51 protein-coding genes (1 of these 51 only partly in view) are annotated in these 57,462 nt (G+C 70.7%); 16 read left to right on the forward strand and 35 right to left on the reverse strand.

The genetic code is table 11. The annotated features are described in order from the left end of the window. Window positions 1–382: 382 nt before the first annotated feature. The 3 genes from ACH4EB_RS35335 to thyX all read right to left on the reverse strand — a co-directional run bounded on the left by ACH4EB_RS35335 (window position 383) and on the right by thyX (window position 4,075). Window positions 383–2,068, reverse strand: coding sequence for a ribonuclease J (locus tag ACH4EB_RS35335; RefSeq protein ID WP_398352446.1), 1,686 nt, complete (start codon window positions 2,066–2,068; stop codon window positions 383–385). 113 nt (window positions 2,069–2,181) lie between these two features. Next, window positions 2,182–3,081: a 4-hydroxy-tetrahydrodipicolinate synthase gene (gene dapA / locus ACH4EB_RS35340; RefSeq protein ID WP_398352447.1), complete on the reverse strand. Its 900-nt coding sequence runs from the start codon at window positions 3,079–3,081 to the stop codon at window positions 2,182–2,184. 235 nt (window positions 3,082–3,316) lie between these two features. After that, a complete protein-coding gene (thyX, locus tag ACH4EB_RS35345) occupies window positions 3,317–4,075 on the reverse strand; it encodes an FAD-dependent thymidylate synthase (protein ID WP_398352449.1) in 759 nt (252 codons plus the stop codon). Window positions 4,076–4,308: 233 nt separating this feature from the next. Between thyX and ACH4EB_RS35350 the strand changes: the two genes are divergently transcribed. Continuing rightward, a complete protein-coding gene (locus ACH4EB_RS35350; protein WP_398352450.1) occupies window positions 4,309–4,548 on the forward strand; it encodes a hypothetical protein in 240 nt (79 codons plus the stop codon). A 125-nt stretch (window positions 4,549–4,673) separates the two neighbouring features. After that, window positions 4,674–5,222 carry a hypothetical protein gene (locus ACH4EB_RS35355; protein ID WP_398352452.1) on the forward strand — a complete coding sequence of 183 codons (549 nt, stop codon included), beginning with the start codon at window positions 4,674–4,676 and terminating at the stop codon, window positions 5,220–5,222. Window positions 5,223–5,300: 78 nt separating this feature from the next. Here ACH4EB_RS35355 and ACH4EB_RS35360 read toward each other — a convergent pair whose 3' ends face one another. From ACH4EB_RS35360 to eccD, 6 genes are all read right to left on the reverse strand, one after another. Beyond that, window positions 5,301–5,753 carry a hypothetical protein gene (locus tag ACH4EB_RS35360; RefSeq protein WP_398352453.1) on the reverse strand — a complete coding sequence of 151 codons (453 nt, stop codon included), beginning with the start codon at window positions 5,751–5,753 and terminating at the stop codon, window positions 5,301–5,303. Between the two features lie 15 nt (window positions 5,754–5,768). After that, the gene (gene dapB / locus ACH4EB_RS35365) at window positions 5,769–6,521 is read right to left on the reverse strand and encodes a 4-hydroxy-tetrahydrodipicolinate reductase (RefSeq protein ID WP_398352454.1); all 753 of its coding nucleotides are present in this window, start codon (window positions 6,519–6,521) and stop codon (window positions 5,769–5,771) included. 51 nt (window positions 6,522–6,572) lie between these two features. Continuing rightward, window positions 6,573–7,952: a M16 family metallopeptidase gene (locus ACH4EB_RS35370; protein ID WP_398352455.1), complete on the reverse strand. Its 1,380-nt coding sequence runs from the start codon at window positions 7,950–7,952 to the stop codon at window positions 6,573–6,575. Continuing rightward, window positions 7,949–10,162, reverse strand: a complete 2,214-nt coding sequence (locus ACH4EB_RS35375; protein WP_398352505.1) for a polyribonucleotide nucleotidyltransferase — start codon at window positions 10,160–10,162, stop codon at window positions 7,949–7,951. The genes ACH4EB_RS35370 and ACH4EB_RS35375 overlap by 4 nt, the downstream gene beginning before the upstream one ends. A 300-nt stretch (window positions 10,163–10,462) precedes the next feature. After that, complete coding sequence (gene rpsO / locus ACH4EB_RS35380) at window positions 10,463–10,750, reverse strand: 30S ribosomal protein S15 (RefSeq protein WP_003982664.1); 288 nt, start codon at window positions 10,748–10,750, stop codon at window positions 10,463–10,465. 198 nt (window positions 10,751–10,948) lie between these two features. Next, window positions 10,949–12,424 carry a type VII secretion integral membrane protein EccD gene (gene eccD / locus ACH4EB_RS35385; protein ID WP_398352457.1) on the reverse strand — a complete coding sequence of 492 codons (1,476 nt, stop codon included), beginning with the start codon at window positions 12,422–12,424 and terminating at the stop codon, window positions 10,949–10,951. A 280-nt stretch (window positions 12,425–12,704) separates the two neighbouring features. On the opposite strand from eccD, the gene eccCa reads away from it, so the two are divergent. After that, window positions 12,705–16,661 carry a type VII secretion protein EccCa gene (gene eccCa / locus ACH4EB_RS35390; protein WP_398352458.1) on the forward strand — a complete coding sequence of 1,319 codons (3,957 nt, stop codon included), beginning with the start codon at window positions 12,705–12,707 and terminating at the stop codon, window positions 16,659–16,661. Between the two features lie 127 nt (window positions 16,662–16,788). Here the strand turns inward: eccCa and ACH4EB_RS35395 are convergent, their stop codons facing one another. Together ACH4EB_RS35395 and ACH4EB_RS35400 are read right to left on the reverse strand one after the other, a co-directional pair. Continuing rightward, window positions 16,789–17,688 (reverse strand): WXG100 family type VII secretion target, encoded by a 900-nt coding sequence (locus ACH4EB_RS35395; RefSeq protein WP_398352460.1) that lies wholly within the window; start codon window positions 17,686–17,688, stop codon window positions 16,789–16,791. Further along, window positions 17,685–17,993, reverse strand: coding sequence for a WXG100 family type VII secretion target (locus ACH4EB_RS35400; RefSeq protein WP_398352461.1), 309 nt, complete (start codon window positions 17,991–17,993; stop codon window positions 17,685–17,687). Before ACH4EB_RS35400 ends, ACH4EB_RS35395 begins: the two co-directional genes overlap by 4 nt. 273 nt (window positions 17,994–18,266) lie before the next feature. Here ACH4EB_RS35400 and ACH4EB_RS35405 point away from each other — a divergent pair, with 273 nt between their 5' ends. The 3 genes from ACH4EB_RS35405 (at window position 18,267) to ACH4EB_RS35415 (ending at window position 23,032) form a co-directional block, all read left to right on the forward strand. Continuing rightward, window positions 18,267–18,695, forward strand: coding sequence for a hypothetical protein (locus tag ACH4EB_RS35405; RefSeq protein WP_398352462.1), 429 nt, complete (start codon window positions 18,267–18,269; stop codon window positions 18,693–18,695). A gap of 465 nt (window positions 18,696–19,160) precedes the next feature. Continuing rightward, window positions 19,161–20,537, forward strand: a complete 1,377-nt coding sequence (locus ACH4EB_RS35410) for a hypothetical protein (protein WP_398352463.1) — start codon at window positions 19,161–19,163, stop codon at window positions 20,535–20,537. A 251-nt stretch (window positions 20,538–20,788) separates the two neighbouring features. Then, window positions 20,789–23,032: an ATP-binding protein gene (locus ACH4EB_RS35415; RefSeq protein WP_398352464.1), complete on the forward strand. Its 2,244-nt coding sequence runs from the start codon at window positions 20,789–20,791 to the stop codon at window positions 23,030–23,032. Window positions 23,033–23,205: 173 nt separating this feature from the next. Here ACH4EB_RS35415 and ACH4EB_RS35420 read toward each other — a convergent pair whose 3' ends face one another. The 3 genes from ACH4EB_RS35420 to ACH4EB_RS35430 form a co-directional block, all read right to left on the reverse strand. Further along, window positions 23,206–23,505, reverse strand: coding sequence for a hypothetical protein (locus tag ACH4EB_RS35420; protein ID WP_398352465.1), 300 nt, complete (start codon window positions 23,503–23,505; stop codon window positions 23,206–23,208). 260 nt (window positions 23,506–23,765) lie between these two features. Further along, window positions 23,766–24,353 carry a hypothetical protein gene (locus ACH4EB_RS35425; protein ID WP_398352466.1) on the reverse strand — a complete coding sequence of 196 codons (588 nt, stop codon included), beginning with the start codon at window positions 24,351–24,353 and terminating at the stop codon, window positions 23,766–23,768. 209 nt (window positions 24,354–24,562) lie between these two features. Continuing rightward, a complete protein-coding gene (locus tag ACH4EB_RS35430; RefSeq protein ID WP_398352467.1) occupies window positions 24,563–24,802 on the reverse strand; it encodes a hypothetical protein in 240 nt (79 codons plus the stop codon). A gap of 63 nt (window positions 24,803–24,865) precedes the next feature. Here ACH4EB_RS35430 and ACH4EB_RS35435 point away from each other — a divergent pair, with 63 nt between their 5' ends. Then, the gene (locus ACH4EB_RS35435) at window positions 24,866–25,063 is read left to right on the forward strand and encodes a hypothetical protein (RefSeq protein ID WP_398352468.1); all 198 of its coding nucleotides are present in this window, start codon (window positions 24,866–24,868) and stop codon (window positions 25,061–25,063) included. Window positions 25,064–25,322: 259 nt separating this feature from the next. Here the strand turns inward: ACH4EB_RS35435 and ACH4EB_RS35440 are convergent, their stop codons facing one another. Beyond that, complete coding sequence (locus ACH4EB_RS35440) at window positions 25,323–25,940, reverse strand: hypothetical protein (protein ID WP_398352469.1); 618 nt, start codon at window positions 25,938–25,940, stop codon at window positions 25,323–25,325. 459 nt (window positions 25,941–26,399) lie between these two features. Between ACH4EB_RS35440 and ACH4EB_RS35445 the strand changes: the two genes are divergently transcribed. The 3 genes from ACH4EB_RS35445 to ACH4EB_RS35455 all read left to right on the forward strand — a co-directional run bounded on the left by ACH4EB_RS35445 (window position 26,400) and on the right by ACH4EB_RS35455 (window position 27,461). Beyond that, complete coding sequence (locus ACH4EB_RS35445) at window positions 26,400–26,696, forward strand: WXG100 family type VII secretion target (protein ID WP_398352470.1); 297 nt, start codon at window positions 26,400–26,402, stop codon at window positions 26,694–26,696. 216 nt (window positions 26,697–26,912) lie between these two features. Next, on the forward strand, window positions 26,913–27,233 hold the full coding sequence (locus ACH4EB_RS35450) for a hypothetical protein (protein WP_398352471.1): 321 nt from the start codon (window positions 26,913–26,915) through the stop codon (window positions 27,231–27,233). A 42-nt stretch (window positions 27,234–27,275) separates the two neighbouring features. Next, a complete protein-coding gene (locus ACH4EB_RS35455) occupies window positions 27,276–27,461 on the forward strand; it encodes a hypothetical protein (RefSeq protein WP_398352473.1) in 186 nt (61 codons plus the stop codon). Window positions 27,462–27,911: 450 nt separating this feature from the next. On the opposite strand, the gene ACH4EB_RS35460 is transcribed toward ACH4EB_RS35455, so the two are convergent. The 10 genes from ACH4EB_RS35460 to ACH4EB_RS35505 all read right to left on the reverse strand — a co-directional run bounded on the left by ACH4EB_RS35460 (window position 27,912) and on the right by ACH4EB_RS35505 (window position 38,605). Next, entirely contained in the window at window positions 27,912–28,997 is a 1,086-nt protein-coding gene (locus ACH4EB_RS35460; RefSeq protein ID WP_398352475.1) for a PE-PGRS family protein, read from the reverse strand. Window positions 28,998–29,027: 30 nt separating this feature from the next. Then, on the reverse strand, window positions 29,028–29,369 hold the full coding sequence (locus ACH4EB_RS35465) for a WXG100 family type VII secretion target (RefSeq protein ID WP_398352477.1): 342 nt from the start codon (window positions 29,367–29,369) through the stop codon (window positions 29,028–29,030). Window positions 29,370–29,814: 445 nt separating this feature from the next. Further along, window positions 29,815–31,161 carry a S8 family serine peptidase gene (locus ACH4EB_RS35470; protein ID WP_398352478.1) on the reverse strand — a complete coding sequence of 449 codons (1,347 nt, stop codon included), beginning with the start codon at window positions 31,159–31,161 and terminating at the stop codon, window positions 29,815–29,817. A 115-nt stretch (window positions 31,162–31,276) separates the two neighbouring features. Further along, entirely contained in the window at window positions 31,277–32,578 is a 1,302-nt protein-coding gene (locus tag ACH4EB_RS35475; protein ID WP_398352480.1) for a S8 family serine peptidase, read from the reverse strand. A 90-nt stretch (window positions 32,579–32,668) separates the two neighbouring features. After that, window positions 32,669–34,159 (reverse strand): WXG100 family type VII secretion target, encoded by a 1,491-nt coding sequence (locus tag ACH4EB_RS35480; RefSeq protein ID WP_398352481.1) that lies wholly within the window; start codon window positions 34,157–34,159, stop codon window positions 32,669–32,671. 2 nt (window positions 34,160–34,161) lie between these two features. Then, window positions 34,162–34,491, reverse strand: a complete 330-nt coding sequence (locus ACH4EB_RS35485) for a hypothetical protein (RefSeq protein WP_398352482.1) — start codon at window positions 34,489–34,491, stop codon at window positions 34,162–34,164. Further along, the gene (mycP, locus tag ACH4EB_RS35490; protein WP_398352483.1) at window positions 34,491–35,630 is read right to left on the reverse strand and encodes a type VII secretion-associated serine protease mycosin; all 1,140 of its coding nucleotides are present in this window, start codon (window positions 35,628–35,630) and stop codon (window positions 34,491–34,493) included. Before mycP ends, ACH4EB_RS35485 begins: the two co-directional genes overlap by 1 nt. A gap of 320 nt (window positions 35,631–35,950) precedes the next feature. Continuing rightward, window positions 35,951–36,244: a WXG100 family type VII secretion target gene (locus tag ACH4EB_RS35495; RefSeq protein ID WP_030024340.1), complete on the reverse strand. Its 294-nt coding sequence runs from the start codon at window positions 36,242–36,244 to the stop codon at window positions 35,951–35,953. 134 nt (window positions 36,245–36,378) lie between these two features. Then, the gene (locus ACH4EB_RS35500) at window positions 36,379–36,702 is read right to left on the reverse strand and encodes a WXG100 family type VII secretion target (RefSeq protein ID WP_030024339.1); all 324 of its coding nucleotides are present in this window, start codon (window positions 36,700–36,702) and stop codon (window positions 36,379–36,381) included. Window positions 36,703–36,976: 274 nt separating this feature from the next. After that, complete coding sequence (locus ACH4EB_RS35505) at window positions 36,977–38,605, reverse strand: type VII secretion protein EccB (protein ID WP_398352484.1); 1,629 nt, start codon at window positions 38,603–38,605, stop codon at window positions 36,977–36,979. A 375-nt stretch (window positions 38,606–38,980) separates the two neighbouring features. Between ACH4EB_RS35505 and eccE the strand changes: the two genes are divergently transcribed. The 3 genes from eccE to ACH4EB_RS35520 all read left to right on the forward strand — a co-directional run bounded on the left by eccE (window position 38,981) and on the right by ACH4EB_RS35520 (window position 44,438). After that, the gene (eccE, locus tag ACH4EB_RS35510) at window positions 38,981–40,201 is read left to right on the forward strand and encodes a type VII secretion protein EccE (protein WP_398352485.1); all 1,221 of its coding nucleotides are present in this window, start codon (window positions 38,981–38,983) and stop codon (window positions 40,199–40,201) included. Then, window positions 40,201–41,049 carry a hypothetical protein gene (locus ACH4EB_RS35515; protein ID WP_398352486.1) on the forward strand — a complete coding sequence of 283 codons (849 nt, stop codon included), beginning with the start codon at window positions 40,201–40,203 and terminating at the stop codon, window positions 41,047–41,049. Before eccE ends, ACH4EB_RS35515 begins: the two co-directional genes overlap by 1 nt. Before the next feature lie 413 nt (window positions 41,050–41,462). Then, the gene (locus tag ACH4EB_RS35520; protein ID WP_398352487.1) at window positions 41,463–44,438 is read left to right on the forward strand and encodes an SCO5717 family growth-regulating ATPase; all 2,976 of its coding nucleotides are present in this window, start codon (window positions 41,463–41,465) and stop codon (window positions 44,436–44,438) included. A gap of 159 nt (window positions 44,439–44,597) precedes the next feature. Here ACH4EB_RS35520 and ACH4EB_RS35525 read toward each other — a convergent pair whose 3' ends face one another. The 8 genes from ACH4EB_RS35525 to rimP form a co-directional block, all read right to left on the reverse strand. Beyond that, complete coding sequence (locus ACH4EB_RS35525) at window positions 44,598–45,548, reverse strand: bifunctional riboflavin kinase/FAD synthetase (protein ID WP_398352488.1); 951 nt, start codon at window positions 45,546–45,548, stop codon at window positions 44,598–44,600. A gap of 342 nt (window positions 45,549–45,890) precedes the next feature. Further along, window positions 45,891–46,871: a tRNA pseudouridine(55) synthase TruB gene (truB, locus tag ACH4EB_RS35530; RefSeq protein ID WP_398352489.1), complete on the reverse strand. Its 981-nt coding sequence runs from the start codon at window positions 46,869–46,871 to the stop codon at window positions 45,891–45,893. Then, window positions 46,871–47,317, reverse strand: a complete 447-nt coding sequence (rbfA, locus tag ACH4EB_RS35535) for a 30S ribosome-binding factor RbfA (RefSeq protein ID WP_398352490.1) — start codon at window positions 47,315–47,317, stop codon at window positions 46,871–46,873. The genes truB and rbfA overlap by 1 nt, the downstream gene beginning before the upstream one ends. Before the next feature lie 55 nt (window positions 47,318–47,372). Further along, a complete protein-coding gene (locus ACH4EB_RS35540) occupies window positions 47,373–47,669 on the reverse strand; it encodes a DUF503 domain-containing protein (RefSeq protein WP_398352492.1) in 297 nt (98 codons plus the stop codon). A 180-nt stretch (window positions 47,670–47,849) separates the two neighbouring features. Further along, on the reverse strand, window positions 47,850–50,966 hold the full coding sequence (infB, locus tag ACH4EB_RS35545; RefSeq protein ID WP_398352494.1) for a translation initiation factor IF-2: 3,117 nt from the start codon (window positions 50,964–50,966) through the stop codon (window positions 47,850–47,852). A gap of 148 nt (window positions 50,967–51,114) precedes the next feature. Further along, window positions 51,115–51,426 carry a YlxR family protein gene (locus ACH4EB_RS35550; RefSeq protein ID WP_398352495.1) on the reverse strand — a complete coding sequence of 104 codons (312 nt, stop codon included), beginning with the start codon at window positions 51,424–51,426 and terminating at the stop codon, window positions 51,115–51,117. Window positions 51,427–51,592: 166 nt separating this feature from the next. Further along, window positions 51,593–52,585 (reverse strand): transcription termination factor NusA, encoded by a 993-nt coding sequence (nusA, locus tag ACH4EB_RS35555; RefSeq protein WP_398352496.1) that lies wholly within the window; start codon window positions 52,583–52,585, stop codon window positions 51,593–51,595. 2 nt (window positions 52,586–52,587) lie between these two features. After that, on the reverse strand, window positions 52,588–53,121 hold the full coding sequence (gene rimP / locus ACH4EB_RS35560) for a ribosome maturation factor RimP (RefSeq protein ID WP_398352497.1): 534 nt from the start codon (window positions 53,119–53,121) through the stop codon (window positions 52,588–52,590). Between the two features lie 163 nt (window positions 53,122–53,284). Between rimP and ACH4EB_RS35565 the strand changes: the two genes are divergently transcribed. The 3 genes from ACH4EB_RS35565 (at window position 53,285) to ACH4EB_RS35575 (ending at window position 55,461) form a co-directional block, all read left to right on the forward strand. Next, window positions 53,285–53,863 (forward strand): hypothetical protein, encoded by a 579-nt coding sequence (locus ACH4EB_RS35565; RefSeq protein WP_398352507.1) that lies wholly within the window; start codon window positions 53,285–53,287, stop codon window positions 53,861–53,863. 76 nt (window positions 53,864–53,939) lie between these two features. Further along, on the forward strand, window positions 53,940–54,458 hold the full coding sequence (locus ACH4EB_RS35570) for a ferritin-like domain-containing protein (protein WP_398352498.1): 519 nt from the start codon (window positions 53,940–53,942) through the stop codon (window positions 54,456–54,458). A gap of 85 nt (window positions 54,459–54,543) precedes the next feature. Then, entirely contained in the window at window positions 54,544–55,461 is a 918-nt protein-coding gene (locus ACH4EB_RS35575) for an aminoglycoside phosphotransferase family protein (RefSeq protein ID WP_398352500.1), read from the forward strand. Between the two features lie 87 nt (window positions 55,462–55,548). On the opposite strand, the gene ACH4EB_RS35580 is transcribed toward ACH4EB_RS35575, so the two are convergent. Both ACH4EB_RS35580 and ACH4EB_RS35585 read right to left on the reverse strand, forming a co-directional pair. Further along, on the reverse strand, window positions 55,549–57,249 hold the full coding sequence (locus ACH4EB_RS35580) for a proline--tRNA ligase (RefSeq protein WP_398352501.1): 1,701 nt from the start codon (window positions 57,247–57,249) through the stop codon (window positions 55,549–55,551). 131 nt (window positions 57,250–57,380) lie between these two features. After that, on the reverse strand, window positions 57,381–57,462 hold the final stretch of the coding sequence (locus tag ACH4EB_RS35585; protein ID WP_398352502.1) for a GNAT family N-acetyltransferase. 452 nt of this gene lie beyond the right edge of the window; 82 of the gene's 534 nt are visible here — the last part of the coding sequence; its start codon lies beyond the right edge, outside the window — the gene reads right to left on this strand; the stop codon is at window positions 57,381–57,383.

Below are 57,462 nucleotides of genomic sequence, written 5' to 3' on the forward strand. Positions count from 1 at the left end.
TTCGGCCTTTCGGCTTCTTCGCGGTTCCAACCTTACCAGACCCGTTCGGCGTTTCCGCCTTTTCCGTATCCGGTCCCTGCTGGAGCGGGGCGGCCGTCCGGCTTTCGCTTTCCGACCTTTCCGACTCTATCAGATCCGATTCACAGTCCGTTTCCGGGCTGAATTCGTTTCCGACTTTATCGGAAGGAGTTTGCCTTTCGGCTGCTCCGACATTATCAGATTGCTCTGGGTCGGAATTCCGTCCCGTCGTGGGCAGCCACCGGACGCTGTCGACGTACCGAGGTTCCCGTTCAGGCGGAGCCGTAAACGTACTGGAGCGGGGCGCCCGGATGCAAATCCGGTTGCCCCGCTCCCGTACGTGTGCAGGTGATCCCCCGAGGGGTCAGACCTCGACGACCACCGGGAGGATCATCGGGCGCCGACGGAAGTTGTCGGAGACCCACTTGCCGATGGCCCGGCGGACGAGCTGCTGGAGCTGGCGAGGCTCCGCAACGCCGTCCTGGGCGGCCTTGGCGAGGATTTCGTCGATCTTGGGAAGCACGGCGGCGAAATCCGCGTCGTCGATGCCGGAGCCGCGGGCCTGGATGTGCGGCCCTCCGACGATCTTGCCGGTGCTGGAGTCCACGACCAGGAACACCGAGATGATGCCCTCGTCACCGAGGATGCGGCGGTCCTTGAGGGAGGACTCGGTGACATCGCCGACCGAGAGGCCGTCGACGTACACGTAACCCGCCTGGACCTTGCCGACGATCTTGGCAACGCCCTTGACCATGTCGACGACGACGCCGTCCTCGGCGATGACGATCCGGTCCTTGGGGACACCGGTCAGCGCGCCGAGTTCGGCGTTGGCGCGCAGGTGACGCCATTCGCCGTGCACCGGCATCAGGTTCTTCGGCTTGCAGATGTTGTAGAAGTACAGCAACTCGCCGGCCGAGGCGTGGCCCGAGACGTGCACCTTGGCGTTGCCCTTGTGGACGACGTTGGCGCCCCAGCGGGTCAGGCCGTTGATGACGCGGTAGACCGCGTTCTCGTTGCCGGGGATCAGCGACGACGCGAGAATCACCGTGTCGCCCGGGACGATACGGATCTGGTGGTCGCGGTTGGCCATCCGGGACAGGGCCGCCATCGGCTCGCCCTGGGACCCCGTGCAGACCAGGACGACCTCGTCGTCCGGCAGGTCGTCGAGGGCCTTGACGTCGACGACCAGCCCGGCCGGGACCTTCAGGTAGCCCAGTTCGCGGGCGATGCCCATGTTGCGGACCATCGAGCGGCCCACGAAGGCGACCCGTCGGCCGTACTCGTGTGCCGCGTCCAGGATCTGCTGGATGCGGTGCACATGGCTGGCGAAGCTGGCCACGATGATGCGCTTCTGGGCGCTCGCGAAGACCTGGCGCAACACGTTGGAGATGTCGCGCTCGGGCGGTACGAAGCCCGGGACCTCGGCGTTCGTGGAGTCGGACAGCAGGAGGTCGATGCCCTCCTCGCCCAGCTTGGCGAACTTCGGGAGGTCCGTCAGGCGGCGGTCCAGCGGGAGCTGGTCCATCTTGAAGTCGCCGGTGTGCACGACCATGCCCGCGGGGGTGCGGATGGCGACCGCGAGGGCGTCCGGGATGGAGTGGTTGACCGCGACGAACTCGCAGTCGAAGGGGCCGATGCCCTCCGTGTCGCCTTCCTTGACCTCCAGCGTGTACGGCCGGATGCGGTGCTCCTGGAGCTTCGCCTCGATGAGGGCGAGGGTCAGCTTGGAGCCGATCAGCGGAATGTCCGGCTTCTCGCGCAGGAGGTAGGGGACACCGCCGATGTGGTCCTCGTGGCCGTGCGTGAGCACGATGCCGTCGATGTCGTCGAGGCGGTCCCTGACGGACGAGAAGTCCGGCAGGATCAGGTCGATTCCGGGCTGCTCCTCCTCGGGGAAAAGCACTCCGCAGTCGACGATCAGCAACCGGCCGCCGTATTCGAAGACCGTCATGTTGCGGCCGATTTCTCCCAGGCCGCCGAGGGGGGTGACGCGCAGGCCGCCCTTGGGAAGCTTCGGCGGTGCGCCGAGCTCAGGATGCGGATGACTCAAAAGACTCTCCTCACCACACACGCCACGTCGCCGGGAGGCACACGTGGCGCGCATGACATTCGTGCACTTGCGGTTTGGCGGTTGTTTTCCGTATTCAGTTGTGAAGTCTGTGGTTAGAGCTGTACCCCGCCGGCAGCGAGATCGCGCTTGAGCTGTTCGGTCTCCTCCGCGGACAGTTCCACCAGCGGCAGGCGCAGCGGCCCGGCGGGCAGGCCCTGGAGGCCGAGCGCGGCCTTGGTCGTGATGACGCCCTGGGTGCGGAACATACCGGTGAAGACGGGCAGCAGCTTCTGGTGGATCTCGGTGGCCTTGGTGACGTCGCCGTGCAGGTGGGCGTCGAGCAGGGCGCGCAGCTCGGGCGTGACGACGTGGCCGACGACCGAGACGAAGCCGACGGCTCCGACGGACAGCAGCGGCAGGTTGAGCATGTCGTCGCCGCTGTACCACGCGAGGTTGGAGCGGGCGATGGCCCAGCTCGCGCGGCCGAGGTCGCCCTTGGCGTCCTTGTTGGCGACGATCCGCGGGTGCTCGGCCAGGCGCACCATGGTCTCGGTGTTGATCGGCACGCCGCTGCGGCCGGGGATGTCGTACAGCATGACCGGCAGGTCGGTCGCGTCCGCGATGGCGGTGAAGTGCCGGAAGAGACCTTCCTGCGGGGGCTTGCTGTAGTACGGCGTCACGGCGAGCAGGCCGTGGGCGCCGGCGTCGCGCGCGGCGCGGGCGAGCTGCAGGCTGTGGTCGGTGTCGTTGGTGCCGGCTCCGGCGACGACGAAGGCCCGGTCTCCGACCGCATCCACCACGGCCCGGACGAGCTGGGCTTTCTCCGCATCGCTGGTGGTCGGTGACTCACCGGTGGTGCCGTTGACGATGAGACCGTCGTTGCCGGAGTCCACCAGATGCGCGGCGAGCTGCTGCGCACCGTCGAGATCGAGAGCGCCATCCGCCGTGAACGGCGTGACCATGGCGGTCAGCACCCGCCCGAAGGGGGTCTGCGGTGTGGAAGTCGGAGCCATGGGCACCACGCTACTCGTAGCTCACCTCGGGTCGCGCCCCTGGGGAGCCGGGATATGGACTCCGGCACTGCTTGCTCGGGGGTTCAAGCAGTGCCGGGTCCGTTTCTTCAGCGTAGATGAACTTCTCAAAATGCCGCAATACGGACACTTGGTACGTCTGTGCGGACCGGTTCGGTCCGGCGGGCGGCGCCCGGTCCGCACACCGGTCCGGCGGGTCGCCGCCGGACGCGGGCCCTTACGGGGCGATACGGCCGTTGGCGTTGAAGGCGGCGTAGGTGAGCGGCATCAGCCGGGCCCAGTGGGCCTCCATCTGCTCGCCGACCATCTCGATCTCACGCTGCGGGAAGGACGGCACGGCCGCCAGCTCGTGCTGGGTGCGCAGCCCGAGGAAGTGCATCAGCGAACGGGCGTTGCAGGTCGCGTACATGGAGGAGTACAGGCCGACCGGCAGGACCGCGCGGGCCACCTCGCGGGCGACGCCGGCGGCCAGCATCTCCTGGTACGCCTCGTACGCCTGCCGGTAGGAGTCCTCCATGGCCTTGCCGGTGAGCGCGTGCTGCTCCGGGGTGCCCGCGACGAACTCGTACTTCCCGGGGCGGCCCTGCTGGACCAGCTTGCGGGACTCCGAGGGGACGTAGAAGACCGGGTCGAGCTGACGGTAGCGGCCGGACTCCTCGTTGTAGGACCAGCCGACGCGGTGCCGCATGAACTCGCGGAAGACGAAGATCGGCGCACCGATGAAGAAGGTCATCGAGTTGTGCTCGAAGGGGCTGCCGTGCCGGTCCCGCATCAGGTAGTTGATCAGGCCCTTGGAGCGCTCCGGATCCTTCTGCAGCTCCTCCAGCGACTGCTCGCCGGCGGTGGAGACGCGGGCCGCCCACAGCACGTCACTGTCCGCGGCGCTGTGCTTGACCAGCTCGACCGTCACCTCGCTCCGGAAGCTGGGGGCCGTGCCTTCGGAGCTTTCGACGCTCTCGGCGGGGGTAGGGGACACCGACGGTTCCTTCCGTTCATTCCACGTGGCGGCCCCAGCCTACGGCCCGCCACTGACAGTCCCGGAAATGCGGCGGGATACCGCGTACCGTACAAAAACGGACTCTGTCTCGCCCGGCTCGTCCTGTGGTTGATATTTTTCACAGAACTTGCAGAAAACGGGCACCAAACGGGCGCGGCAGACGTCTAACCCTGTGACAGTGCCCACTTCGAGGTTCCAAGGAGAGCCCGCTCATGTTCCGCCGGCGAGAGCCAGTGCCGTTCGCCTTCGTCGCCGAGGCCGACCGGTTCCGCAGCAATGTCGCGCCCCCGCCCCGAGAACGCGTCAGTCGTGCCCAGCTCGCGGGCCGGTCCCTGATCGGCCTGACGGTCGTCGGCGGCCTCGCCGGCGCCCTGCTGCTCGGCGTTCCGGCGCTCCAGCAGGAGTCCGGCGGTGTCGGCACGCACCAGTCCGAGGCGGCGCACGGCCGCTGACCCGGCCGGGCGGTCCACGCGCGCACACCGCGCGTGCCGCCCGGCACGAAGTGGTTCCGGCCCGTAAGTCTCGATAACCTCACCGGTCACAGCTTTCGTCTGCGTGCCTGGAGTGAGGATCCGCCGTGCCCCTGACCTTCCTGACGGCCGACCGCGATCTCGACGACCAGGCCGTCGAAGCCCCGCTGCCCCATGCCGGGTCCGACCGCTGGCGCCGTCCCTACCGTCCGGGTCCCGGACGCGTGGGGGCGGCCGCCGTGCTTCTGCTGCTGGCCTCGTTCGTCCTGCTGTCCGCGGTGATCATCGCGGCCGCGGGCGCGCTGCCCGCCGCCGCCGTCTGCGCCGCTGTCGCGGTACTGATCATCGCGCTCGCGCTGCGCTTCCTGCGGGTGGGGATGTGGGTGAGCGCCCACGGCCTGCGGCAGGTGGAGCTGGTGCGCACGACGACGCTGCGCTGGAGCGAGGTGGCGGCCGTCCGTACGGTGCAGCGGCCGGTGCGCTGGCTGGGCCTGCCGCGGACGGTGCAGGGCCAGGCGCTGGTCGTCGACCGGCAGAGCGGCGCTCCGCTGCGGACGCTCGTCACGGACCGCAACGGGGACTTCCTGACGCGCCCCGAGGCGTTCGACCGGGCCGCGGACGTACTGGAGGCGTGGGCGGCGGAGCACCACCGGTAGACGTACCACCGGCGGACGCGGGCCGGGGCCGGCTCCTGGTCGGAAACCGGCCCCGGTGAGCGCTCGCGCCCGTACGGCTCAGGCCCGTACGGGCTTGTCGTCGTGCAGGGCGATGGCCCGCTGCATCGCCTTACGGGCCCGCGGAGTGTCCCGCGCGTCGTGGTAGGCGACCGCCAGCCGGAACCAGGTGCGCCAGTCCTCCGGGGCCCGCTCCGTCTCGGCGCGGCGCCGGTCGAAGACCTCGTCGGCGGAGTCCCGGTCGATGCGGCCGCCCGGGGTGCGCTTCAGTTCGTCGAGCGGCAGCCCGCCCTCGGCCTCCAGCTCACGCGCCAGGCGGCCGGCCTTGCGGGCGAACTGGGTGGTGTGCCAGAGGAACCACACGCCGATGAACGGCAGGATCAGGACGGCGACCCCGAACGCGACGGTCAGCACGGTGCCCTGCTCGATGAGCAGGACGCCCCGGCTGCCGACGAGGCCGAAGTAGACGACCAGGATCGCCGCGAGGACGCAGTAGGTGATCTTTGCACGCACGGTCGGTTCTGCCCGTCAGTCCAGGTCGAGGAAGTTCTCCAGGCCCATGGTCAGGCCGGGAGTGGTCACCACGCGGCGCACGCCGAGCAGGATGCCCGGCATGAAGCTGCTGTGGTGCAGCGAGTCGTGGCGGATGGTGAGGGTCTCCCCCACCCCGCCGAGCAGCACCTCCTGGTGGGCCAGGAGGCCGCGCAGCCGTACGGAGTGGACGGGGATGCCGTCCACGTCCGCGCCGCGGGCGCCGTCCAGCGCGCTGCTCGTGGCGTCCGGCTGCGGCGGGCAGTCCGCGGCGGCGCGGGCCTCGGCGATCAGCTTGGCCGTGCGGGCCGCGGTGCCCGAGGGGGCGTCGGCCTTGTTCGGGTGGTGCAGCTCGATGACCTCGGCCGATTCGAAGAACCGGGCCGCCTGTTGCGCGAACCGCATGGTCAGCACCGCGCCGATGGAGAAGTTCGGGGCGATGAGCACGCCCGTACGGGGCGACGCGTCGAGCCGGCCGCGCAGCTCCGCGAGACGTTCGTCGGTCCAGCCGGTGGTGCCGACGACGCCGTGGATGCCGTTGCGGACGCAGAACTCCAGGTTTCGCATGACCGCGTCCGGGTGGGTCAGCTCGACCGCGACCTGGGCACCGGCCTCGGTCAGCGTCTCCAGCTCGTCGCCCCGCCCCAGGGCCGCGACCAGTTCCATGTCCTCGGCGGCCTCGACGGCCCGTACGGCCTCGGAGCCGATGCGGCCCTTGGCGCCGAGTACGGCCACGCGCAGCTTGCTCATCGTTTCCCGCTCTCTCTTTCCCAGTACTCCTGGTACGCCTGATACGTGAGGTCAGGCGACCGCGTCGTGCAGCCGGTCCGCCTGCCGGTCCTTCAGCGGGCCGATGACGGACAGCGACGGGCGCTGCCCCAGTACATCGCGGGCGAGTTCCCGTACCTCGTCCGGGGTGACCGCCGCTATCCGGGCCAGCATGTCGTCGACCGACATCTGGGCGCCCCAGCACAGCTCGCTCTTGCCGATGCGGTTCATCAGCGCGCCGGTGTCCTCCAGGCCGAGCACCGTCGAACCGCGCAGTTGCCCGATCGCCCGGCGGATCTCGTCGTCCGACAGGCCCTCGGCCGCGACCTGGTCGAGCTGGTCGCGGCAGATCTTCAGGACGTCGTCGACCTGGTTCGGGCGGCAGCCCGCGTACACGCCGAACAGGCCGCAGTCGGCGTAGCCGGAGGTGTACGAGTACACGCTGTAGGCCAGGCCGCGCTTTTCCCGTACCTCCTGGAAGAGGCGGGAACTCATGCCGCCGCCGAGGGCCGTGTTCAGCACGCCCATGGCCCAGCGGCGGTCGTCGGTGCGGGCCAGGCCCGGCACGCCGAGGATCACGTGGGCCTGCTCGGCCTTGCGGTTGAGCAGCTCCACGCGGCCCGCCGTACGGATGGTCCGGGAACCGTCGCGCGGGGCCACCGGAACGGCGTCCGTACGGTCGAGGGCACCGGCCTTGTCGAAGGCGGCGCGGACCATGCGGACGACCTTGGCGTGGTCGACGTTGCCGGCGGCGGCGACGACCAGGCGGGTGGGGTCGTAGTGCTTCTTGTAGAAGCGGCGGATGCGTTCGGGGCTGAGGGCGTTGACCGTGTCGACGGAGCCGAGGACCGGGCGGCCGAGGGGCGTGTCGCCGAGCATGGTGTGCGCGAACAGGTCGTGCACGCAGTCGCCCGGGTCGTCCTCGGTCATCGCGATCTCTTCGAGGATCACGCCGCGCTCGGCGTCGACGTCGGCGGGCTCGATGAGCGAGCCGGTCAGCATGTCGCAGACCACGTCGATGGCGAGCGGCAGGTCGGTGTCCAGCACCCGCGCGTAGTAGCAGGTGTACTCCTTCGCCGTGAAGGCGTTCATCTCGCCGCCGACCTCGTCGATGGCGGCGGAGATGTCCAGCGCGCTGCGCTTCCTGGTGCCCTTGAAGAGCAGGTGCTCCAGGTAGTGGGTGGCGCCGTTCAGCGAGGGCGTCTCGTCGCGGGAGCCGACGTTGGCCCAGATGCCGAAGGTGACGGAGCGTACGGAGGGCAGGGTCTCGGTGACCACGCGCAGGCCGCCGGGCAGGACCGTCTTGCGGACCGTGCCGGCGCCGTTGGTCCCCTTGAGAAGCGTTTGGGTACGGGCGACGGCCCGCCCCTCCGAAGAGGTGCGGGCCGTCGTCCGTGAGCTACGGGACGTCACTTGGCGGCGTCGTCCTTCGCGTCGTCGTCTTCACCCTCGATGACCGGGGCCAGCGACAGCTTGCCGCGCTGGTCGATCTCGGCGATCTCGACCTGGACCTTGGCGCCCACGGCGAGCACGTCCTCGACGTTCTCCACGCGCTTGCCGCCGGCCAGCTTGCGGATCTGCGAGATGTGCAGCAGGCCGTCCTTGCCCGGGAGCAGGGAGACGAACGCACCGAAGGTGGTGGTCTTGACGACCGTGCCCAGGTAGCGCTCGCCGACCTCCGGCATGGTCGGGTTGGCGATGCCGTTGATCGTGGCGCGGGCGGCCTCGGCGGCCGGGCCGTCGGCGGCACCGATGTAGATGGTGCCGTCGTCCTCGATCGTGATGTCGGCGCCGGTGTCCTCCTGGATCTGGTTGATCATCTTGCCCTTGGGGCCGATGACCTCACCGATCTTGTCCACCGGGATCTTGACGGTGATGATGCGCGGCGCGTTCGGGGACATCTCGTCCGGAACGTCGATCGCCTCGTTCATCACGTCGAGGATGTGCAGACGCGCGTCACGGGCCTGCTTCAGCGCGGCGGCCAGGACCGAGGCGGGGATGCCGTCGAGCTTGGTGTCGAGCTGGAGCGCGGTCACGAACTGCTTCGTACCGGCGACCTTGAAGTCCATGTCGCCGAAAGCGTCCTCCGCACCGAGGATGTCGGTGAGGGCGACGTAGTGCGTCTTGCCGTCGATCTCCTGGGAGATCAGGCCCATGGCGATACCGGCGACCGGGGCCTTGAGCGGCACACCGGCGTTCAGCAGCGACATCGTCGAGGCGCAGACCGAGCCCATCGAGGTCGAGCCGTTGGAGCCCAGCGCCTCGGAGACCTGGCGGATGGCGTACGGGAACTCCTCGCGCGTCGGCAGCACCGGCACGATGGCGCGCTCGGCGAGCGCGCCGTGGCCGATCTCGCGGCGCTTGGGCGAGCCCACGCGGCCGGTCTCGCCGACCGAGTACGGCGGGAAGTTGTAGTTGTGCATGTAGCGCTTGCGCGTCACCGGGGAGAGGGTGTCGAGCTGCTGCTCCATGCGGAGCATGTTCAGGGTGGTGACGCCCAGGATCTGGGTCTCGCCACGCTCGAACAGCGCCGAGCCGTGCACGCGCGGGATCGCCTCGACCTCGGCGGCGAGCGTACGGATGTCCGTCACGCCACGGCCGTCGATGCGGACCTTGTCCTTGATGACGCGCTCACGCACGAGGGACTTGGTCAGCGCGCGGTAGGCGGCGGAGATCTCCTTCTCGCGGCCCTCGAACTGCGGCAGCAGCTTCTCGGCGGCCACGGCCTTGACGCGGTCCAGCTCCGCCTCGCGGTCCTGCTTGCCCGCGATGGTCAGCGCCTGCGCCAGCTCGCCCTTGACGGCGGCGGTCAGCGCCTCCAGGACGTCGTCCTGGAAGTCGAGGAAGACCGGGAACTCGCCGACCGGCTTCGCGGCCTTGGCGGCCAGGTCCGACTGGGCCTTGCACAGCACCTTGATGAAGGGCTTGGCGGCCTCCAGGCCGGCGGCGACGACCTCCTCGGTGGGGGCCTCGGCGCCGTCCTTGACGAGCTGGATGGTCTTCTCGGTGGCCTCGGCCTCGACCATCATGATCGCGACGTCGCCGTCCGGGAGGACCCGGCCGGCCACGACCATGTCGAAGACCGCGTTCTCCAGCTCGGTGTGGGTCGGGAAGGCGACCCACTGGCCGTTGATCAGCGCGACACGGGTGCCGCCGATCGGGCCGGAGAAGGGCAGGCCGGCGAGCTGCGTGGAGCAGGAGGCGGCGTTGATGGCGACCACGTCGTAGAGGTGATCGGGGTTGAGCGCCATGATCGTCTCGACGATCTGGATCTCGTTGCGCAGGCCCTTCTTGAAGGAGGGGCGCAGCGGCCGGTCGATCAGGCGGCAGGTGAGGATCGCGTCCTCGGAGGGCCGGCCCTCACGGCGGAAGAAGGAGCCGGGGATCTTGCCGGCCGCGTACATGCGCTCTTCGACGTCCACCGTCAGGGGGAAGAAGTCGAGCTGGTCCTTGGGCGTCTTGGACGCGCTGGTGGCCGACAGCACCATGGTGTCGTCGTCCAGGTACGCGACGGCGGAGCCGGCGGCCTGCTTGGCCAGGCGGCCCGTCTCGAAGCGGATGGTGCGGGTGCCGAAGGAGCCGTTGTCGATGACGGCCTCGGCGTAGTGGGTCTCGTTCTCCACCAGGGATATCTCCTCGTCTGCGTCCACCGCCCGTGTGGCGGCGGACCTTCTTCGGTGGAGCGCCGGGGTTGCGGGCCGGTCTTCGATCGAAGCACCCGGATACAGGGCCGCGCGGTCGTCCGCGCGCCATCCGGGGGCCACTACCGAGGACCGGCGGCTGAAGGGCGCCCCACCTCGTTCTCTATGGCGTTATGGGACCAGACTACAAAGCTCCGGTCCACCAGGCAGGGGACCGGACGTCCGGTGCGTACGGCAAAGGGAGCGGCCCCCGGGTGTGGGAACCGCTCCCTTCACGTCGTCTTACTTGGCGCCCGCCGCGCCGCGGCGGATGCCCAGGCGCTCGACCAGCGCACGGAAGCGCGTGATGTCCTTCTTCGCCAGGTACTGCAGCAGGCGGCGGCGCTGGCCGACCAGGAGCAGCAGACCACGGCGCGAGTGGTGGTCGTGCTTGTGGACCTTGAGGTGCTCGGTCAGGTCCGAGATGCGGCGGGAGAGCATCGCGACCTGGACCTCGGGGGAGCCGGTGTCGCCCTCCTTGGTGGCGAACTCGGCCATGATCTGCTTCTTCGTAGCGGCGTCGAGCGACACGCGGTACTCCTCTGGGAATCCATCGGCCCGGGAGCGCCCCTGGATTTGCTTCACAGGGGATCTTGGATGACTCACCGAAGGCCGTCACCCAGAGTACCAGCTACGAACGGCCCCCTGACCGGTCGGTCGGAGGGCCGTGCGGACGGGTGACCCCTTGTCGCGGGCGGGTCATCCGTACGAGGAGCTTTTCGTGGCCGCCTAGGAGGAGCCGGTCAGGCCGCGCACGGTGCCGTACACGTCCAGGACCGCCAGGCACAGCGGCACCAGCGACAGCAGGACGACCCCGTCGAAGATGTCGAAGACGCGGCCCCAGAAGGGGGTGACGCCCTTGCGCGGGACGATCAGACCCACTCCGACCAGGATGGCGGCGCCGGCCGCGATGCTGCTGGAGAACCAGACCGTACGGATGTTGAGCGGGCCGGAGTCCCCGAAGCGGGCGAGGTCGGCGAGGATGTCGACCGGCGGGTGCAGCGCGATGCCCAGGATGAGCAACACGATCGTCAGGATGCCGGCGATCGTCAGGCAGGCGACCTGGGCGGTGTAGTCGAAGAGCCGGGCCCGCAGCATGATCGTGATGCCCGCGGCCAGCGCCAGCAACTGCGCCCAGCCGTTGTCGGAGAAGCCGAGCACGACACCGGCGGCGCCGACGACCAGCGCGGAACAGCCCGCGACCAGGCCGAGCAGGAGTTCATGGCCGCGCTTGGCCTGGTTGCCGATCTTGACGAAGTCGACGGACTCGGTCGCCGCGCTCTGTTCGCCGTCGGTGTGCGGGCCGGCGGCGATCTGGTCGGGCGACTTGTAGCCGATGGGCAGCCGGGCGAAGCGTGAGGACAGGCCGGGCAGCCAGGCGACCACGGCGATGGCGACCACGGCGGTGACCGCGGCGACCTCGCGCGGCTCGGCCTCGGTGAGGATGGAGGCGAAGACCGCGAGGGTGCCGATGGTGGCCAGGAAGGCGGCGGCCACGAAGGGCGCGTCGCCGCGCGGCAGCAGGACCACCAGGAGTACGGACGCGATCAGCACGGTCACGCAGCCGACCAGGAACTGCAGCCGGCCGGGGCCCTCACCGTCGGTCACCGGCATGATCCCGGAGCCGGCGAGCAGCAGGTGCGGCAGCGAGGCCAGGCCCAGCGCGATGGACGAGGCGTGGTCGTCGTAGACCCGGGCCCGTACGCCGGACAGGGCGACCAGGACGATGCCGGTGACGCCGGCGATGATGCCGGGCAGGCGGTGCATGTCGCGGTCGACCGGGTTCGAGAACCACAGGGCGAACGCCATCATGACGAGCAGCAGCACGCCGGCGGTGAGGCCGACGATGTTCATCAGGTCGTCGCTCCACCGGTTGCGGCTGCGCTTGACCGCGGAGGCGACGGCGTCCGAGACGTCGTCGAAGACGGGCAGCGGCAGCGACTCGGCGAACGGGCGCAGCAGGAGCAGGTCGCCGTCGAGGATGCGCTGCTGGGCGAGGGATTGCCCCGCGTCCAGGACGGTGCCGTCACGGCGCACCAGGTGGTATCCGGTGGGGGCGCCCTCCGCCTGGGACTGGCCGGAGAGTCGCAGGATCTCCGGATAAATATCGACGAGTGCGACATCCTCCGGCAGTGCCACGTCGATCCGTGCGTCCGGCGCGGCGACTGTGACCCGGCAGAAGCCGGTGCCTGTAGTCGTGCTCACCTGGCGGTTCCCCCTATCCGTTGGGCAGTTTGTCGCGTGCGTGCCTTATATATAGGGGCGCCGCCACCGTGCCTTAAATAAGGGACGTCGTTACGGGGCCTTGGGCGCGCTCGCGAGGCGTCAGCGTACCCCCCAATTAGGCCGCCGCCCCACCCGCCCCGGCACTTGACCGTTAACAGTAGGATCAACGCCTGCGTCGGGCCATGGACTTGGTCCGGGGGACCGTCGAACCAACGGGGGCGGTCCGAGACTGCGAGATGCATGAAGGACTGATGCCTCGGTGAGCGTTGTCATCGTCAAGCGCCCGCCCCGCGCGCTTCCACCTGATATCCCCGGTGAGGAGTTGACGCTCGAAGCTCCGCCGGAGCTGCCTCGCGAAGGCGAGGACAACATGCTGATGAACCTCATGCCGATGATGGGCATGGCGGGTTCGGCGGGTTTCCTGTTCATGGGCACCCAGCCGTTCATGAAGATCATGGGCGGCGTGATGGTGGTTTCCACCCTCGCGATGGCTATTGTCCAGATCGTCAAGGCCCGCCAAGGGCCTTCCGGGCAAATGCTCCAGGAGCGTCAGGATTACCTCAAATACCTGGCGCAGAAGCGAAAGGAAGTACGCCGCACCGCGCGCAAACAGCGTGACGCACAGCTTTTCATCCACCCCGATCCGGGCCAATTGTGGTCGATCGTCGCCGAAGGCAAACGGGTGTGGGAACGCCGGGCGTCCGACCCGGACTTCGCACAGGTGCGCATGGGGCTGGGGCCGCAGCAACTGGCCACTCCCCTGAAGGCGCCGGAGACCGCGCCGGTCGACGAGCTGGAACCGCTCACCGCGCACGCGATGAAGGAGTTCCTCGACAAGCACGGGTACCTCGACTCGCTGCCGCTCGCGGTCTCGCTGCGCGCCTTCTACCACCTGACGATCTCGGGCGACCCGGACACCGTGTACGGGTCCGCGCGCGCCATCCTCGCGCAGTTGTGCACCCTGCACTCGCCGGAGGACCTGGTCGTCGCCGTGGTGGCCGCGCCGGGCGCGCAGGCCGAGTGGGAGTGGACCAAGTGGCTGCCCCACGTACAGGACAAGACCACCGACGGCGCCGGCACCCGCCGGCTCGTCGTCGGTGACCTGGGCGAGATCGAGGAACTGCTCGCCGACGACCTGGAGGGCCGCGGCCGCTTCAACCCGCAGGGCACACCGGTCACCGACACCCCGCACGTGGTGGTCGTGCTGGACGCCGGCGAAGTGCCGATGGACTCGGTGATCGCCGGGGCCGAGGGCCTCCAGGGCGTGACGATCCTGGAGGTCGTACCGGGCGACCTGGACGAGATCCGGGGCGGCCTGGCCGTCCAGGTGCGGCCGGGCAAGCTGGTGCTGGAGTCGGCGGGCGGCGCGGTCTACAACGGCGTCGTGGACACCCTGTCGGTCTCCGAGGCGGAGTCGCTGGCCCGCCAGCTCGCGCCGCTGCGGGCCGGTTCGGGCGCCGACGGCGAGGAGCCGCTGCTGTCCAACCTGGACTTCACGGACCTGATGAACATCGGCGACGCCGGCGCGGTGGACGTCTCGCGCACCTGGCGCCCGCGCACGCTGCACGAGCGGCTGCGGGTGCCGATCGGTGTCGACAAGGACGGCCAGCCCGTCATGCTCGACATCAAGGAGGCCTCCCAGGAGGGCATGGGCCCGCACGGCCTGTGCGTCGGCGCGACCGGTTCCGGCAAGTCCGAGGTGCTGCGCACCCTGGTGCTGGCCCTCGCGGTCACCCACTCCTCGGAGACGCTGAACTTCATCCTCGCGGACTTCAAGGGCGGCGCCACCTTCACCGGCATGTCCGACATGCCGCACGTCGCCGCGGTCATCACCAACCTGGCCGACGACGTCAGCCTGATCGACCGCATGCGCGACTCGATCACCGGTGAGCTGCAGCGCCGTCAGGAGCTGCTGCGCTCGGCGGGCAACTACGCCAACATCACCGACTACGAGAAGGCACGTGCCGCCGGCGCCCCGCTGGACCCGCTGCCCTCGCTGGTGATGGTGCTCGACGAGTTCTCCGAGCTGCTGACCGCCAAGCCGGACTTCATCGACATGTTCATCCAGATCGGCCGGATCGGCCGTTCGATGGGCGTGCACATGCTGCTCGCCTCGCAGCGCCTCGAAGAGGGCAAGCTGCGCGGCCTGGACACCTTCCTGTCCTACCGGCTGGGTCTGCGGACGTTCTCCGCCGCCGAGTCCCGTACGGCGATCGGTGTGCCGGACGCGTACCACCTGCCCAACGTGCCGGGCTCCGGCATCCTGAAGTACGACACCGAGACGATGGTGCAGTTCAAGGCCGCGTACGTGTCCGGCCCCTACCGCGGGCCCGGCGCCGGCGGTGGCGGCGGTGGCGGCCGTACGAACCGGATGCCGGTGCCGTTCACCGCGTCGCCGGTGCTGGCGCCGATCGTCGAGGAGATCATCGCCGAGGAGCCGTCGCTCACCCAGCAGCAGGACGACGCGCTGGCCGACACCGTCCTGGACGTGATCGTCCAGCGGATGCAGGGCCAGGGCCCGCCGGCGCACCAGGTGTGGCTGCCGCCGCTGGACGAGTCCCCCACGGTCAACCAGTTGCTCCCGGCGCTCGCCGTCACGCCCGAGCGGGGCGTGCACGCCCCGGAGTACACGGCGCTCGGCAAGCTGGTCGTGCCGGTCGCGCTGGTGGACAAGCCGTTCGAGCAGCGGCGCGACGTGATGTACCTGGACTTCTCCGCGGGCGCCGGTCACGGCCTGGTCGTCGGTGGACCGCAGTCCGGCAAGTCGACGCTGATCCGTTCCGCCATGGCGGGCTTCGCGCTCACCCACACCCCGGCCGAGGTGCAGATCTACTGCCTCGACTTCGGCGGCGGCGGCATGCTGGCCATGGAGGGGCTGCCGCACGTCGGCGGGGTCGCCTCCCGGCTGGACGCGGAGAAGGTCCGCCGTACGGTCGCCGAGGTCGTCGGCATCCTCAACGCGCGGGAGGAGTTCTTCCGCGCCAACTCCATCGACTCCATGGGGACCTACCGCCAGCGGCGCGCCGCTGGCGCGTTCCCGGACCAGAAGTGGGGCGACGTCTTCCTCGTCATCGACGGCTGGGGCACCTTCAAGACCGACTACGAGCAGCTCGACCCGGTCATCCTGGACATCGCCGGCCGCGGTCTGGGCTTCGGCATCCACCTGATCCTGGGCGCCTCCCGCTACACCGAGGTGCGGCCGGCGCTGCGCGACCAGCTCCTGAACCGCGTCGAGCTGCGGCTCGGTGACCCGATGGAGTCGGAGTTCGACCGCAAGCGCGCGGAGAACGTGCCGATGGGCCGTCCGGGCCGGGGCCTGTCCCCCGAGAAGCTGGACTACCTGGCGGCGCTGCCGCGCATCGACGGTGTCCAGGAGGCGGAGAGCCTCAGCGACGGCATGGCGCACCTGGTGGCCACCGTCAAGGAGCACTGGCAGGGCGAGCCCGCCCCGAAGGTGCGGATGCTGCCGACGCTGCTGCCGGCGAGCGACCTGCCCAAGGGCGGCGACTACCCGGAGCACGGCATCGCGATCGGTGTCGACGAGACCACGCTGTCCCCGGCGTTCATCGACTTCGAGACCGACCCGCTGCTGGTCATCTACGGCGAGAGCGAGTCCGGCAAGTCCTCGCTGCTGCGTCTGATCGCCAAGCAGATCGCGGAGCGCTACCCGTCGGACAAGGCGCTCATGGTGGTCTCGGACTACCGGCGCGCGCTGCTCGGCGAGATCCCCGAGAGCCACATGTACAAGTACTGTGCCGCGGGGCCGCAGCTTCAGGAGGTCATCACCGGGCTGGCCGGTTCGCTGGGCCGCCGTATGCCGGGTCCGGACGTCACGCCGGAGCAGCTCCGCAACCGCAGTTGGTACGACCTGCCGGACGCGTTCGTGATCGTGGACGACTACGACCTGGTGGCGACCAGCAGCGGCAACCCGCTGCAGCCGCTGCTGGAGTACCTGCCGTTCGCCCGCGACCTGGGCCTGCGCCTGATCCTGGCGCGCAGTTCCTCGGGGGCCGGACGGTCCTCCTTCGAGCCCGTGATGCAGCGGACGAAGGAGCTGGGCGCTCAGGGCCTGATCCTTTCGGGTGACCCGGGCGAGGGCCCGCTGATGGGCAACATCAAGGCGACCAGCCTGACGCCGGGACGTGCGCACTTCATCACGCGCAAGCGCGGTGCGCAGTTGGTGCAGACCGGGTGGCTGCCGGCCCACAGCGGCTGACGGCCCGTGCGGCGCCGCTCCGGGGCCGCACGGACGCCGAGAAAGGCGGTGGGGCGTCTCTCCTTCGGGAGGGGCGCCCCACCGCCTTGCAAGGGACGCGGGGGCTGCGAGGAGGTCGCGGAGGGTGTCAGCCGAAGGCGCCGTGGCGGCGGACGTCAGGGGACGGGTCCTTGGCGTCCCCCTCCTCGGCGCCGGGGCGGCCCTGGGCGTCGGGCGGGCTCTTGGGGGCCGCCTTTTGTGAGCCTGAGGCCGTGGCCGTGGGGGATTTCCCGGGCCGTCCGTCGGTCGCGTCCTTGGTGGCTTCCTCGGTTCCCTTCGCTTCCTTGGCGGCTTCCTGTGCTTCCTTGGCCCGGCGCTCGGGCGCCGTGCCGGGGCCGCCGGGTGGCGGGGCGGCCGCGCCGGAGGGGGCCGCGGAGCCGGGCTTCCCGGCCGGGGCCTCGGCGGCGGCTCCTGCGGCCGCGGTGCCTCCCGTACGTACGCCCTTGGCCACACCCGCGCCGCCTCGTGCGCGCTTCACGTCGGCGGCCTGGGGCGGGCCGAAGGGGTCGGGCCCCTGGGGCGCGCCGGTGGTCTCCCACTGCGCGGTCAGCGGAGGACGCTGTCCCTGGCGGCCCTTGCCTCCCCTGCCGCGGAAGGCGCCGCCCAGCGACGTGGCGAGCTGGCCGAGGGCCATGAAGCCGTACGCGGTCTGCGTACCGGACGACTGCGCGCCGTCGTCCCGGGCGGTGGCCGGGGCCGCGTCGTGAGCGCCGGAATCCGCGCCCGCGTGCGCCCCCTTGTCCTGGGAGGCGGCGTTCTCCAGATCGGCCGCGGCGAGTTCGAAGGCCGGCAGGGTCTCGTCGACGGACCGCTTGAGCTGATGCCACTCCGCCGCGAACGCCTCGCCCGCGGGGCCGTGCCAGTTGGCCGCCGCGGCCTCGCCCACATGCCGGTCCAGGTCCCGCACCAGGCCGTCCAGGTGCTTGCCCATGTCCCGCCAGCCGGCCGCCGCCTCGTGCAGGGCGTGGGGGTTGCGCTGCTCGGTCACCGGACACCCCGGATCGTCTTGACGAGTTCTTCCTCGGCCGTGTCCGTCGACACGGCCGTCTCACGGATGCCGCCGGCGACCTCCGCCAGCCGCTCCCGCAACTGCTCCAGGGCGCGCTCGGCCTGCTCGTACAGCTCCAGGTACGGCTTGGCCGCCTCGCGTGAGCCGAATCCGTCGCACAGCGCCCCGGCGTCGGCGCGCCGTCTGAAAGCGGTCAGCTCACGGCCCAGGTCGTCCGCGGATATCTCGAACTTGGTACCGAGCTTGTGCAGCTCCTCGGTACTGATCCGGACCTCGTCTGACATCTTTTCTCCCCGAATTGATGGGCGCGGCGCGAATGACGCGGCTCGAAAGCGGCGACGGCCTGCCGGACAAGGCCCCAGGTCTAGCACACCCGGATAGCGGCCGACTGCCGCGCCCGAAGCGGCCGGACACCATCGCGGAGAGGGAAAAGGGACCAATATCCCGCAATGCCAACAAGCCTCCTTGACGAGCGGTTCCGATCCGTCATTAGACTCATGACGCCGGCGCGGCACACGCGGTTGCCGTACCATCGAGTTCACCGGGGGCAAGAAGACATGAGCGGTATGAGCGGCCTGGGCGATGAGCGGCAGATCCAGGACGAGGACCTGATGGACGTCGCCCAGGACTCCGAGCAGGCGCACCGGCTGCGCAAGGCCCTGCAGACACTGGCCACCAACCCCAAGGTCGGCGGAAAGCTCCAGGAAATGGCCCAGGAGGTACTCTCCGGGCGGATCGGCATGAAGGACGCCATCCAGTCCGAGGAGTACATGGGCGCCATCGGCGACCGCATGAGCGAGATGCGGCGGGCGGCGGAGAACCGGACGCAGGCCGAGCGGGAGGCGGCCCGCGAGCAGTTCGCGCAGTGGCAGAAGGAGCAGGCGGAGCAGGAGGACCAAGAGCGCGCCGAGCGCGACGGTCCCTCGGACGCCCTGGTGACGGGGCCGCGACGGGGCGGCCGGGGCGGCACGGGCCACCGGAGCTGACCTTGTGGGCCCGGCTGTCGGCGGCCGGGCCCGGAATCCGCGCCCGGGTTGGGCGCGCGTCCGATGCACGGGGGCCCGTGCGGGGTGCGGCTCGGTACGGGCGGTCTTCGGCGCGTTCGGTTCCTCCGGAGCGTTCGCTGCCTTCAGTGCCTTCAGTGCCTTCGATTCCTACGGTGCCTTCGGCGCGTTCGGTTCCTTCGGTTCCGCGTTCGGTTCCTTCGGTGCTGGACTCCTCGGGATCGGACGCGACAGGAAAACCGACGCGTCCGGTACCTGAATCGACACCATATTTTCCCGCTTGTCCGCTCACCCGGCCGATGCTTGTTCGCATTCGCCGGTACGTGATCGCCCCTGGATGGCACTCGCCGACTCCCGATGCGATCTCGACCGGCATTGCTATCGTGCGCGATCGCGTGCCGGAGAAGCACACGCGGGAGAGAGCGGAGCAAAATGCCACATATTCGGATGCTCGGTCAGGGTGCGCGGATCACGGCGGGCACCTTGTGCCTGCTTTTCCTTCTGCACACCCTGTACTGGCTGGGCCATGATCTTGTAACGATCGGTCCTGGTGGTGTGTGGGATTTGTGGACGGGGGGCGCGCATCCCGGTTCCGGCCGTCCCGCCGGCTCTTCCGGTTCCGGTGGCGCTCCAGCGGCCTATCCGGTCTCGACTCCGTACGAGGTGGGCCTGGCCCTGCTGCAAGGCGCCGCCGCGGGAACCGCGTTCGCCGGGCGGCGGCCGGCCGGCGGCCTGCTCGCGGTGGCGACCGCGATGACGTTCTCCCTGCGGGTGCAGGCCATCGTCAGCACCGGCAACCACACCTCGACCAACCCCTGGTTCCTCGGCGCGGGCGGCCTCGACGACGACACCCTGATGGCGGTCTTCCTCTCCGCGGGGCTGCTGGTGCCGCTGACCCTAGTCGCGGCCGTCGTGCTGCCGGCCGGTATTCGCGCCTGGCCGAGGCCCGGCAAGGCACCCGGCCTGCCTCCGGTGCGTCCCGCCGGGCCGGCCGGCCCGGTGACCGCGATCGTGCTGGGCGCGCTCACCCTCCTGTGCATGGTCTGGATCTGCTACGCGCTGGTGCAATCCCTCGGCAACGGGGCCGGAGCGTCGCTGGACGTCCTGTTCACCGGCCGCGGCCTGCTCATGGCCATGCTGGGCATGGCGCCCGGCTGGGCCTGGCTGACGTTCCTGCCGCTGTGCGCGGCCGGCGCGCTGCTCGCCGCCACCCGCCGGGTCTCCGCCCGCGGCTTCGCCCTCGGGCTGGCGCTGGCCCTGCTGCCGGTCGCCTTCCTGAGCCTGTGCGGCTCCATCCGTACGGGAACGTTCTTCGAACTCGGTGACGTCGCACCGGGCGGCGCGCTGCTGGGCCGGGCGCAGGTGGTGGTGGAGCTGGTCGGTTCGGTGCTGGTGCTGGTCCTGATGGGGCGGCGCGGGGAGCCGGTTTGGCCGGGGGTGCCCGGGGGGCCGGGGTCCGGGATGGCAGGGGCCGGGATGCCGGGGTTCGGGATGCCGGGTTTCGCGGTTCCCGGTGCGCCGGGGGCGGTGGGTGCGCCTCCGTACGGGGCTGTCGGCGGACCGGGGCATGGGGCGCCGGGGCATGGGGCGCCGGGGCATGGGGCGCCGGGGCATGGCGGATACCAGGGGCCGTCAGGACATCCGGGGCAGCAAGGGGTTCCGGTATACCCGGCGCCGGGCGGGTTCCAGGTGCCCGGTGGGTACCCGGCTCCCGCGCCCGGCCTGTATGAGGGGGCTGGCGGCCCGGCCGGGCCCGGTGGTGCCCCGGCCCCCGGCGGGTACCCCCCGCCGCAGGGTGGCTTCGGCCCGCCGCCCGCGGGCTGACCCGGGCCGCTGCGGACAGCGGTAACGGGCTGGCCTGGGCCGCTGCGAGCAGCGGTACCGGTGTCGGTGCCGGATCGTAGGATCAGCCGGGAGTCGAGGAACGGAGTCGCGGCAGCACGGGAGTTACGGGGCAGCGCGGAAGTGCGGGCGAGCGGCGCGCACGGCGCGAGCATCAGGAAGAACACGGTCAGCACGGCAGGTCGGCCGGCACGCACGCGCGGCGATCCGCGACGGTGGAGGGCGAAGGATCCATGGGGGACAGGGAATTCATGCACGCCTCGGACGAGGGGCAGCGCGGTACGGGGGGCTACGTGCCCCACCCGTACGTCGGCGGCCGCACCGCCGTCCTGCGCGCGCTCGCCGCCTGGCGTATGCAGTGGCCCGGCGCTCCCCGGGTCGTCGTGGTGACCGGAAGCCCCGGCAGCGGGCGTTCGCACCTGGTGGCCGGCTTCCTCATGCTGTGCGACCCGGAACACCGCAAGCGCCTGCCGCTGGACGACCTGGACCCGACGACCGTGCCACCCGACCTGCCCGCGCCCGTCGTACCGACGCCCGAAGGCCGTACCGCGCACCAGGTCCTGTGGACCATCGCCGACCACTTCGGTCTGGACACGGCCCGCACCGCGGGCCTCGTCGCCGAACTCGCCGCTGCCGCCGCCCCGGTGACGGTCGTCGTCCCGGACGTCGACCGGGCCGGCCCGGTACGGGCCGCCGACGAGCCCGCGCGCCTCGTACGGGACGTGCTGAGGCCACTCGCGGAGACCGGCACGGTCCAGTTGCTCGCCGACGTGCCGCGCGCCCTGGCCGCCGAGGTGATCGCGGCACTGCCGTCCGGTCAGGGGCAGATCATCGACCTCGACGAGCCGCGCTGGGCCGACCCCGAGGGGCTGGTCCATCAGGTCGAGTCGGCGCTCGATCCGGAATCCGGCGCACCTGTCCTGCCGTACACCGAAGACCCCGGGGCGCGCCGGGCGCTCGCCGAGGCCATCGCGGAGCGCGCCGACGGCAATCGGCTGACCGCACAGCTCGCGGTGCGGTGTGTCCTCATGCGGCCGGAGGGTTTCGACCCTGCTGACGTGTCGCGGCTGCCGGGCAGTGTGGCTGAGGCTCTGGACGCACACGCACGGCGGCTGGGCGCCGATCCACAGACGCTGCGGCTGATGCTGGCACCGCTGGCACTCGCCGAAGGGGACGGGCTGCCTGTCGACCTGTGGGGCCCGCTGGCGTCCGCCGTCGCCGGGCGCGACATGGCCCAGGAGATCGCGGACGGGATGCTGCTGGCGGGGCCGTTCGTCGAACCGGTCGTCGTGTCGGGTGTGGCGGAGAGCCTGGGGGCGGCGGAGGCTCCGGGGGCGCTGGAGCCTCCAGCGGCGGTGGAAACTCTGGAGGCGGAGGGGGCGTCTGAGGGAGTGGTGGGGCAGGACGGTCGGGCGTCGGGTTCGGCTCCAGGCGCGGCTTCGGGGCCGGGTTCGGGGGCGGGTTCGGCATCAGGTGCGGGATCGACTCCGGCGCCGGGCGTGGCTTCGGGGCCGGCCGCCGGGGACGGCGGCGGCGGCCGTAAGCTGCTGCGCCTCGTGCATCCCGGTGTCGCGGACGCGATACGTGCCGGCCTGACCGATCCGCGCGCCGCGCAGACCCGCATCGCCATGGCACTCCTGGAGGCCGTCCCCGAGCAGGACTGGTCCCGCGCCGACCCCTACGTACGCGATCACCTCGCCGCGCACACCCTGGACGCCGGCCTGCTGCCGCAACTGCTCACCGACCCGGGCCTGTTCACGCATGCCGACCCGGTGTCGCTCCGTACGGCAGTGGAGGCCGTGCCGTACGAGACCCTGGGCGCTCCCGCCCGTACGTACCTGCGGACGGCGCCGCTGCTCACCCGGACCCGGACGTCCGCCGTGCTGCGTGCGGCGCTCCTGGAGACGGCCTTCGTCGAGGACGGCCTCGGACCGTACGCGGACGCGGTGCACGCGCTCGGCCTCGCTCTGCCGTGGCGCACGCTGTGGAGCGTGCTGCTGCCCGGCGTCACCGGCGTGACGGTCGGCAGCCTGCCGGTGGCTTCCGGGGAGGGCGGCGAGGCCTTCAGCGCGGGCGCACCGGGCGCCGCCGCGCTGCCGGTTGCCGCCTTCGTCGTCCCCGAAGGCACACCAGGCTCCCGTACGGTGCCCGGAGAGATCGGAGGGGCGGGTGGTTCCGCCGTACTCGTCCACCAGCTCCTGAGCCCGGGGCTCGTGGACACCGATCCGGCGCGCGTCCTGCGACCCTCGGAGGACGCACGGGCAGCGGCGCCGCTCGCGCTGGGCCGGGACGCGGACCGCGTCCGGGTGTGGGACCGGCAGCGCGGGGAGGCGGTGGCCGACCTCGTCAGCGACACCCCCTTTACAGGCGCCGACCTCTCACCCGAGGGCATCCTGGTCGTCGCCACGGAGCGCGGCGTCAAGGCGCTGCAGATCCCGCTGCCCCCACCCAGGCCCGCTCCCGAAGCGGCTCTCTGACACGCACCGGCCCCCGCCGCGCCCAGCGCCGCCGCACCGGCCCCACCGCGCCCCCCCGGTCTCGCGCCCTCCGGTCCCCCGCCTACGGCCCCGCGCCGTTCGCCGCTGGGTGGTGCAAGCCGTTCCGCCGCCTCTGAGGCCGATCCGGCGACCGGTCAGCGGGGTGGCGGGGTTCAGGGCAGCAGCAGCCAGTCTGCGGCGAGGGCCGCCGCCAGCCCCAGGCCCAGCAGCCAGGTGCCCAGCCGCGTACGACCGTTGCGGCTCAGCTCGATCACGACCCCGCAGAGGATCAGCGCGGCCCCGTACACGCCCACGACCAGTACTGACGTACGGCTCGCGAGACGGATGACGAGCACGACCGCCATGGCGGCCATCAGCACGGAAGCCAGAACGATGCGTACCCGCCGGGCCTGACGTGGGGTCAGGTTCACGCGTCGTGCGGGCAGGGGCTGTTCATCGGCGGGTGCGTCCATGAGCGGGAATGGTACGGGACGACTGTTCGGGACCGTACGGCTGCGTTCGCATCGCCGAGGCCGCCGACAGCCGTATCACCCGGTCCGTACGAGGGACCCGCCCGGACCGTGAACGTGCCGTTCTGGCCACGTACCGGCCGTCGCCCGGCCCCGTGCCCACGCCCCGTGCCACGCCCCATGCCCACGCCCCACGCTCCCCGTTCCCCTTCCTACTCCTACTCCCACTCCCACTCCTACTTCCGCTCCCGCTCCCGCTCCCGCTACGTGAAGAAGAGCACCGCGCCGGACAGCACCGCGCCGATCAGGCCCGCGGCCATCAGCCCGACCATCAGCGTCCGCAGCACGCCGGGGCCGACCGACCGCCACGCGTCGTCGAAGGTCGGGGCGCCCCGGAAGCGGTAGCCGGTCACCGTGCAGAGCACGCCCAGAACGAGGACGACGAGGCCGCCGCAGAGGCACAGCACCCCATTGGCCAGCCGGTTCCAACTGTGCTGGACGTAGCTGGAGCGGCCGACCTGGCGCACCTCGATCAAGTCGCCCTCCTTGAACCGGTGCCAGGAGTCGACGCTGGCGTTCAGGTCCTTCGTCCTGCCGTCGTCCGACCGGAAGGTGCCGTAGCACTGGATGTCGCGCGTACGGTTCCCCGAGTGCTGCTTGTTCGCGTAGTGGTAGTCCGTGGCGCACGCCTCCACGGTGATCTTGCCGGGGCTGCCGTCCACCCACACCGAGTACGGGCCCACGTAGACACCGACCGCGATCAGCAGGAGCGCGGCCAGGACGACGCCCGCGCCGATCAGCCGCCCCAGACCGCGCTTCACCCCGTCCGCCACACCCGGCGCATCGCCCACGTTGGATGTATGGGACGCGCCTGACCTGGTGTGTTCCGACTGTGCTGCCATGGTCAGCGATCCTTTCCAGGGGCGTGCGAAGGTGCAGGACGAACGATGTGCGCATCGACATACCGGACATGCCGCGCGTACGGGGTGTACGTGCTTCCGCGATATGCCGAGCCTACGGCCCGGAGGCACCCGCCCGGCCGGCCAGGCGGTGCGCAGCGTCACCCGTAATGCTGCAAAAAGAGAAAGACGGCTGCACCAAGGATGCCCACTCCGGTGACGGTCAGCAGCAGCGGGCGCAGCACCGCCCCGCCGGGCAGCCCGCCCCAACTGTCGCCGAACGACCGTCCCCGACGGGCGCCGAAACCGGTCAGCAGGCAGAAGGCGCCTGCCGCGAGCATCGGCAGCGAAACGAACACTCCGGCGACATCGCCCCATGCCTGCTCCCAACCGGCGACCACGTACGTTCCGCCGTCACCGCTCCGTACGGGGACCCGGGTGCCCGACGGGTACACCGTGTCGGGGTGGAACGTTCCGAAAGAATTGACACCACCGACGCCGCCCCGGTCGGCGCCTCCGCTCTCCCGGCCGACGTCCCCGCCGTCACCGCCGGCGTCCCCGCCACGGCCAGCGCCTTCGCCGCCCCTGCCGGCGCCCCGTCCCGGGCGGCGTCCCGGTCGGCCCGGAAGGCGCCCGTACAGCCGATGGCCCGGCTGTCGTGACGGCCGCCGCCCCCGACCGTATGACGCTCATGGCACTCCTTGACGGTGTACGTCCCAGGGGAGCCCGCGTATCCGGAGGCCAGCGCCGTCTCTCCGACCGAGATCACGCAGGCCATCACTCCCAGCACCACCAGGACGAGGCCGCTGGCCCGCCCCACCACCCACCGGGCAGCGTTACGTCGGCTGGTCACCGCTGCCAGGGCCCGGCTCGGGGAGCGGAGCGACGCGAAAGGCGCATGGCGCGCCGTCGGTGGCGGCATCAGACGATCCCGTCGACGAGCAGCGCCGCCCCGGCCCCGAGGGCGGCCGGACCGCCGACCCCGACCGGTACGGCTCGGACCACGGGGCCGCCGGGCACCCGGCACCAGGCCTCCCGGAACCCGGGGCCTCGACGCGTACCGAATCCGGTCAGCAGGCAGAACAGTCCCGCCACGAGCGCACACACCGAGACGCAGACGATCGCCGCGCTCCGCCACGTCCACCGCTCGTCCATCATGACCAACCGGTAGTCCGTCTTCTGAACCGCCAGCCGCTTGCCCGGCTCGAACTTGGCCCCGGTGTCGACCGTCGCGTCCTCGACGGCGGCGCCGCCCCGGTCGCCCCGGTCGCCCCGGTCGCCCCGGAAGGTGCCCGAGCAGGTGACGACGGGCCGCGCGTGCCGGTGGCGGGACGAATCGACGCGGTCGAACTGCGTACGGCACTCCTTGACGGTGAGCGTGCCCGCGTCGCCCCGGTGGCCGTTCGCGTAGCCCAGGTCCTTGGCGGTCATCCCGCCGAAGAACAGCCCGGCGAGGACGAGGTCGGCGCCAACGACCCTGCCCGCCGAGGACGGCAACCGGGTCGAGGAGCGCGTGCGTATGAAGGGCTGCGTGGGCATGGAGGGACCGCGTTGCTGTGGAGGACAGTGCCGGCCTGCTCGGCAGTCGTACGGCACGGGCGCGCACGCCATTCGGGGCGCACGGCCTCTGGACCGGGCAGGTACGAAAACTTAACCACCTCTTTCCCCCTCCGCACCACTCCCTGCCCGCCCCGTATTCCGGCCGCCGCAACACCCCAGCACGGTCAATCCGCCCGAATTCGATCCGCATTCGACTGGATTCCCGCTACCCATGTGCCCCAACACCCCCCTGACATTGCCCTGTTGGAGCCCTTTTCGCCGTCACTGTCCCCCACCGGCGCACAAACCGCCGGCCCAGCCCCCCCCCGCGAGGCCGCCTTGACATGCCTGCGTTAAGAACACATGAAGTGGTCCCGCTGGACGTGTCGAGAGACAAACGTGCCAAGCGCGAATGTCAGGGCAATGACGGGGGGCGTGATGGCGGGCTAGGTATTTGACGTGGAACCTGAAGTGCTACGCGCACAGGGGCCACACGTTCGTGAACATCGCGCGGAGTTCGGCACGGCAGCCAGGAGACTCAAGGACGACCTGGAGAGCCTCGGAAAGCCCTGGCAGGGCGCCGGCTTCGACGGCATCTACATCCCGATCCGCGACGGCATGTTCACCTCCATGGATTCGCTGGGCGAACGCCTTGAGAGCATCGGCGACAAACTCCAGGGCATGGCCCGTACGAACACGGCGTCCGACGAACAGGGCGTCCACGTCGTCAGCTCGGTCTCCCGCCTCGCCGCCTGAGGGCACCCGGCCGAGGCACGGGCCCGCCCGTGAGGCCGTCCGCGCGCCGCCCCATGCGGCCCGTCGGCACCCGGCCTGGCGCCACACCGCGCCGTCCCGGCACCGCGCCCCACACCCGCCCTTCCGCGTCCGCACCTTCCACGCCGCTCACGCCGCCGAGCAGCACCAACGCCACTCGAACGGGCCGCTGCACAAGGCACGTCGGCGGCGCACGAGGTGGTCTCGGCGAACACGGGCGAAGCCGTCGACGGATTCACCGAGGAATGGGGCGCCTTTTCCGGCAGCCCCGGCTCCGACCACTACCTGCGTGACGTCCGGATCGCCGCCGAAACCATCGCGTCGGCTTTCGACGCGGCGGCCGTCGCCGTACTCACCAGCAAGATCGCGATCATCGTTCAGCTCGTCGCCCTCGCAGTGGAACTCATCACCGCACAAGCCGCCGCGCCTTTCACGTCCGGGTTGTCCGAAGCGGGCGCGGCGGGCGCGACGCACATCACCCGCCTGGCCGTATGCGAGATACTGAGCAAGACCACATAAGAAGTAGTCCGGGCCGCCACCAAGGCCATGGAACACGCGACGATGGACGCCGTCCAAAAGCTGGCCAAGAAGGCAGCGTCCGCAGAAGCTCGTCAACTGACAATGGACCACGCCAAGAAGACGGTCATGGACCCGGTAAACGAGACCGGCCAGGACAAGGGCGTCGAAGAGGGCAAGGCGAGGGCCACCGGCGCCGCCACGGAAATGGGGCATAACGTCGCCCAGTAGGGCGTCGAGCGCCATGTCAGTGCCCGTGAGGGCATGGGCTGGGGCAAAACCGCCGACATCGGCAAGGAAAAGGCCGGCGAATACGTCGACGGCTCAAGGAAAGTGACCAGAGTCTGGCCGACTCCCAGACGTACACGCCGACCACGCCGACCACGCCAGGTCAGGTCTCACCCACCGCGGCCTCGACGCGTCCCAGAAACACGTGGACGGCCGCACCGGCGGCGCCGCGCCCCGCCACCAGGGAGCCACCGACGGAGCGAGGGATGCGGTGCAGGCCGTGTTCGGGTGAGGATCGGAGGTGTGGGGAGTACGGGGAGTGGTGCGGGGCGTGGTGCACGTGTGCATGCCGCGCGCTACGAAGCCCAGCGGACCATGGAGCACGAAAGTCACCTCAGCCGGAACCTGAACTCCCCCGACGGCGCTACCACCACACCCCCTCCAGCTCGCCCCTCAGCCGAAGACGGCACGAACCTCCTCAGCAACCCCGGCCCTCTCACCACCTCCCCTGGCTCCCCCCGCACTTTCCGTCGCAGCTCCTGCCTCTCCCGCTCCCGCCTCTCCCGCTCCTCCCCTGGCGCGCTGCACGCCTTCCCGCACCTTCGTCGCCATGGCATTGGTCCCGGCCTCCCGCGCGCCGTCGAGCAGCCGGTCACGATGGGTCGCAGGGTCGAGAAGGCCGGCCAAGCCTCCCTGCCGGTCGCCCGGACCAGTCGGCGCGCCGACGACGTACTCGCCGGGCTTGAACTCCCCGCCCTGGACCGTGCCGAACTGCTTCGCGAAATCCTCCTTGGCACCGTCCACCATCTCCCCCGCATCAACGCCGGCGCGGGCACCGAAATGGCTCTCGATCCCCTGCTGAACGAGGTTCTGCCCCGCCCCGGTCACGATGTCGGTGGCCTTCTCCTTGGCGGGGGCGACGACCACGTCCTGGACGGTCTTCCTCGCATAGCCCGTCGCGAAATCCTTGACCTGGTTCTTCACGAAGTCCGAGGCGATTTCCTTGACGCCCTTCTCGGCGGCGTCCGCCATCGCCTCGGTGACCGCTTCGACGACCTCCCGCTTCAGCGTGTCCAGGAGCCGTCGCACCACGAGACGCGTCGCTTGAGTCACACCCAGCGCCCCCACCTCCGACAACCCGAAAGTGAAGGGGGCGGCAGCCTGCGCCGCGATGAGTTCGACGGCCAGGATGACGAGTTGCACGATGACTTCGGCCTTCGCGGCGAATACCGCGGCGGCCGCCACCTCGAAAGCGATTCCGATGACATTGGCCGCGATCTGCGCATCGGTCAGGTAAGAGCCCGGCGCACCCGAGAAGTCCTCCCACTCACCCGTGAAGCGGCTCACCGCCTCGCCCGAATTGCCGCTGACAATCTCCCGTACGGCTGAGCCGCCTCGCCCGTCGGTCCGTCCGACCTGGGCCGCGAACTCCAGCCAGGCCTGCCCGCATTCCATGAGCTTGTCCTCGTCCGCCTCGGGCCAGCGATACCCGAGCAGATCAAGCACCCAGACGACTTCACCAGGCAGCGTCAGCGCCACGGCCCGCTCCTTCCCGGACGCCCGCCGCCATCACAGCCCCCACGGGGATGAATGCGAACCCGACACCTGTCCGACGATCCGCACCCCCTGCCCCTCGGCCGCCTCATACCTCCTCGCCATCTCCTCCAGCTTTTCCCCCATCCCCTCCATCCGCTTCGCGAGCGCATCCATGGACTTGAACATGCCGTCCCGGACCGGCTCGTACATCGTGGCGAACATCTCCGCGAACTCAGCACCCCGCCACGGCTCCCCCAGCCCCGCCAGCCTGTCCTGCAACCGCTTCGAAGCGGTCCCGAACTCCACCCCGATATCGACGAATTCCCTCCCTTGCCGCCCGATCAAGCCCGAGTCGACGTCAAATCCCTGACCCATCACACAGCCCCCACTCGAACAAGCAACAGCCAAAAGAATCAGCGAACGCACCCGCCCGCCTGATTGAGTGCCGCGAGCCTGCCACCCCATCGCAAGCCCAGCAAACACACCGCCCCACTCGCACACTCACACCAACGCCCCACCCCACACCGCCCAGACAATCCGAAGAAACCTTTACCGCACCTCGACCGCGCCTCCCGACGCAACATCACACACCCCACCCCCCAGCTCCACGGCCAATTTCCCGCAAATCCATCCGCAAATTAATCCACTCCACCCCTCACCCCGAAACCAACAGCACAAATTCTCACCAAAATCAGTCACCACTCATACGGACGAACAGCGTGTATGCCGCTGACGGACCTGCCGTCGCCGTCCCCCACACACGCGAAGAAGGGGCCCGCAGCGAACTGCGGGCCCCTTCTTCGACTACGCGACGCGGCTACTACTGCCCCGGAGGCTGGGCAGGCGGAGCCGACGGATAGGAACCGTAGGAGTTGGGCTGTTGGCCGTAGGGGTTCGGCTGCTGCTGGTACGGCCCAGCCTGGTGCGGCGGGAAACCGGCGTTGCCGCCGGGCCCTCCGAGACCACCGGAGCCACCGGGCGGCGGACCGCCGTTGTTCTTCTTCCGCCGCACCACAACGATGACGACCACAAGAGCCGCCACCAGCAGAATCAGCACCAGACCGATGACCACAATCGGCGGAACCCCGATCCCACTGCCACCACTCGCCTTCTGCTCACCGGCCTTACCGGGAGTGGCACCGTCATTCCCCGCAGACGTCGAGTCCGTGACTTCCGGAGCCTTGAGCGGCCCGTACTTGGATCCGGCGGGAATGTCCTGGGTGAGCGCGCGGTACGGGCGAATGGTCCCGTACCCGTACCTGGGACTCGGCGTGCCGATGTCCGACTTACCGTCGGGCGTGATCGCGGTCTTCGTCAGCCGATTGGCCACCTGACCGGCGGTGAGATCCGGAAACTTGGACCGGACGAGCGCTGCTGCGGCGGATACGTAGGCCGTGGCGTCGGAGGTTCCGTCAGCTTGACGGTACTTGGAGCCGAGGCCGGCCGAGTAGATTCGCTCACCAGGGGCCAGGAGGCGGATGTGCTCGCCATAGTTCGACCTACGCCAGACCTGGCCATCCTTGGCCACAGCACCGACCGCAAGAACACCAGGAGCGGCCGCTGGGTACATAGGCGTACCAGTGGAGTCGTTACCCGAGCCAGCGACAAGCAGGACGTCCTTCTTCAGGGCGTAACTGACCGCTTGCTTCTCTTCCTCATTGAACCCAACGCCGGCAAAGGACATGTTGACGACTTTGGCCCCGTTATCCACTGCGTATCGCAACGGCGCCGCGAACCCATTGTCTGATGAAACGTCGTTTTCCGAGTCTTTTGTCTTGACTGGAAGGATCTCGACGCCGGGAGCCAGGCCCATGATTCCGTCAGCGTTGTTGGGCCCGTGCCCGTGCCCGGCAATCAGCGCGGCCATGGCGGTCCCGTGATCGTTCCCGGCCTCCTGATCGGCCGTGCCACCTCCGGAGGCGAAGCTCTTGCCGGGCAAGACACTGCCCTTGAGGTCGGGGTGATCGCCGTCGACTCCCGTGTCGATGACGGCGACGATGACGCCCTTACCCGTGGACTTCTGCCAAATTTCCTTGGCACTGAAAGCGTCGAGCGCCCACTGCCCGTCCCTGATGTAATCCGCCGAAGCAGCCGGCGCGGTGCCGATGACCAGCGCTCCCGCCAAGACCGCGCCGCTCACCGCACGCAGCGTCCGCGTGAAGCTCATGCCGTACACCTCTCCTGAAACAAGATGGGTTCCATAGCCCTAAGACTATGGAACCCGTAAGGAGGAGAGGCCCTAAGAAGAACACCAACAAAGCCTCTCCGGGCTCACACGCTTTCTACCGACCCGGAGGCTGGTTAGAGGGCGCCTGCGGGTAACCGCCGGGAGCGCCGGGCTGCTGGTAGGTGCCGGGCTGCTGCGGCGGGTAGAAGCCAGGTCCACCAGGGCCACCGAAACCACCGCCGGGGGGCGGGCCTTTACGCTTCTTCTTTTTCTTCATCACAATGGTCACGATGATGCCGACGATCACCAAAACAGTGAGCGCAAATCCGGCGATACCAAAGGCAGCTTTGGTGTTGCTGTTGTCTTCTTCCTGCCAGTGGTCCCCATTCGAGGTTCCTGCGGGAGACTGTTCCTGACCCTGGGCGTCAGGAGCCTTCAGGGGGCCGCTCTTCGAACCGGCCGGAACATTCTGGGTCAGAGCTTCATACGGACGGACGATGCCGTAGCCATAGTGGGAGTCCGGACCAGCGCCGGCGGAAACTCCTGTCGGCATATGCGCAGTCTTGACCAGCCGATTAGCCACCTGCCCCGCCGTCAGGCCAGGGAACTTGGCGCGGACCAGCGCGGCAGCGCCAGAGACGTATGCCGCAGCGTCAGAGGTACCGCTCGCCAGCCGATACGGCTTGGTTGCGGCTGCGGAACGGATCACTTCTCCGGGCGCGGCAAGGAGAAGGTGAGAGCCGTAGTTTGAGTCCTTCCAAATCTTCCGGTCCTCCCCCACGGCCCCGACAGCAAGGACCCCCGGCGATGCGGCCGGATAGTTGGGGTTTGCCGACCCCGCGTTTCCCGAGCTGGCCACCAAGAGGACGTCATGTTGCACGGCATAGGCGATGGCAGCTTTATCCGCGTCCGTGACGTCGCCGACGCCACCAATCGACATGTTGACGATTTTTGCCCCGTGATCGACCGCGTAACGCAACGGCTCGGCGAAAGAGGAGCCGTACGTGTCGCCTTCGGAATCCGAGTGCTTGATCGGCAGAATTTTGGCATCGGGAGCAAGCCCCTTGACCCCCTGCGTGTTCCCGGGACCATGCCCGTGACCGGCAATCAACGAAGCCATCGACGTACCGTGGTTGTTTTTGGTCTCGTGATCTGCCGGGTCACCTGAGGAAAAATTCTTGCCGGGTAGGACATTACCTTGCAGGTCCGGATGACTCCCGTTCACGCCGCTGTCGATAACAGCAACGGTGATTCCCTTACCAGTGGACTGCTGCCACGCCTTCTCGGCATCAAGGGATCGAAGAGCCCACTGGTCATCACGGATTTGGTCCGCCGAAGCAGCCGGTGCGGTGCTGAAGAGCAGCGCTCCCACCACCGCCGCGCCGCTCACCGCACGCAGCGTCCGCGTGAAGCTCATGCCGTACACCTCTCCTATGCAGGACGGGGCCCACAGCCCGAGGACTGCGGGCCCCGTCTCGGTTCCGCCGGCTACTTGGCCAGATCGGCCCTACTCGATGACCTTCGGCGCCACATTACGCTCCGGCGTCCAGGTCTCCTCGTCTTCCACAAGGTAGTCGGGACGCTCGCCGTTCGGGCCCTTGTCCTTGCCCTTGCCGCCGTGTGCTCCCGGCATCCCGGCGGCGCCCATCGGGCGCTGCCCGCCTCCAGCGCCCGCCTGCGTACCACCGCGGCTACGATGCAGGCCGGAGCCACCTTGTCCCCCGACGCCGGACTTGCCACCGGTCGCTCCGACGACGCCGCCCTTCTGCCGAGCCAGCGCCCCTCCACGTCCAGTCGCGGTTCCCTTGGCTCCGGCACCAGCTCCTGGCGCGCCTCCCATACCGGGTGCACCACCACGTCCGCTGCGGGCGCCGGCACCAGCGACACCGCCGCCCGTGCCTCCCGAGCGGCCGGTCATGCTGCCGCCGGTCATGCCTCCACCCGGCATTCCCGTCGGTCCGGAGCCACCACCGCTCACATGACCAGCGCCTCCGCCGGCGCCATTCAGGCTCCCCCCGCCGCCAAGGCCACTGGTACCACCACCAGAGTTGAGGCTTCCGCCACCAGGACCGCCACCGGAGAACCCGTCGAGGCCGGTTCCCACATTCGGAAGAGTCGACATCTTGGGAGGAGTTGCGCTGCCGACGCCGCCGGAGATGCCCCGCTGACGCGGTGCCTCCAGATCACCAGGCGATGTGTATCCCGGCCCCTTCGAAGAAGGCAGGGATCCCTTCGGGGTGGACGGCTTGGGTCGGTTGACCACTCCGTCGGGCAACGGAACGAAGGGAGGCGGCGAAAGGGTGTCACCCCGCTCCGGCACCTCTCCATCACGACCACCCCCACCCGGCGGCTTTCCGATCGCCTGAGCGTTCGACCGGTACGCCGATCCCAAGTACTCCATCATGATGGCGGTCTGGAGTTGACGTTCCTTGCCCTCCGACAGCTCTCCTGAGTTGCCGTTGAGGACGTCCGTGGTGTCCTTTCCCTGCTCGAGTTCGTGGATCGCCTTCGAGTCGTCGCGTCCACCCTTCGCGCCGAAGGTCACCACTTTGAGTGCGTAGTTTCCCACGGCGTCACGGTTGCTCTGACCTTCCGTGGGCATCTCCATGTCGTCGATCTTCTGCTTGTACTCGCTCAGCGACTGCCCGACGCCATTCATGACATGTCGCATATTGGACGCATAAGGCGCCGAGTTACCGATGTTCTGGCTGATCGTGTTCGCACGCTGCCGGAATGCCTCGGCGGCCTTACCACCCCAGTGTTCGAGAACCTCTTTGACCGCGTCGTCGAACTCTTTCCTGAGGCCGCCTCGCCCGTCCTCGCCCACGAGAGTGTCGTGGATCCACTTCCAGTTCTCCGCGATCTCTTTGACCTTGCCCGGGTCGGCATGGGCCACCATCGCCTTGAGCTGCTGCATGTTGTATGTGTAGAACTTGGTTTCGTGCTTCGCGTAGAAGCACCCCTTGTCGGTGGTGACTCCGCCCTTGCTTTCCGACATGGTCACTTACCCCCGGGGTTCAGCGCGTTGTGAACGTCGTACTCACGGTCGTGATACGCGTCCTTCGTCTTGGCCGTCTTCTGGCTCAGATCGTCGACGAGATCGGCGAGCTTCTTCAAGATCTCGTCGTCCATGAACGTCTTCATCGCGTCGTGCGAACGCCGCAGTTCCTCTTCCTCCTGGAAGCCCGTACCCAGCGTTCCGGCCGGAAGATAAGTGCTGTGTCCTGCCTTGCTCTTGGCCTCCGTCATGGCCCTGAGCACACCGTTGAGCTTGCGCCCTACGGTGTCCAGCGCTTCGAGATCGACGTAATACTCGTCGCTGCTGCCCATTACTGTCCTCCCCGTGTGTTCAATGTGTTCTTGCGGCGCCAATCGCGCAACGCGATGGAGGTGCCGACGACCGTGGCGACGGCTAGGGCGCCGCCGCCGATGATGTAGATGGCGATGCGGGCCTGGCGTTCCTCGGTGGATTCGCCGATGGTCAGGACGGCCGGCTGGATGTTGGCGCCGGCGTCGGCCTGGTCGGAGTCGGTGTCCGGGGTGGGCTCGCCGGTCGGCCTGGTCTTGTCGTTGAGGGCCGCTACGGGGTCGACGACGCCCCAGCCGATGTTGTGGTCGCGGTCCTTGCGGACGCGTTCGGCGGTCTTCTCCAGGTGCCAGATGATCTCGCGCGGCTTCCACTTCTGGTGCTCGGCGTTGTTGCGGCCGATCAGGAGGGCCGCGGCGCCGGCGGCGTACGGGGCGGCGAAGCTGGTGCCCTGGTCGACGCAGTTGCCGCCGTTGGGGACGGTGGAGACCATGTCCACGCCGGGGGCGGCGATGTCGACGAAGGCGCCAGCCTGGGAGAAGGGGGCGCGCTCGTTGTTGCGGTCGGAGGCGCCGACGGCCAGGACGTTGGAGTTCTCGAAGGCGGCCGGGTACATGCTCTGCTCGGCGCCGCTCGCGCCGCCGTTGCCGGCCGAGGCGACGATCAGGATGTCCTTGGCCTCGGCCCTGGTGACCGCGGCGCGCAGGCCGCTCAGGAGCGCGGGGTTGGCGTTGGTGCCCTGGGAGATGTTGATGATGTCGGCGCCCGCGGCGACCGCGTCGTCGATCGCCTTGGCCAGGCTGGCGGCGGTGCCGCCCTTTTCCTTGTCCGTCTGCTGGAACGGGATGATCTGCGCCTTGGGGGCGAGGCCGTAGAACCCGGAGCCGGGCTTGGCGCGGGCGGCGATGATGCCGGCGACCTTGGTGCCGTGGCCGACCTGGTCCTCGGTGGGCTTGCCCTTGTCGACATAGCTCTTGCCGCCGCTGATCGCGCCGCGCAGTTGTTCGTTGCCGGAGTCGACGCCGGTGTCGATGACGGCGACCTTGACGCCCGCGCCCTCGCCGTAGGCCCACATCTGCCGGGTGAGCAGACGCTGCAGCGACCACGGGGTCTCTTTGATGTCGTCGGTGCCGAACGTGCACTGGCCACTGTTCAGGGGCACGTTCGGGTCCGCGATCGCCGGTGCGGCCGTCGCGCAGGACAGTGCGACGGCCGAGGCCGCACCGGCCAGTGCTACCGCCGCGCGTCGGCGACGGCCGGCTCGGTGACCATTGGCGCGAGATCCCACGAGGTGTCTGCTCTCCGTGTGTGGCGGATTCGGGAAGGTGAGGGGAGGAACCGGGGAGGCGGTGGAGGAAGTGGGGGGACTGCGTGAGGGCGAGCGCACTGGTGCAGCGCGCCCGCCCTCATTCGCCACTGTGCGAGCCTTGGTGGCTGCTCAGCCGTTGTGCCGTGTCCGTTCCGTCGGTGGACGGTGACGGATCAGCCGCCCCAGATGCTGGCGTTCTTGGACTCGGTGCTCTGGTAGTTCTGAGCGGCCTGGTCCAGGGCCTTGGCGATGGCTTCCAGGGTCGAGTGCAGGGAAGCGGCGCGCTGGTCCCACTCGCGCTGGCGGGCCTGGTAGCCCTCCTGCGCGGCACCTTCCCAGCTAGCGGCGATCTTCTTGACACCCGACTCGAGGTCATCGAGCTGGGTACGGATGTTGTTGGCCGTTCCGCGCACGTCGGAGGCGGCCTGGGAGATCGTCGCGAAATTGACGAGGATCTGGCCGGACATGAAGTCTCCTCGGGGAGTTGAGCTGAGATCGATTCACATGCCGCAACAGGCCGGCCGGCCCACGGTCCGCCGGGGCGGTGGGCCGGTGCGTGCTGCGACGAAGTGGGCGCGCCGCGGGGTGCGGCGCGGTCCCGTCATCCGAAGGGCGAAGCCTGCGCGGAGACGTGGGACATCGACTGAGCCTGCTCCTCTTCCGAGGCCACGTAGTTCTTCGTGGTCGAGTCGATCGCTTCCTTGATCTCGTTCAGCAGCTGGTTCAGGCGCTTGGCGTCGTCATTCACCTGGGTCTGAAGCTGGTGGTACGAGGTGGCGGCAGCGCCCTTCCACCCGGACGTGATGCCCTCGACGACCCCGTTCAGGCGAGTGATCTCACCCTGGATCGACTGGTTGACGGAGGAGATACGGCCGCTGAATGCGACCATCTCCTCCTCAGTGGTTGTGAACTGCTGACCAGCCATAAGTCAACGTCCCCCATGAGACTCGTACGTCGTGCCGGGGGACTGGCGTGAAGCGAGCCCCCGGTTGGCATCTTCTGTTGACGCCTTCCGTCACTTTAACCACTCCATACGCCTGCTCCCAACAGCGGGTGGGCGGTTGTGACGGGATCACAACAAAGGCAACTGGCCGACCGTGAATGCCAATTCGATGGAAACGGACAGATGCCTTTGTTTCGGTCAAGCGTGAAGGTGAAGCCGCGCCCTCGGATGTGAAGGAGTGGTGAGGGTCCGCGGATCAGGAGCTCTGCGGCTTCTTGGCGCTGTCGACATCGAGCTGCGGCCCTTCCGACAGCAACTGCGACCACGCCTTGTCGACCGTCGGCGGGTGCACGCTCTCGTATCCGAGGTGGATCTGCGCCTGGTCGCGCGCCTTCTCCGCATTGCCCGCCTTGGTGGCGCTGTCGTTGCTGCGCGGCACCGAATAGCGCAGCCCGGTGTCGGTCACCAGGAACAGCGTGCCCTCCTTGGCATGGCCCGTCACCTGCTGGTACAGCAGGCCGCTGCCGGGCGTCACGTACGAGGCGGAGCCGGCGGCGATGGTGGCCGGGTAGTCCTTGCCGACCCAGGTGGTCATCTTCGGTACGGCACCGTCGAAGCCGAGCGCCTTGCCCGCGCCGTTCGCGTAGTCCGTGCTGGTGCCGTGGTAGACGCTACAGGCCACACCGGCGCCCTTGCCCGTGTCACCGATGCCGGAGCTGCGCTGCGTCGCGGCGGCGTTGGCCATGGTGACGGCCTCGGAGGGCCACAGGGCCGTGCCCGGGAGCTCCGACATGAACTGGACGACCTGGTCCTTGTCGTCACGCTTGGGGGTGATGCTGTCGGTGGAGACCGCGATCGCGTCCATCTTCTCGCCGCCCTTGTTGACGGCGGTCGCGTTCGGCCCCTCCAGCAGGAGCTTGGCCTGGAAGTTCGTCACCTTCTTCAGGCCGTCGGCGGTCACCACGTACTTCTGGTTGTCGCCGGCCTTCAGGACGTTGCCGATGACGCTGAACTTGCTCGGCACTCCCTCGACGGCCGCCCGGGTGCCGGCCTTGTCCACCCGCGGCATGATGAGCGGCATCCGGCTCTTGATGAGCGTGTTCATCCACTCGGTGGTCACCTGCTGCGGCTGCGCGTCGCCGAAGATGACCTGGCGCAGCTTGTCGTCCTGCTGCTCCTTGACCGCCGGCGAGGGGGCCTTGCCCCCGAGGGCGTCGAACGTGAAGGCCACGCCGTTCTCGTCGACCAGGTACTTCACACCCTCCGGGTCCTGGACGTACAGCGCCTGGTGCAGGTCCAGCTTGCCGTGGTCGAGCACCTTGGCCTTGTCCTTGCCGCCGAGGACGAAGACGGCCTGCTGGGACTTGCTGTTCTCACCGCTGCCCGGACGGTCGCACACCGCCCAGATCTTGGGGGCGCCGGCCTCCTTGGCGGTGGGCAGCCGGTCGGGGGCGTACGGGATTCCGATGGCCGGGCCGTGCGGGATCTTTCCGTCGAGTTCCTCTTCCTTCACCTTTACGACCTGAAACTTCTTCGGGTCGAGAAGGAGTTTGGCGGAAGCCAGGTTGAGGATCGGGTGGAGGAGTTTCTGATTGCTTCCGTTTTCGCCCTTGCTGTTCAGGACGACATACCGGGTGGTGGACTTGTCGCCGACGATGACGTTTTGCGCCGGCGTGTCCCAACCCTTCGGGGCGACCGGCTTGAGGATGCCGCAGGCACCGAAGCCCACGGTGACCACCAGGCCGAGCAGGATGCTCGGGAGCACCGCCTTGAGCGGCCGCGGCGCGCTCTCGATCGAGCCGTTCGGCAGCGGCTTCAGAAATGCCGCAGTCGTCCGCTTTCGAGCGAACGAATACGCATTCAGCTCGTCCCGACGTGATGCCATTGTTGCTTTCTCTCCCCGCCTGTCGGATCCACCGTGGACCGCCCCCGGCACTCGGGCCGCAGCGCCCTCTACTATGCCGTGTGTCGATCGACCCGTACGGTACGGGTGCCACCTTCCGGTGCACCAGTCTCGACGACGGTACCGAGGCCGGGAAGACATACCGCTCGGAGGCACAATGCTCGGAGCCACACCACCAGTAGAGGAGCAGGCCGGGGGATGTCCAGCGCCACCAGGGCTCGACGCCGCAATGGGCGGCAGCAACAGCAACAGCCTTCCGTTGCGCCGCATTACGCGGGAAATGCGGGCGAAAACGGTATAGCTCCGGGCAATGGAGGAAATCAGGGCCGGGAAGCCGCGGATCGGCCGGCCGGTCCGGTGGCGCCCCGGCTGCGCGCACAGGCCGGAAGCATCGGCGGCGTCCGCGTCCAGCAGCTCGCGATCATCGAAATCGCCGCGGCGCTGGTGCTGGTGGGATGGGCGATCCACCCCGTGGCCCTGTCCGTCGCGGCGGTGCTGGCGGCCGTACTCGTCGTCTTCGCCGTCGGCCGGCGCCGGCGCATCCCGCTGCCGGAGTGGATCACGACCGTACGCGCGATGAAGCGCCGGGCCAAGCGGAGCGGTTCGGCCGCGGGGGCCGGCGGTGTCGACCCGGCCTTCGCGCCGCTGGTGGAGTGTGACCCGGCGCTGCGGACGTACGAGTACACCGACGCCGAGCAGCGCGCGATCGGCTTCGTCGGGGACGGCACGTTCCTGACCGCCATCGTCCAGATGGAGGGCCGCGACGAGCCGCTGCGCCCGGCCAGCGGCGGCCGCCCACTGCCGCTGGACGTACTGCATACCGCGCTGGACGTGGAGGACATCCACCTCGAATCGGTGCAGTTCGTGCAGTACACCCAGCCCGCCCCGGCCCCGCACCTTCCCGAGCAGGCCGTCGCCGCCCGCTCCTACGCGCCGCTCCAGGCGCAGACGAAGACGCCCGCCCTGCAACTCACCTGGATCGCGCTGAAGCTGGACCCGGAGCTGTGCGCGGAGGCCATCGAGGCGCGCGGCGGCGGCCTCGACGGCGCCAAGCGGTCGCTGCTGCGCGCCGCCGACCAGCTCGTCAGCCGGCTGTCCGCGCACGGCGTACGGGCCAAGGTGCTCGCCGAGCGCGAGGTGGTGGCCGCGGTGGGCACCGCGGTGTGCGTCAGCCCGCGGGCCGCGAACGGCGCGATGGGCCGCGATGGCCGCGCCGCGCGCCGCATCCAGGAGTCGGTCCGCGCGATGCGCTGCGACGACCGCTGGCACACCACGTACTGGATCGGTCGCTGGCCCCAGCTCGGCCGGGGCGGTACGCCGCTCGCGGACGTCGTCCAGTTGCTGACCAGCACCCCGGCCATGGCCAGCACCTTCTCGCTCACCGCCGCGCACGGCAGCGGCCGGGCGCCCGCCATCTCGGGCTATGTCCGCCTCTCGACCCGCAGCGAGAACGAACTGACCGCGGCACAGAGCGAGTTGGAGCGCCGCTCGGGCTCCACGAAGGTCGGGCTCGTACGGCTGGACCGTGAGCAGCTCCCCGGCCTGCTGGCCACGCTTCCCCTCGGAGGTACCCGCTGATGGCGACGCCCACCTACCAGCCCCGCGCCACCCCCAGCAGCGACGGCTGGCGCAACCCCCCGATCGGCGGCACGCCCGCGGGCGGCGGACGGCGGCTCTCGCACGAGCCCCGTCCCGACGAGCGGCAGGCGGCGTCCGACGGACCGCGCCCGCAGCCGGGTTTCGGCCTGCGCGGTCCACGGCGCAGTCCGCACGTCCTGACGCCGGAGTCGCTCGGCTCGCTGACCCTGCCGGTCGCCGAGGACGGCGTCGTCATCGGCATCGATCCGCAGAACCAGCCCGCGGTGCTGAGCCTGCTGCGGCCCAGCCCTCTTGAGGTGGTGCTGGTCGGCAGCATGTGGCTGGCGCAGGTGCTGTCGCTGCGCACCGTCGCCACCGGCGCGCGGGTCGCGGTCGAGACCGCCCGGCCGCCGGCCTGGGCGCAGATGGCGCAGGCCGCGGGCGGCGGGCAGCAGTGCGTCTCGGTCCACGACGTACGGCAGATCGCCCCGCAGGGCGCGTCGGTCTCCAGCCCGGTGCTGGTGGTACGGGACATGGGCGCGCGGCCGCCGCGCAACCAGCTCGCGCCCGGCCCCTGGCAGTCCGTACTGACCGTGCTGCCCTTCCTGGGCCCGCGGTCACCGCAGATGCTGGCCCGCGCCGATCTGGTCTGCCTGCAGCGGCTGTCGCCGGAGGAGGCCGAGGTCGTGACGCGCATCATGCGGCTCCCGGCGCAGATCGGCGGGGTGCTGCCGACGCTCAGCGACAACGCGATGCTCTGGTGCACGCGCGACAGCCACCAGTTCGTGATGACGCAGCCCACCGACGCGGAGACGAACCTCCTCGGCGGTCCGCGGCGCATGGACTGACGGAGCGATACCCATACAGAGTGATGAACGTGCGGCGCGGGCTTCGCGGGTACCTCTTCGGGGTGTCGGCGGGCCCGCGCGCGTGCGTCGTACGCCGGGCCGCGCGCCGTGGCCCCCGGCAGGCCGGCCCCGTGCGGGCGCGGCGGCGGCCCCGTCCACCGGTGTGCCGCCGGTGCGCCACCGGTGCCGCCGGGTTGCCAAGACGAGATGCCATCGACTGCCGTTCGAGGCCGACTGTTGATTAGGCTGTATCGGAGAGCCGCAGGGGCACACCGACGGCTGCCGATACGGGGATGGAGACAGTTAGTGTTGGCGCTACCCGGGGTGGTGTGGTCCGACGTCCGCTACATCCGATTGATCCGCCTGTATCCGGTCCTGCCGTTCAGGTGCGTTTCAGTACACCAGGAGGCACAGTGAGGGAGCAGGAGGCTTTCCGTCCGGACGGGAACGATCCTGACGACGACCAGTCCGAGTTCGATCTGACGGGTGAATTCAAGATCGATTTTGCGGCTCCGGCCTGGTACGCCAGCAACGACACCTGCGGCGGCGGCACGGCCGCGGCCGCACCGGCCACACCTTCCGCCGCCACGCCCTCCACGCCGCCCACCGGCGCGCCGCTGAACGGGCCCGCGCAGACGGGCCCCGGACAGACCGTCCCGCAGGCAGGCCCGGCCCAAGGCGCGCCGCAGGGCCCGCCCCAGGGTGCCGCGCCGCCGCCTGCCGCGCCTACCGCGCCTCCTGGGTTCCCGACGCTGCGACCGCACGACGGTGCCGCCGACGCCGCTCCGGCACCCGCGCCCACCGCGCCGCCGGTCGCGCCCGCCCCCGCCGCGCCCGCACCGCCCGCGCCCGCACCGACGGCTCCCGTGACGCCTCCCGCGCCTGTCGCGGAGGCCGCGCCGGAGACGCCCTCCGAACCCGCGCCGGAGACACCCGCGGAACCCACGGAACCTGCGGAGTCCGACGCGGCAGCCGAGACGTCCGCGCCGGGGAACGTACGCGCCGGCCGCGGTCTCGACCCGTCGGCGTCCCTCTGGGCCGACGAGCCGGAGCCCGAACCGGCCCCCGCGCCCGCCCCGGTGGAGGCCGCGCCGGCCGCCGACGGGCAGCGGGCCGACGAGGCGGACGGGTCCGGCGGTGCTGCCGAGGCCGACGCACCGGCCCCTGCCCCCGCTCCCCTGGCGCAGCCCGCGCCGGAGACCGAAGCGTCCGCCGCCGCGCCGCAATCGCCCGTGGAGCAGCAGCCCGCTCCGCAAGCGCCGCAGCAGCCGGAAGCCGCGCAGCAGGACGTACCGCAGGAAGCCCCGCAGCAGGGCGTGCCCCAGCAGCAGCTTCCGCCGGAGCAGGTGCCACAGCAGCAGGCGGAGCCCCAGCAGGTGCCACAGCAGCAGGTGCCACAGCAGCAGGTGCCGCAGCAGCAGGGCACTCCCCCGCAGGGCGCGCCTTGGGGCGCCGCCGCCGGGCAGCAGGCAGGTGCTCCTGCGAACCTGCCGCCGCTGCCTCCGGAGTACCAGCCTGCGGACCCGCGGACGGCTCAGGCACCGCAACAGCCGTATCAGCAGCAGGCCCAGCACCAGCCTCAGCCCCAGGCGTACACCCAGCAGCCGCAGCCGCAGCCGTATCAGCAGCAGGCCGGCTACCCGCAGCAGCAGGCCCAGCACCAGCCCCAACAGCCCCAGCCGCAAGCCGCTTACGGCTACCCGCAGCCTGCGTACGGGTACCCGCAGCAGCACCCCCAGCAGGGCGCCCCGATGCCGCAGCAGGCACCGGCCGACCCCAACACCGCTGCCGCGCAAGACGGTTACGGCTACCCGCAGCAGGCCCAGCCGCAGCAGCAGGTGCCCCAGCAGGCCCAGCAGCCGGCACAGCAGCAGGCCGGTTACGGCTATCCGCAGCAGCAGGGCGCCTACGGCTACCCGTACGCCGCCCAGGGCTACCCGCAGCAGGCCGCACCCGCGCAGCAACAGCAGTACCCCGGATACGGCCAGCAGCAAGCCCACCCACAGGCGCAGCCCCAGGCGCAGCAGCCGCAGGCTCAACAGCCCCAGCAGACACCGCCGCAGGCCCCGCAGCAGCCGCAGGCTCCCACCCCTGTCCAGGGCGCCGACCCGAACGCCGCTGCCAACTACGCGCAGTACTCGCAGCCGGGCCAGCAGCAGCAACAACAGCGGGCCGCTCCCGGCGCGCCCCTGGGCTACAGCGCCGCCGTCGAGCTGACCTCCGACCGGCTGCTCCGCAATCAGCCCAAGAAGAAGAAGCCGGGCGCCAACGCGCAGCCCTCGCGCTTCAAGCTGGGTGCGAAGAAGGAGGAGCAGGAGCGCCAGCGCAAGCTGGAGCTGATCCGTACGCCGGTGATGTCCTGCTACCGGATCGCGGTCATCAGCCTCAAGGGCGGCGTCGGCAAGACCACGACGACGACCTCGCTGGGCGCCACGCTCGCCTCCGAGCGGCAGGACAAGATTCTGGCGATCGACGCGAACCCGGACGCCGGCACGCTCGGCCGCCGGGTCCGCCGCGAGACCGGCGCGACCATCCGTGACCTGGTGCAGGCGATCCCGCAGTTGCACAGCTACATGGACATCCGCCGGTTCACCTCGCAGGCGCCGTCCGGTCTGGAGATCCTCGCCAACGACGTGGACCCGGCCGTCTCGACGACGTTCAACGACGACGACTACCGGCGGGCGATCGACGTCCTCGGCAAGCAGTACCCGATCATCCTCACCGACTCGGGCACCGGCCTGCTCTACAGCGCGATGCGCGGTGTGCTGGACCTCGCCGACCAGCTCATCATCATCTCCACGCCGTCGGTGGACGGTGCCTCCAGCGCCAGCACCACGCTGGACTGGCTGTCCGCGCACGGCTACGCCGACCTGGTGCAGCGCGGTATCACGGTGATCTCCGGGGTCCGCGAGACCGGCAAGATGATCAAGATCGACGACATCGTGTCGCACTTCGAGACGCGCTGCCGCGGTGTGGTCGTGGTGCCGTTCGACGAGCACCTGGCCGCCGGTGCCGAGGTCGACCTGGACATGATGCGTCCCAAGACCCGCGAGGCGTACTTCAACCTGTCCGCGCTGGTGGCGGAGGACTTCTCCCGGACCCAGCAGGCACAGGGCGCGTGGCACGACCCGGCCGCCCAGCAGCCGATGCAGCCGGGCGACCCGAACGCCCAACAGCAGTACGCCCAGCAGGCGTACCCGCAGCAGCCGGGCCAGGAGGCGCCGGGTCAGCAGCCCGCCGGCTACCCGCCGCAGCAGGGCGGCTGGACCCAGCAGCCGCCGGGACAGCAGCCGCCGGCCGGCTGGCAGCAGCCGCCCCCGGACGCGCCCCAGGCGCCCGGTCAGCCCGGCCTCCAGCCGGGGTGGACGCAACAGCCCCCGCCGCAGTAGCGGCAGCCGCCGCCCGCACCTCCTGCGACGGGATGCGGGCGGCGTACGGCGCACGGCACGCAACGAGGCCCGGCACTGTCCCCAGTGCCGGGCCTCGCCCCGTCGTCCGGCGGCTCCGCTCGCGCGGGAGGCGCCGCGTCAGCCGCCGTTGCGCCGTCGTCAGCCCTCGGCCGACCCGATCAGTTCGCGCGTCTCCTTCACGTCGACCGCCATCCGCTCCAGCAGCCCGTCGAGCGTCTCGAACTTCTCCATGCCGCGGAGGTAGACGTAGAAGTCCACGGCGACGTGCAGGCCGTACAGCTCCAGGCCGACGCGGTCGATGGCGTGCGCCTCGACGGTCCGCGCCGTGCCGTCGAACTGCGGATTGGTGCCGACCGAGATCGCCGCGGGCATCTTCTCGCCGTCCGCGTGCAGCCAGCCCGCGTACACCCCGTCCGCCGGGATCGCGGTGTGCGGCAGCGTCTCCACGTTCGCCGTCGGGAAGCCCAGCTCCCGGCCCCGCTGCGCACCGCGCACCACGACGCCCTCGACGCGGTGCGGCCGCCCCAGGACCTCCCGCGCGCCTGCGACGTCGCCCTCGGCGACCAGCCGCCGGGTCAGGGTCGAGGAGAACGGCTCGCCGCCGCCCGCCGTGCCACGCTCGAACAGGTCGACCACCTCGACCGCGTAGTCGTACGTGCCGCCCAGCTCGGCGAGGGTCTCGACGGTGCCCGCCGCCCGGTGCCCGAAGCGGAAGTTCGGCCCCTCGACGACCAGCTTCGCGTGCAGCTTGTCGACCAGGACCTTGACCACGAAGTCGGCCGGGGCCAGCTTCGAGAACTCCGTGGTGAACGGCAGGATCAGCACGGCGTCCACGCCGAGGCCCGCCATCAGCTCCGCGCGCCGCTCGTGCGGCGCCAGCAGCGGCGGGTGGGTGCCGGGCCGTACGACCTCGCTGGGGTGCGGGTCGAAGGTGACCACCACGGCCGGTACGCCCAGCTCCCGGGCGCGCGCCACCGTCTTCCCGATGATCAACTGGTGCCCGCGGTGCACGCCGTCGTAGGAGCCGATGGTGACGACGCTGCGTCCCCAGCCCTCGGGGATGTCCTCCAAGCCACGCCAGCGCTGCACTGTGCCCGCTCCTCGCCAGAACTCTCGTCCGTCACTGCGCCGGGGAAGAACCCGGTCGGATCCGGGCACCCTCGGCCTTACGCAGGTCTAAGACTGCCATGCCTCGCGCATCGCTTCGCGGGAAGGGTCGCCTCGCTTCTGTGGAGTGCGGCACCCTCCGGTGCGCGTTCCGCCGTCCCGGCCCGCGCATGTCACCCGCGCGCCGGAGCACACCGCCGCCGCCCGCGCCCCGCCGCCCGCCGAGGAGGTCTCCGTGCGTGGTGCGGACACGGCGACGGGCGGCGCCATGGGCACGGCACCGCCCGTTGTACTGCTCTGCTCCGTACCGCTCCGTCGGCGCGGCTATCCCGCGAAAACCGCCAGGCTCTTCGCCCGGCCGCCCTGGTTCTCCAGCAGCGCCAGGAACGTCCCGTCCGGCGCGAACGCCGCCGCGGGCCGCGCCGGACCGTCGCCCTCGTCGAACCGCGGCATCGGGATGCGCACACCGTTGGTGAGCAGACGCGCCTGGTCGAGCGTGACGTCCCAGCGTGGGAACGCCGCGGCCGCCGCCTCGCCGATCGGCATGACCGGCAGCCCGCCGTCCGCCTCGTCGTCCACGGCCGTCTGGAGCTGCTCCAGGGTGCGGGCCCGGTCGAGCTTGTACGGGCCCACCCGGGTACGCCGCAGCGCGGTCAGGTGGCCGCCGACGCCGAGGGTCTCCCCCAGGTCGCGGGCGAGCGCCCGGATGTACGTACCGGAGGAGCACTCCACCGAGACCAGCAGGTCCGTGACGGGCGTGCCGTCCTCCGCCTCGGCCTCCTCGGCCGAGTAGACGACGAAGGAGGAGACCGTCACCGGGCGGGCCGGTATCTCGACGTCCTCGCCCTTGCGCACCCGCGCGTAGGACCGCTTGCCGTCGATCTTGATGGCGCTGACCTTGGACGGCACCTGCATGATGGCGCCGGTCAGCGCCGCCACGCCCGCGTCGACGGCCGCCCGGTCCAGGCCGTGCGCGGCCTTGGACGCGGTGATCTCGCCCTCGGCGTCGTCGGTGACCGTCGTCTGGCCCAGCCGGATCGTGCCGACGTACTCCTTCTCGGTCAGCGCGAGGTGCCCGAGCAGCTTCGTGGCGCGCTCGATGCCCAGGACGAGCACGCCCGTCGCCATCGGGTCCAGCGTGCCGGCGTGCCCGACGCGGCGGGTGCGGGCCATGCCCCGCATCTTGGCCACCACGTCGTGCGAGGTGAAGCCGGCCGGCTTGTCGACGATGACCAGGCCGTCCGGCGCCCCCTGCTTGGCGCGGGTGCGCTCCACGCGCTTCGCGCCGGTGTTCTCGCGCTTCATTACGCCGTGGTGTCCTCGTCCTCGTCGTCCGGCTTGCGGTACGGGTCGGCGTCGCCCGCGTACGCCGCGCCCGAGGACGCCTCGCGCACCTTGGCGTCCGAGGCCCGCGCCTTGTCGAGCAGGTCCTCGATCGTCTTGGCGTTCTCCGGCAGCGCGTCCGCGACGAAGGTCAGGGTCGGCGTGAACTTCACGCCCGCCGCCCGGCCGACCTCGGAACGCAGCACGCCCTTGGCGCTCTCCAGCCCGGCCGCCGCACCGGCCCGGTCCTCGTCGTCGCCGTAGACCGTGTAGAAGACCGTCGCCTCCCGCAGGTCGCCGGTGACCCGGGTGTCCGTGATGGTCACGTGACTGCCGAGCCGCGGGTCCTTGATGCCGCGCTGCAGCTTCTGGGCGACCACCTCCCGGATGAGGTCCGCCAGCTTCTTCGCCCGCGCATTGTCGGCCACTGGTCCGTCTCCTTCTGTGTCTTTCACCATGGTGCATGTGGCGCCGACGACCCGCTCAGTCGTCATGGTCGCCGTGGATGCGCCGCCGTACCGACAGCAGCTCCACTTCGGGCCGTGCGGCGACCAGGCGCTCGCAGCGGTCCAGTACGTCCGTGAGGTGCTCCGTGTCCCCGGACACCACCGCGAGACCGATCTCGGCCCTGCGGTGGAGGTCCTGCTCGCCGACCTCCGCCACGCTGACCGCGTACTTGCGGTGCAGTTCGGCGACGATCGGGCGGACCACGGAGCGCTTCTCCTTCAGCGACCGTACGTCGCCGAGGAGGAGGTCGAAGGACAGTGTCCCTACGTACATGCGATGCGGGTAAGGCCACCCGTGGGGCACTAGATGCCGGATGTACGACTCGTTCGAACCGTACACGCAAAGGCCGGGGCCGATCGACGGAAATATCTTCCGCCGACCGGCCCCTCCCACCCGTCGCCCGGCCACCATCCCTGGTGGACCGGGCTACGCGCGGGCTTGCTGTCTGCGTGATCAGCCGCGCGGCTTCTCCCGCATCTCGTACGTCGCGATGACGTCGTCGACCTTGATGTCGTTGAAGTTGCCGAGGTTGATACCGCCCTCGAAGCCTTCGCGGATCTCGGTGACGTCGTCCTTGAAGCGGCGCAGACCCTCGATGTTGAGGTTCTCCGCGATGACCTTGCCGTCGCGGACCAGGCGGGCCTTGGTGTTCCGCTTGACCTCGCCGGAACGGATGAGAACACCCGCGATGTTGCCCAGCTTGGACGACTTGAAGACCTCGCGGATCTCCGCCGTGCCGAGCTCGACCTCTTCGTACTCCGGCTTGAGCATGCCCTTGAGGGCCGCCTCGATCTCCTCGATCGCCTGGTAGATGACCGAGTAGTAGCGCACGTCCACGCCCTCGCGCTCGGCCATCTGCGTCGCGCGGCCTTCGGCGCGGACGTTGAAGCCGATCACGATCGCGTCGGAGCCGGACGCCAGGTTGATGTCGGACTCCGTGACCGCACCGACGCCGCGGTGCAGGACCCGGATGTCGACCTCTTCGCCGACGTCGAGCTGGAGCAGCGAGGACTCCAGGGCCTCGACCGAACCGGACGCGTCGCCCTTGATGATGAGGTTGAGCTGCTGCACCTCGCCGGCCTTGAGCACCTTGTCCAGGTCCTCCAGCGACACCCGGCGGGTGCGCTTGGCGAACGCGGCGTTGCGCTCACGGGCGGCGCGCTTCTCGGCGATCTGGCGGGCCGTGCGGTCCTCGTCGACGACCAGGAAGTTGTCGCCGGCGCCCGGGACGTTGGTCAGACCCAGCACCAGGACGGGGGTCGAGGGACCCGCTTCCTGCACGTTCTGGCCCTTGTCGTCGAGCATCGCCCGGACTCGGCCGTACGCGTCGCCGGCCACCATCGTGTCGCCGACGCGCAGCGTGCCGCGCTGGACCAGGACGGTCGCCACGGCGCCGCGGCCACGGTCGAGGTGGGCCTCGATCGCGATGCCCTGCGCGTCCTGCTCGGCGTTGGCCCGCAGGTCGAGCGAGGCGTCCGCGGTCAGGACCACGGCCTCCAGCAGCTCCTCGATGTTCAGACCCTGGCGGGCGGAGATGTCGACGAACATCGTGTCGCCGCCGTACTCCTCTGCCACCAGGCCGTACTCGGTGAGCTGGCCGCGCACCTTGGTCGGGTCCGCGCCCTCGACGTCGATCTTGTTGACCGCGACCACGATCGGCACGTCGGCCGCCTTGGCGTGGTTCAGGGCCTCGATCGTCTGCGGCATCACACCGTCGTTGGCCGCCACCACGAGGATCGCGATGTCGGTCGACTTGGCACCACGGGCACGCATGGCGGTGAACGCCTCGTGACCCGGGGTGTCGATGAAGGTGATGCGCCGCTCTTCGTCGTTGACCTCGGTCGCGACCTGGTAGGCACCGATGTGCTGGGTGATGCCGCCGGCCTCGCCCGCGATGACGTTCGTCTTGCGGATCGCGTCGAGCAGTCGCGTCTTGCCGTGGTCGACGTGACCCATGACGGTCACCACCGGCGGACGCGCGACGAGCATCTCCTCGCCGCCCTCGTTCTCGCCGAAGTCGATGTCGAACGACTCCAGGAGCTCGCGGTCCTCCTCCTCCGGGGAGACGATCTCGACGACGTAGTTCATCTCCTCGCCGAGGAGCGTGAGCGTCTCGTCGGAGACGGACTGCGTCGCGGTGACCATCTCGCCCAGGTTCAGCATGACCTGGACGAGCGATGCCGGGTTGGCGTTGATCTTCTCGGCGAAGTCGGTCAGCGAGGCACCGCGCGACAGGCGAACCGTCGCACCGTTGCCACGCGGCAGCATGACGCCGCCCACCGACGGGGCCTGCATCGCCTCGTACTCCTGGCGACGCTGCCGCTTCGACTTGCGGCCACGACGCGCCGGACCACCGGGACGGCCGAAGGCACCCTGCGTGCCGCCACGGCCACCGGGACCACCCGGACGGCCGGCGAAACCGGGACGGCCGCCGAAGCCACCGCCACCACCGGGACCGCCGCCACCGGGACGACCGGCGAAACCGCCGCCGCCACCCGGACGACCGCCGCCGCCACCGGGACGACCGGCGAAGCCGCCGCCACCCGGACGACCGCCGCCGCCACCGGGACGACCGGCGCCACCGGGGCCACGACCGCCACCGCCGCCGGGACCCGGACGCGGGCCGGCAGCCGGGCTCTTGGGCATCATGCCCGGGTTGGGGCGGTTACCGCCGCCGGGACGCGGGCCGCCCTGGCCGGCGCCCTGCGGGCGGGGCATGCCGCCCGGGGTCGGACGGTTGCCGCCGGGAGCCTGCGGACGGGGACCGCCCTGGCCACCCTGGGCGCCGCCCTGCGGACGCGGGCCGCCGGGGGCACCCTGACCGCCGGGACGCGGCGCGCCACCGGGACGGGGGGCCTGCGGGCGGGCCATGCCGGTGGAGCCACCGGAGGTGAAGGGGTTGTTGCCCGGACGCGGGCCGGACGGACGGTTGCCGCCGGGACGCGGGGCGCCGCCCTGGCGGTCGCCGCCGGGACGGGGCGCGTTGCCGCGGCCCTGACCACCGTCACGGCCACCCTGGCCGCCCTGCGGGCGGGCCGGACGCGGGCCGGGGGTGGCGCCGCCGGGCTTCGGGGCCGGAGCCGACGGCGGGGCCTGGAACTCGGGCTGCGCGGGCGCGGCCGGAGCGGGCTTGGGCGCCGGGGCCTTGGGGCCCGGCGTGGGACGCGGGCCCGGGGCGGCCGGGGCCGACTTCGGGGCCTCGGCGGGAGCCGCCGGGGCCTGGGACTGGGGTGCCTCGGGGGCAGCCGGCGCCTCGGGGGCGGCCGGCGCCGGAGCCGCGGGGCCCGGCTTGGGGGCGCCCGGCTTCGGGGCGGCAGGACGGCCCGCCTGCGCCGGGGACGGCGCGGACGGCTTTGCAGGCGCGCTCTTGCGCGGCGCCGCGGGCTTGCCGGCGGAACGGCCGTTGCCGTTGCCCGCCTGGAAAGCGTCGGTCAGCTTTCGAACAACCGGCGCCTCGATCGTCGAGGACGCCGAACGGACGAATTCACCAAGTTCTTGGAGCTTGGCCATGACGGCCTTGCTCTCCACGCCGAACTCCTTGGCGAGTTCGTATACCCGGACCTTAGCCACTTCGCTCCTTCTAGGTCCGGGTGTCGACCGGACCGTCGCTACTTCATGGGCGTACTCATCGCGTACTCATCGAGTGCTCATCGCAATCTCGACCTACTTCCGACTCGCGAGGTACCTGACCGCACGGTTTTCCGTGCGCTGTGCTTTCTTACGGTGTTGCCTGATCAACCGGTGTAGCTTGATCAACATGCGCCCGTTCGACGAACCGGCGCAAGGCCGCCACATCGAACGGTCCCCGGCCCCGGAAGGCCCGGGGGAACGACCGGCGGCGGACCGCCAGGTCGAGACAGACCCGTGTCGGGTGCACATAAGCACCCCGGCCGGGCAGCGTACCGCGAGGATCGGGGACACACTCACCCTCGATCATCACGATCCGCAACAGATCGCCCTTGGCCGCTCGCTCCCGGCACCCCACACAGGTACGTTCAGGGCATACGCGGGTATGCGTCCGGCCAGACACTGCTTAAGTCTACCTCCCCGCGCCGACCTCACCCCTACGGGGTAATGCCCGAACGGTCGCTCAAAATTCCGGTGGGCCGCCACTGATTTTCGGCTGCGGCCACACCCTGCTCGTCCCGGACCGCCGCCGGGCACGGACTGTCCCCGCGCCCGGCGGCGGCTCGACCTCAGTCCTGGTCCGCGCCCTGCTCGGTGTCGGGGCGGATGTCGATCCGCCAGCCGGTGAGCCGGGCGGCGAGCCGGGCGTTCTGGCCTTCCTTGCCGATGGCCAGCGAGAGCTGGTAGTCGGGCACCGTCACCCGGGCGGAGCGCGCCGCGAGGTCGACGATCTCGACCTTGCTGACCCGCGCGGGCGACAGGGCGTGCGCCACCAGCTCGGCCGGGTCGTCCGACCAGTCGACGATGTCGATCTTCTCGCCGTGCAGCTCGGCCATGACCGCGCGCACCCGGCCGCCCATCGGGCCGATGCAGGCACCCTTGGCGTTCAGCCCGGAGCGGGTGGAACGTACGGCGATCTTGGTGCGGTGACCCGCCTCACGGGCGATGGCGGAGATCTCCACCGAGCCGTCGGCGATCTCCGGCACCTCCATGGCGAAGAGCTTCTTCACCAGATTGGGGTGGGTGCGCGAGAGGGTGACGGACGGGCCGCGCACGCCCTTGACCACCCGGACCACGTACGAACGCAGCCGGGTGCCGTGCGCGTACTCCTCACCGGGGACCTGCTCCTGCGCCGGCAGGATGGCCTCCAGCTTGCCGATGTCGACCAGCACGTTCTTCGGGTCCCGGCCCTGCTGGACGACGCCCATGACGACGTCGCCCTCCCGTCCGGCGTACTCGCCGAAGGTGATCTCCTCCTCGGCGTCCCGCAGCCGCTGCAGGATGACCTGCTTGGCGGTGGTCGCCGCGATCCGGCCGAAGCCCGACGGGGTGTCGTCGAACTCACGGGGCTCGGCGCCCTCTTCGAGGTCGGCCGGGTCCTCCTTGGCCCACACCGTCACATGGCCGGTGTTGCGGTCCAGCTCCACCCTGGCGTGGCGGCGGCTTCCCTCGGTGCGGTGGTACGCGATGAGGAGGGCCGACTCGATGGCCGCGACCAGCAGGTCGAACGAGATCTCCTTCTCCCGCACCAAACCCCGCAGGGCACTCATGTCGATGTCCACGGCTACGCCTCCTCCTGGCTCTCGTCGTCCTGCTGGGCGCGGTCGTCGCGCCCCTGGTCCTGCTTACGGTTGAACTCGATCTCCACGCGTGCCTTGGCGATCTCGGCGAAGGCGACCCGGCGGGCGGTGGGCTTGCGGCCCTTGACGCCCGGCACTTCAAGATCCAGGCCCTCGTCGTCCATGGCGGTGATCCGCGCCACCAGCTCGCCGCCCTCGTGGAGTTGGAACCTGACGAGACGGCCGACGGCGCGGCGGTAGTGCCGCGGCTCGGTCAGCGGGCGGTCGGCTCCGGGCGAGGTGACCTCCAGCGTGTACGGGGCGCCGCCCATCACGTTGGAGTCGTCGAGCGCCTGCGACGCCTCGCGGCTCAGCTCGGCACACTCGTCGAGCTGCACGCCGTCGTCGGAGTCGACCACGATCCTCAGCACACGCCGCTTTCCGGCCGGTGTCACCTCGATCTCTTCCAGATCCAGGTCTCGCGCGGCGACGAGCGGTTCAAGCAGTCCGCGCAGCCTCTCGCTCTGGGTGGTGCTCATCCGGGTGACTCCTCGGCCGCGTGTGCTGTTGTGGGAAGGTCGCGTGTCGGGTCAAAGCCTAGCTGTTCCGGCGGGGTACTGACGATTCGGTGGCCGGGCACGGATACGCTCGCCTGCGGTGATCACTACGGACGCCCCCACCGAAGACCCCGGGAAGTCACACGTGCACAACGTCGCGCTCACGCGCAGGAGGACCTTGCTGGCCGGCTCCGTGCTCGGCGGGACGGCGCTGCTGCTCACCGGCTGCTCGGAGGATTCCGGGCCCGGCGGCGGCCGGGCGGGCGTGGACGCCGCGGCGGACGCCCGGCTGCGCGGGCAGGCCGCGCGGGACACCGCGGCCCTGCTCGCCCGGTACGACGCGACGCTCGCCGCGCACCCCGGGCTCGGTGAGCGGCTGCGGCCGCTGCGCGCCGAAGTGGCCCGGCACGCGGCGGCGTTCGGGGCCTCCCCCGCGCCGTCACCGTCCACCGGGCCGTCCACCGGGCCGTCCGCCGGGCCCCGTGCGGGCGCGTCGTCCTCCGCACCCGCCTCCCCCATGCCCTCCGGGTCCGCGCCCTCCGCCTCCGCCGTCCCGCCCGACGAGAAGCAGGCGCGTACGGACCTCGCGGCGGCGGAGCGCCGCACCGCGGACGCCCGCGCCGCGGCGCTGGTGGGGGCGGCACCGGAGCTGGCCAGGCTGCTGGCGTCGGTCGCGGCGGCGGGCGCGGCGCACGCGTACCTGCTCACGGAGGACGGCGCGTGAGGCACGCCGGGACGACGGCCGTACGCACGACGGGACAGCGGCCGGGGCAGGGCCCGGCCACGGAAGGGGCACGGCGATGCTGACATCCAGGGCGGCGCGCACCGGCGCGGCGGAGGGCGACGCGCGGGGCGCCGGGCTGCGGGCGCTCCAGGCCGCGCTGGCGGCCGAGCACGCGGCCGTCTACGGCTACGGCGTGGTCGGCGGCCGGATCGGCGACGACCGGCGCAAGGAGGCGCGGGAGGGCTACGACGCGCACCGCGCGCGCCGGGACGCGCTGCGGCGCGGCGTACGGGATCTGGGCGGCACCCCGCAGGCCGCCGCGGCCGCGTACGAGCTGCCGTTCCCGGTGCCGGACGCGGCCGCCGCGGCCCGGCTGGCCGCGGAGCTGGAGGACCGGGTGGCGGCGGTGTACGCCGATCTCGTACGGGACGGTGACGGCGCGCGGCGCCGGGACGCGGCCGGGGCGCTGCGGGAGGCCGCGGTGCGCGCGGTGCGCTGGCGCGGCAGCGGCGTAGCCTTCCCTGGGCTCGCGGAACGGGCCGGGGGCGCCGGCACTCCGTCCGGCGCGGCGCCCGGCGCCGCCGGCCGGCCCTGACGACCGCCCGCGCCAGGGTCGCCCCACGCCTACCGAACGACCACCGAACGACCACCGAACGTCCACCGAAAGGGACAGCACAGGCATGGCTACGGCACCCATCGAACCGCCGCGACGGCTGGTGAGCGCGCTCGGCGGCGATCCGGACGGCCCGGCCGGTGCCTGGCTCGAAGCGCTGCCCGCGCTGGTTCAACAGCACCTGGAAGCCTGGGAGTTGACGCCGGAGCGGGTGCACGAGCCGGGCGGGCGCAGCAGCCTGCTGGTGTACGTGCGGCAGGCCGACGGCACGCCGGCCGCGCTGAAGTTCCCGGCCCCGGGCCGGGCGGCGGCGCACCAGGGCGCGGCGCTGGCGCAGTGGGACGGCTGGGGCGCGGCACGGCTGCTGCGCGCCGACGCGGACAGCGGTGCGCTGCTTCTGGAGCGCCTGCGGGGCGCGGTGTCGCTGCGCTCGCTGCCGGAGGCCAAGGCACTGCTGGAGGCGGCCGGCACGGTACGGCGGCTGTGGGTGCCGCCGGCGGACGGCCACCCGTTCGCGTCCCTGGCGGGCCGTACGGAGCAGACCGTCGAGGAGCTGCGCGCCCTCGGGTCGGCGATCCGGGCCGCGGGGCCGCTGCTGGACGAGAGCCTGGAGCTGCGCCGGGCGCTGGCGGCCGACGCCCCCGAGGAGGTGCTGCTGCACGGCGCGTTCCGGCAGGGCAAGGTGCTGGCCGGTGAGCGGGCGCCGTGGCTGGCGGTCGGCCCGTCGCCGGTGGTCGGCGAGCGGGCGTACGACCTGGCCTGGCTGGTGCTGGACCGCTTCGAGGACCTGGCGGCCGGTTCGGGTGCGGCCTCGGCGGCCCGGCGCCGGGTGGCCAAGCTGGCGGACTCCCTGGACGTGGACCGCGACCGGCTGCGCAGTTGGACGCTGTACCGGGCGGTGGAGTCGGGGGTGCGCGAGATGACGGCGCCGGGCGGCGACGCGCAGCGCGGCGAGCTGCTGCTGGAGTTCGCCACGTGGCTGTAGGGGCGGCTCCGGGAGGGCGCTGACGGCCGGTGGCCGGGCGGAACCGTCTGCTCGGTCCCGCCCGGCCACCGGGTCACTCGCGGTCGGTCAGGCGCTCAGCCGGGCCACGGCCTCCTCGACCGTCAGCTCCTCGCGCTCGCCCGTACGGCGGTCCTTCAGCTCGACGACACCCTCGTCGGCGCGGCGGCCCGCGACCAGGATCTTCGGGACGCCCAGCAGCTCCGCGTCGGTGAACTTCACCCCCGGCGAGACACCCGCCCGGTCGTCCACCAGGACGCGCAGGCCCGCGGCGCCGAGCTTGTCGCCGACCTCCAGGGCCAGCTCGGTCTGCTTGGCCTTGCCCGCGGCGACCACGTGCACGTCGGCCGGGGCGACCTCACGCGGCCAGCACAGGCCGGACTCGTCGTGGGTCTGCTCGGCGAGGGCCGCGACGGCGCGCGAGACACCGACGCCGTACGAGCCCATCGTGACGCGCACGGGCTTGCCGTTCTGGCCGAGCACGTCCAGCTCGAAGGCGTCCGCGTACTTGCGGCCGAGCTGGAAGATATGGCCGATTTCGATCGCACGGTCGATGCGCAGGCCCGCGCCGCACTGGGGGCAGGGGTCGCCCGGCTCGACCACGACGACGTCCAGGTACGCGTCGACCTCGAAGTCCCGGCCCGCGACGACGTTGCGCGCGTGCTTGCCGTCCTTGTTGGCGCCGGTGATCCAGGCGGTCCCGGGGGCGACCCGCGGGTCGGCGTAGTACGTGAACGACTTCCCGGCCAGGCCCTGCGGGCCGACGTAGCCGCGCACCAGGTCGTCGCGGCCGACGAAGTCCTCGGCGGTGACCAGCTCGACCGTGGCCGGGGCCAGGTGCTCACCCAGCTTGCCGAGGTCCACCTCGCGGTCGCCGGGCACGCCCACGGCGACGATCTCGCCGTCGACCTTGACCAGCAGGTTCTTCAGCGTGGCGGAGGCCGGGACGCCCAGGTGCTCGGCCAGCGTCTCGATGGTCGGGGTGTCGGGGGTGTCCAGCTCCTCCACCGCGCCGACGCCGGCGGCGTCCGAGGGCTCGACCTTGACCGTGACGGCCTCGGTGTTGGCCGCGTAGTCACAGGCCGGGCAGTCCACGAAGGTGTCCTCGCCGGCCGCGGCGGGGGCCAGGAACTCCTCGGAGGCCGAGCCGCCCATGGCGCCGGAGACGGCGGAGACGATGCGGTAGTCCAGGCCCAGCCGCTGGAAGATCTTCTGGTACGCCTCGCGGTGCAGGCGGTACGACTCGGCCAGGCCCTCGTCGGTGGTGTCGAAGCTGTACGAGTCCTTCATCTGGAACTCGCGGCCGCGCAGCACGCCGGAGCGGGGCCGGGCCTCGTCGCGGTACTTGGTCTGGATCTGGTACAGGGTCACCGGCAGGTCCTTGTAGGACGTGCACTGGTCCTTGACCATGAGCGTGAAGATCTCTTCGTGGGTGGGCCCGAGGAGGTAGTCCGCGCCCTTCCTGTCCTTGAGCCGGAAGAGCTGGTCCCCGTACTCCTCCCAGCGGCCGGTGGCCTCGTACGGCTCCTTGGGCAGCAGGGCCGGCAGCAGGACCTCCTGCGCGCCGATCGCGTCCATCTCCTCGCGGATGATGCGCGACACGTTCTCCAGCACCTTCTTGCCCAGCGGCAGCCAGGTCCAGATGCCGGCGGAGGTGCGGCGGACGTAGCCGGCGCGCACGAGCAGCTTGTGGCTGGCGGTCTCGGCGTCGGCCGGGTCGTCGCGCAGCGTCTTGATCATCAACCGGGACATGCGCTGGACCTGGGCCATGGTGATTCTCCTGCGTAAGAAAGGTGACTTCCGCGAGGTTATCCGGAGGGACGCGCCCCACGGAAATGGGATCCGTGCCCCGCCCGGCCGGATCCCGCGCGGCCGTCCGGGTCCCGCCCGGCCGCGCCCCGTCAGCGCTTGAGCGGCAGGGGCGCGCCCATCACGGCGTACGGCAGGGGGGCGCTCGGGAACAGGACGCGGCGGGCCAGGTCC

Source organism: Streptomyces sp. NPDC018045, from assembly GCF_044327445.1.
Classification (GTDB): Bacteria; Actinomycetota; Actinomycetes; order Streptomycetales; family Streptomycetaceae; genus Streptomyces.

Bases quoted from the DNA above. Each gene is read 5' to 3' on its own strand.
- dapA (WP_398352447.1), bottom strand. From the start codon at position 3,081: ATGGCTCCGACTTCCACACCGCAGACCCCCTTCGGGCGGGTGCTGACC.
- ACH4EB_RS35350 (WP_398352450.1), top strand. From the start codon at position 4,309: ATGTTCCGCCGGCGAGAGCCAGTGCCGTTCGCCTTCGTCGCCGAGGCC.
- dapB (WP_398352454.1), bottom strand. From the start codon at position 6,521: ATGAGCAAGCTGCGCGTGGCCGTACTCGGCGCCAAGGGCCGCATCGGC.
- ACH4EB_RS35400 (WP_398352461.1), bottom strand. From the start codon at position 17,993: ATGTCAGACGAGGTCCGGATCAGTACCGAGGAGCTGCACAAGCTCGGT.
- ACH4EB_RS35405 (WP_398352462.1), top strand. From the start codon at position 18,267: ATGAGCGGTATGAGCGGCCTGGGCGATGAGCGGCAGATCCAGGACGAG.
- ACH4EB_RS35410 (WP_398352463.1), top strand. From the start codon at position 19,161: ATGCTCGGTCAGGGTGCGCGGATCACGGCGGGCACCTTGTGCCTGCTT.
- ACH4EB_RS35415 (WP_398352464.1), top strand. From the start codon at position 20,789: ATGGGGGACAGGGAATTCATGCACGCCTCGGACGAGGGGCAGCGCGGT.
- ACH4EB_RS35420 (WP_398352465.1), bottom strand. From the start codon at position 23,505: ATGGACGCACCCGCCGATGAACAGCCCCTGCCCGCACGACGCGTGAAC.
- ACH4EB_RS35440 (WP_398352469.1), bottom strand. From the start codon at position 25,940: ATGCCCACGCAGCCCTTCATACGCACGCGCTCCTCGACCCGGTTGCCG.
- ACH4EB_RS35455 (WP_398352473.1), top strand. From the start codon at position 27,276: ATGGACGCCGTCCAAAAGCTGGCCAAGAAGGCAGCGTCCGCAGAAGCT.
- ACH4EB_RS35465 (WP_398352477.1), bottom strand. From the start codon at position 29,369: ATGGGTCAGGGATTTGACGTCGACTCGGGCTTGATCGGGCGGCAAGGG.
- ACH4EB_RS35470 (WP_398352478.1), bottom strand. From the start codon at position 31,161: ATGAGCTTCACGCGGACGCTGCGTGCGGTGAGCGGCGCGGTCTTGGCG.
- ACH4EB_RS35475 (WP_398352480.1), bottom strand. From the start codon at position 32,578: ATGAGCTTCACGCGGACGCTGCGTGCGGTGAGCGGCGCGGCGGTGGTG.
- ACH4EB_RS35480 (WP_398352481.1), bottom strand. From the start codon at position 34,159: ATGTCGGAAAGCAAGGGCGGAGTCACCACCGACAAGGGGTGCTTCTAC.
- ACH4EB_RS35485 (WP_398352482.1), bottom strand. From the start codon at position 34,491: ATGGGCAGCAGCGACGAGTATTACGTCGATCTCGAAGCGCTGGACACC.
- ACH4EB_RS35495 (WP_030024340.1), bottom strand. From the start codon at position 36,244: ATGTCCGGCCAGATCCTCGTCAATTTCGCGACGATCTCCCAGGCCGCC.
- ACH4EB_RS35500 (WP_030024339.1), bottom strand. From the start codon at position 36,702: ATGGCTGGTCAGCAGTTCACAACCACTGAGGAGGAGATGGTCGCATTC.
- ACH4EB_RS35505 (WP_398352484.1), bottom strand. From the start codon at position 38,605: ATGGCATCACGTCGGGACGAGCTGAATGCGTATTCGTTCGCTCGAAAG.
- ACH4EB_RS35515 (WP_398352486.1), top strand. From the start codon at position 40,201: ATGGCGACGCCCACCTACCAGCCCCGCGCCACCCCCAGCAGCGACGGC.
- truB (WP_398352489.1), bottom strand. From the start codon at position 46,871: ATGAAGCGCGAGAACACCGGCGCGAAGCGCGTGGAGCGCACCCGCGCC.
- ACH4EB_RS35540 (WP_398352492.1), bottom strand. From the start codon at position 47,669: ATGTACGTAGGGACACTGTCCTTCGACCTCCTCCTCGGCGACGTACGG.
- rimP (WP_398352497.1), bottom strand. From the start codon at position 53,121: ATGAGCACCACCCAGAGCGAGAGGCTGCGCGGACTGCTTGAACCGCTC.
- ACH4EB_RS35570 (WP_398352498.1), top strand. From the start codon at position 53,940: ATGCTGACATCCAGGGCGGCGCGCACCGGCGCGGCGGAGGGCGACGCG.
- ACH4EB_RS35575 (WP_398352500.1), top strand. From the start codon at position 54,544: ATGGCTACGGCACCCATCGAACCGCCGCGACGGCTGGTGAGCGCGCTC.
- ACH4EB_RS35580 (WP_398352501.1), bottom strand. From the start codon at position 57,249: ATGGCCCAGGTCCAGCGCATGTCCCGGTTGATGATCAAGACGCTGCGC.